We start from the raw sequence: 57,671 nt of genomic DNA, 5'->3' as shown, positions 1-57,671 counted from the left end.
TTGGCCCGTCTGTCTCTTGCTTGGTTTAGACACCTTATAACAAGATCCTTTGTCATACGTTCATCCATTGCCCATCCAACTACCTCACGCCCACACAAATCAACTATGCCAGCTAAATAAAGCCATCCTTCATCAGTTGGTATATATGTTATATCACTTACCCATTTCTCATTAGGATTTTTAGCATAAAAATCTCTGTTAAGTATGTTTTCAGCCACAGGCAAATTGTGATTAGAGTTTGTTGTAGCTTTGTACTTCTTCACTACTTTAGACTTCCAACCATTATTCCTCATTATCTTTGCAACTGTTTTTCGGTTTACTGGTGACTCTGGTTTGCTAAGCCTTTGTGCTATTTTTACAGACCCTGGAATCTGCTTGTTTTCATAAAACTCTTTCTTTACAAGTTCTGTAAGATTTCTTTCCCTAATAATTCTCTTACTCTCTGGACGTTTATCCCATGCATAATAACCACTTCTTTTAACTTCAAGTACTTTGCATAGCTTCGCTATTCTGTAATTTGACGATTCAGCTTTGATAAACTTGTATATTTCTACTTTTGGTTTTTTGCGAAGTAAGCTGCCGCCTTTTTTAATATCTCGTTTTCTTCCTTAAGCTCTTTAATTTCCCTTTGTAGCTTTTTAAATGCTTCATCTTCCGGTTTTATATGACCACTACCGACAAATGGCTTCTCACTGTTTTCACGGTATCTTGATACCCATCCATATATTGTTGTATCTCTTATACCTATTTCTTTGGAAACACTTGATACTGTTTCTCCACCTTCAACTATCCTTTTACATATCTCAGTCTTATACGCCTGATCATAAACTTTTCCCATCTTCGACACACCTTCCTTTTGTTTTATTATACTCTATGTTCCATGTGTCTACAAAATGGGGTATGGGTCAATTCCTACTTGTTCCTTCTTTGTGTCCCGTCAAAATCAATATAATAATTATCCCTCATTATCAACTTTGAAACAGGTAGAAATTCATAACCGTTATTCTTTAATGCAGAAATGATATTAGGCAGCATCCTTGCAGTATGGGGTGTATCATTATGGAAAAGGATAATTGATCCGGGCTTTACTTTTGTAACAATTCTATTCATTATCTCACTCTGTGATATGCCAGGACGCCAATCAAGGCTGTCAACATCCCATTGAATTGTATAATACCCTAATTCCCTTGCAATTCTCACAACATCATTATTATAATCACCATATGGAGCCCTGAACAGGTCAGGCTTATTTCCTGTAATTTCACTTAGCTTCTGTCCGCATAAATCAATTTCCTCTCTTATTTTTTCTCCGCTTAGAGCCCCCATCTTGAAGTGCGACTGTGAATGGTTAGCCGTATCGTGTCCGTCCATTGCCATCATCTTTATCATTTCAGGGTTTTTTTGAGCCCACTGACCAAGTACAAAAAAAGTTGCTTTTATGTTCTCTTTTTTCAAAGTGGTTAAAATATCCGGTATATCATCTGCTCCCCAGGCACAATCAAAGGTTATTGATACAACCTTATTCGGGCCATCAACCGAATATATGGGTAAATCGTTATTTCTTCCGTTAAACACTCCAAGCACCTCTGAAGTAGACATAAGTATGATGAATACAGCAGCAACAGCAATAACTAAAGCCAAAGCTACAGGCAGTATCCTTCTTGCTTTAATAACATAAAATGTCATTGACTTGACCCCTTTTAACTTAAATATTTTCAATATAGTAATTAATATTCACCAGTGAGCAATTTCAAAACATCATTAGCACTTTTATTTTAAAATTTGAGCAGTAGTAGATATTAAATAAGTCATATAAAAATGCAAATTTCTATACAACAAATGTCAGATACATGATATTATTAATATATTCATAAATGGCAATTCATACTAAAATCATAAGTTTCAAATAGGGGGAGCGAACTTAATGTGCACCTATCTTATAAAAGGTCAAAGAGTTGATTTGGCAAATTACCTTGGAAATTCATCTAAAATTTCACTGTCCTTCGGTTGGGCAGATTCAAGGATTTCTTTGGATGTCTCTGCATTTCCGCTTGGGAGTTCCGACAAGGTTCAATATGAAAGTGATTTTGTATTTTACAATAATCCTGCGACATTTGACAGAGGGATAGTACTGGAACAGGATGGCAAGTCCATCAATGTTGATTTATTAAAAATACCCGAAAGAATATCTAAAATAGCCTTCAGCCTTTCAATTTATGATGAAAGCATGGGAATGGATAATTTTAGTAGGATACAGGGAGCTTATGTACAAGTTATCTGTGCAGTTACAAAAAGGGTATTGATCCAATATGACTTAAGACAGGACATGTTCAGTAATGAAAAAGCTATTGTTGCTTTTGAGATATATAAGTATAAAAACAGCTGGAAATTTGCAGCTGTCGGAAGCGGATTTTCTAATGGCCTCGCGGGAATCTGCAGTTTATACGGATTGGAAGTGGAATCCCCTGATCCTACAGCATCAAACTCATCAGCAAACCATACAAGTTCAAATGAAAGCTCGGATACAAGTTCAAATTTAAATTCAATTCCACAGAATACAGGTGAAACAGGTGCAACACAGACTACAACTATGAGTACCCAAGCATCAAATAATTCTGTAATGACGCTGGATTTAAAGAAAACCTGGAAGAAAACAGTGGCTCCCGTAAGGCATTTAGTATTGTGGGGATGGGATGAGAGGCAAAACCCTGCCTTCCTCGTTTTGTACGGTGACCATGAATTCAAAAGCGGAAACATCCTCTGTGATGATGTTAAATATGACAGGTACGTTATATTAAAGGGTAGCGATGGGCACCTGCCATCATTCAAACCAATAAAGAAAATTAACAGTATGGATTATTCACGTTTAAGTCCCTTTGAGAAAGTAGTGCTTCCTTACTTTGATGGCATGTCTTATGATAAGTGTGTTGGAATAATTGAGATACAAAATACAAAGTTCCATGAGTTTAAGGTTGCCAAGAATCCAAATATGGTTCTAAAGCTTCCTGAATTCTATTTCCAGTACTTTGATCTAATTGTTGGGATACTTGGAAACCAGAACATATACATGAGAAAGAAAATGATGAGCCAGCTTGTTAAAAGCAATCCTCCTAAAGAGGTTTATAAGCTGCTGCTTGATATAGGAAGCACTGAAGCCATTGCCGGGTTGTTCCTTGAGCTGGCAAAGACAAATAATCCTATTCTGTTGGATGAAGCTAAGGCTTTGTTTTCATCCAGTATAACTTGGGCAGAAAGAGGATACGCAAAGGGTATAAAGCGTTGCGTAAACATTTATATAACTGCAATGGATCCTGTTTTAAGGGAAGGTAAAATTCATTGGATAAAAATAAATGTCTCAAAAATGGATTTGAAGCTTATAAGAATTAAAGGAAAAGAAATACCCGAAGATAAAGTTCTTGACGGTGAAGACTATAGAAAGCTTGCAAAAAAAGGTAATTTAATGTCACTGCAGCAGTATTATAATTGGGAAACCCGTCAATATATAGTATATCCAAATCACTTTGAAGAAAGTCAATATTGTAATGGCAGAAGCTTGAAAATTATAGATTTCAAGAATACCATCCAAGAGGCTGAAGTATTCGGGTTAGCTGAGGTCATCGGAAAAATCGGTTATTTTCTTGATGCCCCCCGCCTTTTATATTATTTTCAAAGCAACAAAAAGAAAAAGGCATTGGAATACTTTCAACGTTATCTAATAAGGATTATTGGCTGCTATGCTGATACAGATGAAGATAAATTTATAAAAGCACTTAAAGCACTTCTCACAAGTTATACAAAAGGCGACTATGTAAGTGATAAGGGAAAAAACTTTGTTTCTAATAAATTTATAAAATTTTACTTATATAATGATTTCAATGAAAAGCCTCCTGAAAATATGCAGACTTGGCAGGAGTGGAGGAATTACTACGAATGGTTCAGTACCGATCATTTTATGAGAATACATGGACGCTATGAATACAGGAAGGATATATGGGACAGACATTTGGATGCAGCTGCAGATATTGCATTAGAGGCCGGTATTGATCCTGTCGTTAAAGCCTGTTACTTTATATTGAAGGATTCTCCAAACTTAAATCAGTTTGTCTCCAATATTGATCATGACAAGCTTGTAAAGCTGGCACTTGTCTCATACTCTCCACTTGCAAGCATGTTCATGGGCATACTTACACAGAAAATTAATAATACAGTCGAATTTGATATAAACCTGATGATGGCGTTGATAAAAAGTTCATATGAGGGGCTTAAATCTATGGCACTTGCTTTTTTTGAAAGAACCGACGGAAGGTTTACCCCGGAATTTTTAGCAGATTTTATTATGCTTCCAAACCTGTCAGACTGGGCTGACCTGTTTTCAACCGGAATACAGTATCTTACAGTAGAACAATATGCGGATTTTGTTAACCATATGCTTCATAACCATGTAAAGGGCTTAATCCCGGCTGAGCTGCCTAAGAATATCAGCGATATCCTGCTGCAGCATTCAGGCAAGGTAAGAGAAGCTCAAAACTTGTTACGGATAAATATATTTAACAGTCTGATTGATGCCTTGTTTGATATGCCAAAGCTTCCCGAGTGGCTTTGTACATTTGTTGAAGAAGTGATTTTTGCCTATACCTTTGAAGAGCTGGATGAAATACTGAAGGAAGTAGCAATACCCGTAAGAGCCACTTCCTCGCGAAACAGAAGGGTTATTTCCATCCTTGAGTCCATCAAATGCAAAAATATGCCAAAGGATGCTCAAATCCTCAATGTATTGGAGTCATCCACCTCAAGAATTGTTAGCATGCTTTTAAGCGTGATTGCCATATTTAAAGAGGATTTAAATAATAGGCTTGCTACAATTCTGATTCTTTTAGAATCAGAGGTTCCAGTTGCAAACCAACTGGCAAAAGAAGCTTTTGGCACTCTCCCACCGGAAAAGCAAAAAAAGCTCCATTCCATGGTTATCGACTCCCCTGTGGAAAGGGCATACAGCTTCGGCCTGAAGCAGCTTGACAGCATTTACGGAGAGCTGATACCGGGTGAGTTTATAGTTCAAATGCTCGAACATGGTTCTCCTGAAGTTAAAGCATATATATCAAGTAAAATAGACAGAATAATCCAAAACTTCAGCACCACAACAAAGGAGCTTTTTATGTACTATGTTAAAACCCTTTTACTCCTGCCAAACAGGAATTCAAAGAGCAAACAACGGGTTTATGACTCATTACCCAGGTTTGTTTCAACATATCCTGATAAACTTGATGAAGTTGAACAAATACTCATAAATATCGGAGGCTCCAACATTATAATCGATTCAGAGCGGGCACTGGTAGCTCTTGCTAAAATAAGAAAGGAAGGTGCTGAACATGCAGGTTAATTATCAATATGCAAGTCCGTCCATGTGTGTCCAGAGCGGAGATCAGACTGTTTTAGGTCTAAGTCCCGATCTTTCAAGAGAAGAAAAAGTTTCCTTCTCCGGCACACTAAAAAAGCCTCTTATTTTCAGGGATGCCATGCTGATGCTTCGCCAGATTGTAGTTTCGGATACAAGGCAGAAAAAGAAAGAACGAACAGAGTTTTTTATCTGGCTTAACGAGGAAATAGAAAGGCAGATTGAAAAACATGAAAAGTATATGTCATTAGGTAAAAAATCAGACCTGCAAAGTAAAATAAATGATTTGCAAAATTACAAGGAAAGTTTGGATATAAAGCTGGAAGGTCTGACAAAAGCTCGAATCAGCTTAAAAAAGGAAGTAGATAAATATGATGCATGGAATGACTATTACAAGCTGGAAAGAAAGTTCTGGCAGTTTATTAAGACCCGTGATTTAAGCCTCTGGTATGTACTTGATCCTGTTATAACAGTACATCCGGACCAGGTGTCCTTTGAGGCATTTTCACTTGATGAATCAACTTATGGTTGTCTTTCGGTAAGCATGGATGAGTTTGAGTTGAAGCAAACGCCTCAACTTGGAACAACCAATATAGACTTTTCCGATAAGCTTGCAAGAGAGATGGAGCGTTTTAGAACATACACAAACGTAGAGCTGGCCGTAAACCCCGGTGGGTTCACTGTAGATTCAGGCGTCATGCCGGAATATGTTGAGAAAAAAATAGATCTCCCCGAATCATGGATAAAGGGTTTCAATCAGGTATCCGGAGCAGCAAGCCTTGGTGGCGTGGACATTACCCTTACTCCTGTTGACATGTATGATATTTGCTCTTTTTTAAGAAGGTTTAAGGCAAATAAAAGCCCAAGATATATGAAATGGATACTTGAACCGGAAAAACCCATTAAAATTGTATTTGAGCCTTTTGGAAAAGTAATGGAACTTCAGTCTGTTTATAACGGAAAAAAGAAGCGGGAGGAAAAAATTTGGGGCAGAAATCGGTGGCTGGTAATTGAAAGAATAATACCCCATGTAAAGTCATTCACCATAAGGCTTCTAGGTTTTGGAATGCCTCAATTCATAATTGGTGACATGGGCTCAATGAAAATGACCATAGGCTTTTCATCATGGTCTTCCAATGACTGGGTGAAAGGAACTGCCTTTAATATTTTAGGCGGCTTTATAGGAAGTGGCAATTATGAAAATGTTTATTCACTTTTAAAAGCACACAGGTTTTTATCAATTGACAGCATAAGTGATAAATTGAACGTTTCGTCAGAAACCGTCAATAAAGCCGGAGTGGGTATGCTCTTAAGGCGTGGAGAGGGGTATTTCGATCCAATCTTAGATGTAGTAAGGTTCCGGCAGCTGTGTAATGTACCGATTGATAAAGCGTTGTATGAAACCACATCTATGGAGATCAAGGTACAAGAACATATGCAAGAGGGGCTGTCCAACTTTAAACTTATGGTTAATAACGATATGGAGCTCGTTGCTTATAATGCATTCAAGGATACCGGCAGTACGTCTCAAAATGAAGGGTATTATTCAAGAAATCAACATGTGATTCCAAAATTAATACAAACTGAATTGACTGTTGATCAAGATGGTCAGATATCAAAAGTAAAATGCACATGCAGTGAATTTAATAGGGGTTCAAGGAATATATCAGAGCCTTGTTCCCATATTCTCGCACTTTATGTAACAACCTCTAAGTTTTTACAACTGGAATTCAGACCTGGTCGAGAATACAAAATCAATGATATTTTGGAGATGCTGATATGACGGATAATAGTTTTGATAGGGATAAGTCAGAAGAATATAGGGATAATGTTAAAATTATGGGTAAAAAAGAGTTTACCCTTCATAAAATGATTGAATATGGGTTTTGGCCCAAGGGATTGCCTACCCCTTTTGAAAGGCAGGTAAACGAGACTCCTGAGCAGTATCAAGAGAGGCAGCGACTTTTTTTAGAATACAAAAAAATTGCAGATGAAATTTCAAAATTATATAAGGAAAAGAATGAAATAAGCCAAAAACTTCAGGAGCTAAGAAAACAATATAATAGTGCCTGGGATGAAGAGAGAATCCGCAAGGACATTGCACAGCGGATAATGAAAGAGTCCAAAGAACGCCGTGAACAAAGAAAAAAGCAGCGTGAACTTGAAAAGGAAAGAAGATTTCAGGCATGGCAGGAAAAGAAGGCGGAGAGCATCGTTTTCATTGGAAACGGTTATTCTTCAATGCTCCATTTCAAATCAGGAAATCAAAGCAAGCTGGCAAATCTAGGATTGCCCATAATAAATACCGACAAAGAACTGGCAGAATTCATTGGGGTAAAATACAGAATACTAAGGTTCTTGGCATATCACCGTGATGTTGTGTCAATGGATCATTACCACCATTACAAGATTCCTAAGAGAAAAGGCGGTACCCGCAATATAGCCGCACCCAAAAGCATTTTGAAAGGGGTTCAGCGGAAAATTTTAGAAGGCATCCTTGAAAAATATGCATGTTCTACAAATTTTCAATCTGATAACGCCCATGGATTCATATCTGATAATGCCCATGGATTTATAAAGGGAAGGTCTGTTGTAACAGGTGCAAGCACTCATATAAGAAACCCGGATTTAGTAATAAACATGGATATAGAGGATTTCTTCCCTACCATTACCTTCCAAAGGGTAAGAGGAATGTTTGTTGGGTTTGGCTACTCAGGGTATATTGCCTCACTTTTGGCGATGCTATGCACTTACTGCGAGCGTATGGAAATTGAGATTAACGGTAAAAGGAAATTTGTTGCTACGACAGGAAGGATACTACCGCAAGGCTCCCCTGCAAGTCCTATGATTACCAATATACTCTGCCTCTCATTGGATAAAAGACTTAACGGGCTGGCCGCAAAATTTGGATTTAAATATACCAGGTATGCAGATGACATGAGCTTCAGCACTAAAGAAGCATCGTTAAGTGATGCAGGGAAATTATGCGGCCTAGTTTCCAAAATAGTTGCAGATGAAGGCTTTAAGATAAATTATGATAAAACCAGATTTTTAAAGAAGAATAACTGCCAATCCATAACAGGCATAGTTATAAATAACGAACAGCTTGGAGTTAATAAAAAGTGGGTGAAAACACTAAGGGCTGCATTATATAATGCCCGCAAAGCAATGGCAAACGGGAAAATTCCCTATGAAACAATCAGTGAAATATCCGGAATGGCAGCTTGGCTTAAAAACGTTAACGAAGAAAGGTATGCGACCATTATAAAAGCTACACATGAGCTTATAAAGGAGATTCAGAAAAGTTACTAGTGAATACATTGAATTATGATAAGATGTTTGATATACTATTTTATAAGTAAATAAGAGTAACAGATCCCTTGGCCTATATACCTCGGTGCTGCGCCGCGGTGGAGATTTGCCAGTTACACGACACCTGGCTGTGCGCAATTCGCATTGCCTTCACTACAGTCCATTTTTAAAAGGATCCTGCGGTGTAATGACTGTAGTGAAGCAATGCTGAAGTGTCACAACCGGATATTAGAGTTGTTAGCAAGGGGTCTGTTATTTTTTGTGAACTTTATTGCTCATGCAGAACCTTGCTATAGCATTCCCTCTTTTTAATTTCTCTCTTAACTTTCGAAGCAGAATCAGCATTGATTATTGCTTTCTCATAAGCACTATAAGCATCCGTGGTCAGATATCCATGAAACCCTTGTAATAGTTGCTTTGCAACATCACCGCTCCGGCTTCTGGAATAGTGGAAGAAAGCTGCCTTGATCTCTTCACACGCTGCACTTCGCATGACCCACATGAAAGAATCACTGCTAGCTTGTTTGCCTTCTTCCTTATTACACTGGATTCTTGTTTCATCCATGTGAAGGACTTCGCATTTTAAAAGCTCCTCATGAATCCGGTTGTAAATCGGATTTAGCCATTCTTCACTACACCGAATCGTCCAGTTTGCCATATTGGATCTTGGTAGCACCAGACCCATACGATACCAGTCGTTTTCCTGCCGGTTGAAAGGAATCCCCATTGCAAACTTCTGATACATGACTTGTGCCACAATGGATGCAGTTGCTATGGAATGTGGCAGAACCGGAGTTGGAACTGCAGCTTTCTGGAAATGGTCTTTGGGATTTTCGCTACCTTCATTTCCGCAGTTGGTACACTTAGCAACTTCCTGGACAACCTGTACCACTTTCAGTTTTGAAGGAATAAATTCCACTTCGGTGCGTATAAGCTTTTTACCAATAACTTTCAGTTCTGATCCACACTCGAAACAGTTTTCTTCCGGAGGAATGATATATTCCTCCACCTCTTTCGGAATATTTGCAAGCATTTCAGCTCTGACACCAGGCTGTCTGGCAGTTCTTTTGTAGCTTGGAACGGTTATTTTTTTCTGTTCCTTAAATAATTCCCTTTGCCAGTTCCTGCGTTGTTTCAAACAGACTTATCTGTTCGCCTGTCTGTCTAGTAATCTCAGAAGGGCTACCAAATAGTCTCTTGCGAGCGTGCAGGAGAGCCTGAATCATGTTTTCAAGCTGGATATTTTGTTTTTGAATAATCTTATCTTTTGCTTCAAGTTCCTGCTTTTGTTTTTCAACTAAAGCCCGAAGCATTTCCAGTTCTTCGTGTTCTGTCAATGGTATACACGTCCTTTTTTACCTGGTTTAAGTATACCATTTTTCAATATTTTTTTCTATATTTTTAGCGATATTAACAGGTAAAAAAGTGCTGATTTTATGCGGGTTTTCACCATTTTTTCGTCATATTCACGAACCCTAATAACAGGTTTTTCCGGCACTCATTTCAACATGATAATGTGCCTTTTTTTGTTCTATATCAAGTCCCTGAAAGAGCCATTCCATCTGCTGGAATGTAATCTCTTTTACTTCCGACGGGCTCTTCGGCCATTGAAACTTCATTCCTTCCAGCAGCTTTTTGCTGGCAAGGATAAACCCATTTTTATCATACCTCAAAACTTTAATAGCTGTTTTTTCTTTTATTGCAGAAGATGAAAGCACATCTATCTGAAAATGGATCGAGTTTAAGCTGTAGGTTTACAATTGCCACCAATCCATCAATCTGCTTCCGAAAATCTGTGGAATTGCAGGCGATGTAGATATGTTCAGCTCCCTGAGTAAATCCACCTAACATGTTGAACGCAGTGTTTTTAACACTGCTGCTAGCAACTGAAGATCAGTCTTTTCGTGTATGTCCAATACAAAATTGTCGTACCGTATTGTGACGTTAGCAGAACCCGGATGCCTTATCATTTCTTCTGGGATTTTCATTTCTGCCCAGCATATATCTGTTGCTGAGCTCTTTTGCTTATTGAGTCTTGTAAGCCAATATTTGTACGTTGACAATCTTATATTGTTTTTTTCACACCATTGCCTAGCAGACAAGCCACTGGCTTTGCAACTTGCAATTGTCTGCTTCCATATTGTCTCGGATTTTCGTTGTGCCATTTTAAAATGCCTCTTGGCTTTATGAGTTTTATATCAGAAATCATAACAGAATTATTTGATAACTACACTACGGTATGTTTTGAAGCACTTACATTTTGAAGCACTTACGGATCTGTTATTTCTACAATGCCCCAATTGTCAAGTAAAACAAAGAAGTTCTTATATAAATATATAAATTTAAGCAAAAAAAATGACCTCTCTGAAAAACAGAAGGCCTTATTTTTGCACTATGTTACTTCATATACCTCTTACCTTAATAGCCACACTCTAAGCTCTTTTATAGCTCAGGATTATGGTTAGCTTTACTGCTATAGATAATTTTTGAACTCACGCATATTAATATCATTATTTTTCAACAATCTGTGATCCAATATTGGTAATACTGTTCAGATATACACTGCTAACCTTAGGTGATTTAACGTCATTATTTAATTCTACAAAATAGTCATATCTATATTTATTTTGCTGACCTATTACACCGCTCATCATTTCAATATTAGCTTCAAACTTTACTATATATCTACTTTGCTTTTTTGTATAGGCTGGATGCGGTACTATTTGATAATCACTAATTTTTAGTATTTTACTCATGTTGGCTTTTAGTGGAAACGAATCAACACTATACTTAGTCTTATATTTATCATCGATTACCATTATTTCATTTTTATCTTTATCAATATTCAGTTTTAATATACTTTTAATATAATCAGCAAAGTCCTTTTGGCTCAGATACCACTTGGATTTTAAGAGATTCATTCTTTCATTATCCAGTTCTTTAATATTTGCAAAAAACTTTTCTATAATTTTTACCTCTGAATCATATCTTTTACCATCTTCCTTATTTAAATATTCTTTACCATCAGTTGCCTTGTCAGTATTTATATACGGAAATCTTTCAACAAACTCATTATTTAACAGCAGTACTCTGTTTTGGAATCCAGGCCTTGTACTAGCTTCAGTTACTCTTTTAATCTTATAGTCACTTCCTTCTTTTACTACATTAACATCGTAACTGAGTACTACTCTAAAATTATCATATTTGTTTTCATCAATAGCAACTTGCTGCTTTTCATAAAGCTTTGTATTTGGATTTTGCTTGTAAGAAGAGTAAAAGTCAATCTCAGGTAAACATTTTACCATCAACTGTATTTTTGTATAATACAAAAGCTCTTCACTACTTTTACCTATATAGGTAGTTTCAACACCCTTATCCTTTAAACCATTTATTAGCTGATATTCAACTACCACCATGCCATTAAGCTCTATATATCTTGGCATATGTATACCTACTTCAGGGTTATTAGCACCCTCAGTTATAGTTCTTTTTGCAATAACTGTCTTTAGGTCATCTGGTATAATTCCTGTATTACTATATTTTTCTATAGGCTGGGAAAACGCTTTTGTAAAATAATCAGATACCAGCTGTTTAACCTTCTTTGTAACGGATGAATTCTCAATCGTTACATTATTGTCTTCACTTGTTTCTGTCTTATCATTTCCACCAAGAAATGACGGCATACTGCAACCTGAACTAAAAATCAGCACTGATGCAATAATTAAAATTAATACTAATCTTACGTTTCTTTTCATAACTCCACCCCGTTTAAGATTTAAATAATTCTACTATTTAAATAATTCTACCAAAATTGAATAAAAATCTTCACTTATATACTGATTTAGAAGAAAATTCAAAGATTTTTCCGGATCTTTGAACCCGCCCAGTTCGAAATTTATAGTAGCAGTGCCGCCTTCAAATACAACAGCTGCAAACTCACCATTATCAAGCATATCTATATTTGATAGATCACTTTCAATAAAAGGCATTCTGTTAACATCAACCGCTGACCCGTCTATATTTCCTGATGCCGAATCATATCCTCTACCGGCAGCGATAATGAATCCATCTAGCCTTCCACCATTAGCCATGATTACCTTACCACGTGAGTAAACAATACCTCTGATAGGCTTATTTATACTTATGGTTGTGTTTGGGTTGTTTATAGCAATAATATAATATTTTGTACTACCAAGTGATTCTATATAGTTGCCTATAGGATAAACCAGGCCACCGGCAGTATTAACCGGAGTAACATTATCCGTAATATCATCATCTAAGATAACAACATTGTTAGTAGTATCGATAGTATTACAATCTGCCAATTTATTGCCAATGTAATCAAAAAATATGCTTGTTCCGTTTGAATCCACCTTTAAAGTGTTATTAATAGTTCCATCCATTTTATTGGTTGTCGAATTATAATTATATGTATATTCTCTCGTAACAAAATCCTCAGTTATCTTCATAAGGGGTTCCTTAATTTTAGGCAAATTTTCATAAACACTTGTATTATACGCATCAAAGTTTCCACCTAGCACCCACAAATTTCCCCAGCTATTGACCCCACCTAGCGAAGATAAATAGTCTTGCTTTTCTTGTTCACTTAAATAATACAATGAGCTCTCAAATTCAGTTTTTGATTTATTTAATAAATCTGGATCTGCTTTCTTAACCTGAGAATCAGCTTCACTTGCCGTTTTTTTCATAAAATACATATGTCCGTTCGCTGCAATTACACTATTGCAATAGCCTTGAATAAAAGGAGCATCAGTAAAATTAGGTGGTGGAGGATTCCTCCCGAAACGGCCATTTGCCAAATTTTCTACAACAAAAGCATCAAACCAACCTTTTATTTGAGCATTTCCAGTATTTGAATTAAATACTTGAATATAATTGCTATACCCCTTTGCATAACCTAAATCATCTTGCTTTTTGATCCATGAGCTATTAACATCTAAAAAATCGAAGAATTTGGGATTTGTTGCATCCGGCTCAAAGTTTTTATATGTAGCTATTTCATCAACAGGATTCCATGCACATGAAACATCTTCAATCTGTGGAGCTTCGATTTTGTTTACTAAATTACCTGTTGTCGGATCAATCCAAAATGTCCCCCCATTTACCATAACGTTACCATTAATTACTATCTTGGATTTCATAGCAGCTTCTATGGAAGCTTCATCTGGATGATGTATAATGGCACTATTAACAATAGCACTTGAGGCATCATGAAATTGATTATTAGATGCATCACCTCTTGATAAACCATAGTAATTTCTGTTTACAGCTATAACAGAATTAAGTCCATTCATTTCAAGATCATCAAAAGTATATGCGTCCTTATATATCAAAATATTATCACGACTACCAAATATCTGCACACATTGAGCTACTGCATTACTCATTATATCTATCCTGCTGTTATCATCACCTGTAAAATCAGGATTGCCACATCTAATAAAAGCTCTAGCAAATGCATTTCCACTTAAGTTTAAAGTACCACCTTGAGTTGCATAAATACCACCATATGTATTTTGCTCAAACTGAGTTGAATGTTTTGGTGCAGTCCCAACAACCTTAACATCACCATTAATTATCGCATTACTGCCTTTTATGTAAAGATCCCCTACTGCATTAACAGCCGCAGGCCTGAAGTGATTCTTAAAATTATCAATTTCAATAACAACTTGTGAATACACATCCGTAGCTGATGATGTGTTAATTCCCTTTTCATATGTTGATGTTGTTATAAAACCGATAGTAACCTTAATTTTATTTCCATTATTAACATATCCAACTTTAAATAAATCTTTTAATATGCTTTGTGCATTTCGTGACGGCTCAACTTCAATATTAGCACCTATAAATGTTTTTACTTTACTTTTTATGTCAGCAATAACCAGGTCAACATACATATCCGGAGTACTATTATAATGTGCGTTAAATTCTTTGTTGGCTACATAAGTTTTGATACGCTCTATTGCCTTTTCTGCGGCTGAACCGCTGGCCAAATAAGAATAACCTATATTTAATTGGCTTTTACTTACCTTAAGCTGTTGTAACGATAGGTTCAATAAAGGCACTATCATCAATAATAACAGCGTAGTAAGTATTATCACGCTTGGTAAAGCCATTCCCCTATTTTTGTACACTATTTTTATGATGCTCTTCATTTTACTCACCCCACTATCTCAATTATTTCCAAATTGCACCAATAAGCAATTAACTCATATCGATACGTATACCTTGAATCTCTGTACTACTTTAAAATCCGTTCCCTTTTTTTTATATAAAGTTATAATATATTCATTTACACCACTAGAAGTTGGAGCTATATAGTCTACATCGTACTTAAAAATTGCATTTTCAGTACTTGCCTGCCCAACTTTAATATTACTAACATCCGTATTTTTTATATTCACACTATTACCATTTACATCCTCAGCTGCTCCGCCTTTTTTTACAATATCTATTACTTCCTGCTGAACTTGCCTTGCAACAGCATTTATCTCTATTTGGTTTCTCGTAAGTTTATTTATCAAAGCAATATTTGCAAACCCAGCCATTAGAGGAACTGTAATAATTGCCAGTAGTGTTACAGATATAATCAACTCCACTATTGTAAAACCCTTTTTGCTTCTTGTTAGTTTCCCCATAACTTATCACCCTTAATTTATGCTTACTTTTTCTCTTTCACTTTTACCTTTAACAACATTACCTGATCTATCTAGTACCTTTATTCGTCCTCCCGGATCAAAAACATTCAAGTGAAGCTTATTAGAAGAATTATTTGTTATTTTGTAATTAACTCGTATTCTTTCATTTTCTTTTATATCACCAACATCCACTTTCAGATCTGCATTTAAATCTCTATTAGGTATACTTCCTGAAATGGTTTTACTCTTTCCGACAGCATAGGTAATTATCATTGTATATTTATTTTCAGTCAAAGTAAGCTGTACATCTGTTCTGCCGGCAGTTTTATACCTGAAAAAATCGTTATATTTATCTATACCTCTAACAAGAAAGTTCTCTCCAGCAGTAAAATAACCAGTCTCTTCCAATATGAAATCTGGCTCTACAACTTTATTATTTTGTGAAGAAGTACTGCTGTTATTATTTCTAACAGCAGTACTATTATTATTTGTCGTTCCAGTATTAGATGATATGGTAAATATCAGGCCTGAGCTTTCGTCATATTTGTTGTATCTGTTTTTACTTGAGTTAAATAGCTTATTAGCTTCCTCAATATCCTGTGTATATAACTTAATTGTTACTTCGACATCATTAAGAACAGTACCTGCAGTTTGGTTTGGAACAGGCGTCGCTTTCGGAGGGCTTGAAGCATTTTTACTTTCCTTTTTAGATTCTACTTTAAATTGAGATATTTTTATTCTCCTTGATCCACCTTCTATATATGAAAGCAATTCCAAAATTTCATTATATGCAAGTTTTGCTTTGAAATCTATTGCAATAGAATAATATTTTGTTCCTTTTTTAGCATTTGCCGGTGCAGTCACTTCATTTCCAAGCCCAGTATTATCAACTTCCGACTTTACTTGCTCAACATTACTGGTTGGCTTATTGTCACTATCCTTGGTAGGTACTAAAACTTCCTCAGGTTGATTAATCTTAACATCAGTTAATTTGTTACCCACAAGTTTTTGAAGTTTTATCATATAGGTAATAGGATCGTACATATCACTACTATTCGGCACATAATTACCTATTCTTTCACTTACCACGTTTTTTGTCTTAAGTTCACTTTTCTTTTGATCTATATTCTCCAGATCCTTTTCCAAAGCACTCTCTTTCTCTTTTGCTTCTGAAAGTTTGGCATTAACAACATTAATTTCAGGTATATAATTGTTTACGAAAACCAAATAAAATACAAACCCATATAGTATTACCCCTAATATTACAAGAAGTTTTATCTCCTTTTTGCCAATATTCATATTACTTTCCTTCCTTTCTTGCAATATCAAAAGTATATTTGAATTGGTATTTTCCATCTTTTAGTTCAATTGTTGAGTCTGCAACTCTTAAATAATCAACTCTTGATATATATGAAATAAATTCAGTTGCACTCATCGGATCAATTGTAGTTCCTTCGATTATAAGATTTTCATCACCAAATTTTATGGCATCTAGAGTACATCCCTTTGTAAGAGAGTTACTAATATAATTAACTATTTGTCCCACCATAATATTCTTATTGTCTATATCAATAACAATTCCATTTTTTTTGCTGATTTCAGCCTTTATCTTTACAATGTCAGAGTTGACTGCTTTAACTTCGTCAAACTTATTGCTGTCAATATTGTTATTAATAATATCCAGCCTTGTATTTTGCATTATTATATATACTTTAGGCAAAACAAGGGAAACCCCAACCAAAGCTAAAACTGCTATGACAAGAGTAACAACCTTTACAGTAGAAACTCCAGATTTTTCTGATTTCACCGGTTCCTGTGGTGTTCTAATGTCATCAGGTAACAAATTTATATCCTTCACACTATTTCCCCCTTACAATTCTATTGTATTTCTTTATATCTAACAGAAAACTCTGTAATTATCGGTTTTGTAAAATTCCTGTTTTTAATTTTTTTATTGGTCTCAACGGGCTTGATGGTCAACAAAATATAACCTTTATCAAAAACCTTTGCCCCGGTATGGGTTTCAGTGTAACTTAAACTATCAATTTGTTTATCAAAACTAGATTTTGATACATCAATATTCCTTGCAACAATTGTACTTCCGACCTTTATGGTGCTGTCAGTACTGTCAAATTTCCAAGTCTTATCGCTTTTTCCTGAAAATTTCAAAGTAATCTCCTTTCCATCTGGATTAAAGATTATCGTCTTTGCACTTTCAATATCTTTCCTAATTAGATGAGTCACATTGGATATCATATTTTCCTGTTCTATAAACCTATAGTTTGACTTATACGAGTCAAAACCATGCATCAACATGGTAGATACCATAGGGAGAACCATCCCCAGCAAGGCAACATAAAGCAAAACCTCAATAAGTGAAATGCCCTTTTTGTTTTTTAAAATAAACCTCAAGTTCATATTATATCACCTTTTTAAATTATCACCCTGGTATAACCAGGGTGATAATTATTTATATTTTTATTATGGAGTAACATCTATAGCATTACTAACTATTGTTTTATCAACTGTAACAGTAACAACCTGATTAGCTGAATCAACTTTTACATTTAAGAAAGCACCTTTTGCACTTAGCTTTGCTTTATCCGCATTTAAATAAGGACCATAGGTTTCAGCTGTACCATCACCATCTGCATCATAATCTATTGTATCTGCTAATGCTGTAACAATAGCATCGAATCCTGCTGACTCACCACCTATTCCGCTCAAATCTGAATCATCAGTTTCAGCTATGTAAGTCTGAATAGCAGTCTGTAAATAACTTGCAGCACCCTGATCTGATTTATCCTTCTGTTTGTTTAAAACACCACCAAATAAGTTTATACTGATTGCAGCAAGGATTGCCAGTATAGCAACAACTATCAATAACTCGATTAATGAAAAACCTTTTTTACTCTTTAACATTTTTTTCATAACTTTTCCCCCTCTGATTTTTGTTGGATTAATTTTTTTACTTTGCCCTTCCGATAAACCATTAAGCATTGTTTATCGTCCACCCCCCTTCATTTTGGTTTATTTATGGACACTTTATTTGATCCCTTTTTTATTCGATGTTCTGATATATAGAAAGCATTGGATACAGAACACTTAATACTATAAATCCAACTAGCACTGCCAACACCATTATAATAGCTGGGTTGATAAAATCAGTCATCATTTTCAATGAAACTTCAACCTCTTCGTCATAGAAATCAGCACATTTATTTAATGAAAAATCCAGATCTCCCGATTCTTCCCCTACTTTAATCATAGACATGACCATGGGCGGGAAAAACTTCATTGACGCAAGAGGCTGGCTAAGACCTCTTCCCTTCTTTATTTCAGAAATAACTTCGTCAAATGCTTCCGAAATTGCTGCATTACCTATAACATTCTGTACAACTTCCATCGACTGTATAAGCATTACCCCACTTGCTATTAGGGTACCTAGTGTTCTTGTGAATCTGGCAGTTATTGTATTCTTAACAACAATCTTTATTACTGGAAGCCTTATTGCGAGACTTCCAAAAAACCTTTTTCCGTTTTTGGTTTTTGAATATGATCTTAAAAAGAAGACTGTGCCTCCAATTGCAAGAAATACCGCCCACCAAAACATCTTGAAGAAACCGCTTACAGCGATTAGTATCTTAGTAAATATAGGCATCTCAACACCAAAATCACCTAATGCTGATGTGAAGGAAGGAACAACGAATGCCATAAGGATTATTACAACTATTACTGCTATTGAAACCACTATGATAGGATAAGTCATTGCACTCTTTATTTTTTGATTTAACTTGTACTGCTTTTCCATCTGCTCCGCCAGCCTGTTAAAAACCTTGTCCAACTGACCGCTGACTTCACCGGCTTCTACCATTGTTACAAATAATCCGGGAAATATGTCGGTTTGTTTTTTCATTGAAGCCGACAGCGAAATACCCTTTTTTATATCATCACCTATATCTGTTATAACCCTCTTTAATGTAGGGTTGGTTGTTTGCTCCTTTAAGATATCCAAACATGCTGCTATTGGTATCCCTGCTTCAAGTATAATAGCAAACTGTCTTGAAAAAATCGATAAATCCTTTATTGTAACTCTCTTTTGAAATATCTTTATCTGCGATATATCTGTAAAAGCGTTTTTTTCCTTGATCTCGACTACTGAGTAGCCTCTTTCAATAAGCATTGCGGAAAGGTCTGACTCTCTTTCAACCTTGGCCTCACCTGTGAAAATCTTACCTGATTCATTTTTGACCCGATAAGTATATAACGGCATTTATTGAACCCCCAAACTGATTTCTTATTTATAATGCTATACCTATGGCGTTTATAAGGTAATTTATCTTTTCAATGTTTAGCTCCGGTGCAAATTCAATTCCTCTGACATCAACATAGTTTATTGGATAAGTAGGTACGCCGAAGGCTTCTTCAAAATACTCCCTTATTCCTTTAAGCTTTGAACCGCCTCCTACGAGAAATATCTTGCTTATTTGTTCTCCACCGCATCTATCTATGTAAAAATTAAAGCACATTTTTATATTCTTTGTTATTTCACCGATTACTTTTTTGGAACATTCACTACACTGCCATTCAAGATCGTTATTTGGATCTCTGTAAGCTACCATTCCATACATCTTTTTGTATCTTTCTGCCTTTTCAGTATCACGACTGTCTAAAGTGAGTTGTTCCATAATAACCTGATCTATATTACTGCTACCTAAGAGCACAACCCTATTAAATTCGGGAATTTTGTTTTTAAGAATATTCACTATTGTGGTTTCCGATCCTAAATCAATAACCGCCACTGTATTGGTAGATGTCTTTGGAAACCTCTGTTTTCTTGATAATATATCAGTTTCTTTAAACTCTATATCCTTTTGGAAAAATTTCGATATGCTGTTCGCCGGAATATCAACTGAGACCGGCTTCAACTTAAGCTCCTTTAGTATCTCTATGTAACTGTTTATTATATTTTTAGCTACAGCTGTTACAAATACTCTCATTTTCTCCTTGCCGCCGTCATTAACAATGTCCAGCAACTTATAACCCACACGGTGCTCATCAAAATTTATCGGAAGAAAATTGTGAATTTCAGACCATACCTTTTTGTCAACTTCCTTTTCTTCAACCTTATCAACCATTATTATTCTGGTAATAATATTTGTACCTGATACAACTATCTTAGCTTCTTTAGCACTTAGATCATGCTCATCAATGACTCTCTTAATCTCAGAAACAACTCTTGCCTTATCTTTAATTGCCCCATTCTTAATACACCCCTTTGGGGTATCTCCTATACCATAGTTGATTACAATTAAATCATTATTTTTCTTTTTTCTGAGCTGAATTATTTTTATGTACCGGAACCCTATGTCAATGGTCATAAAATCACTTGAGAAAAATTGCAATGCCATCTTATGCACCTCATTATAAAAATCAGATTTAGAAGAGCTTTGGTATTAATACTATATGCTATAACTAAAATTATATCATAGTAACTTATATTATATCATGATTTATCTTAAAAAGCCATCTAAACCCACCAAATTCGAAATAATTATGTAGAGAGCAGTTTTTTCAAATTATCTATATCAAGTGCATATTGACAAGCACTTTCAAAGTCTATCAGCTTTGATCTATAAAGGTTTGCAACACATGAGTCCATTGAGTGCATTCCAAACTGGGAACCTGTATGTATACAGGTATTAATCTGCGGAGTACGGGACTCACGTATCAGATTGGCTATTGCTGGTGTCCATATCATGACTTCAGTTGCTAATAATCTTCCTCTTCCATCAGCTCTTTTTATGAGCTGCTGTGAAATAATTCCCATAAGAACAGTTGAAAGCTGGCTTCTTACCTGAGACTGCTGATATGGAGGAAATACGTCAATAATTCTGTCAATTGTTTTTGCAGAGCCTACCGTATGTAATGTTGACAGTACAAGGTGACCTGTTTCTGCTGCAGTAAGTGCTGTAGATATTGTTTCTTGGTCACGCATCTCTCCTATGAGTATTACGTCAGGGTCTTCTCTTAATACAGCCCTCATGGCATTTGAATAAGTCTTTGTATCACCGCCGATTTCTCTTTGGTTGATAATACTTCTGTTATGTTTATGTAAAAACTCTATGGGATCCTCTATTGTAATAATGTGACATTTTTTCCTATTATTGATATAATCTATCATTGCTGCAAGTGTAGTAGACTTACCGCTTCCTGTAGGCCCTGTCAGAAGGACCAGACCTCTTTGCTTCATCGCCAGCTCGGCAGTTATTTCAGGCAAACCCAGGTCTTCAATTTTAGGTATTTCAGTAGGAATTGTTCTCGCTGCTATTGCATAACTTCCTCTTTGCCTGAATATATTTATTCTGAATCTTGCTATACCAGGAAGAGAATATGATGCATCAACCTCTCCTGTCTCAACCAGATTGTTAAACAAATCACTTGAAAGGCATTGCTTAGCCATTCTTTCGCAGTCTTGAGCCGTCAATACAGGCTCATTTAAATATATAAGATCCCCATGTATTCTTATAACCGGTGATACTCCGGTACATAAGTGAAGGTCAGATGCATTATTTATAACTGTCTGCTGTAGCAAATAATTCAGATTCATCTTTTCATCCTCACATTCTACTCTTTAGAATAAGTAACACGGAACATTTCTTCCACTGTTGTAACTCCTGATATAACAAGCCTTGCACAGTTAGCCCTCAATGTTTTCATACCATTTTTAATAGCTGCAGCTTTAATTGTATCGGATGTTACATTCTTTGCAATAAGATCTCTTATCTCATTACTTATCGTCATTATTTCATATATCGCAATTCTGCCTCTATAACCTGTGTTATTGCAATTTGGGCATCCCTTTTTGTTATAAATCTTTACTTCTTCATTTTCATCTACTTCCAAAGCATGCTTTTCAGCTAATGTAGGAGTGCACTCCTCCTTGCATTTAGGACATAATCTTCTGACAAGTCTCTGTGCTATGATACCTACAACAGAAGATGATGCAAGGAACGGCTCTATTCCCATATCTATCAGTCTTGTTACAGTACTAGGTGCATCATTGGTATGTAGTGTGCTTAAAACAAGATGGCCTGTTATAGCTGCTCTAATTGCAATTTCGGCTGTTTCGCCATCACGAATCTCTCCAACCATAATAATGTCCGGGTCCTGTCTTAAGAAAGATCTTAAAGCTGCTGCAAAAGTAAGACCTGCTTTAACATTAACCTGAACCTGATTAACACCTCTAACGGTTGATTCCACCGGGTCCTCTACAGTCATTATGTTAACATTCGGTTTGCACAGCTCCTTTAATGCGGTATATAATGTAGTGGATTTACCACTTCCAGTAGGTCCTGTAACAAGTACAACACCATGCGGATGGGATAAAATGCTGTCGAACTTCTCCAAGTCATCTTCAAAAAATCCGAGATCTTTTTTAGATACGTTGAATCCCTCTTTATCTGCAATTCTTATAACTATCTTTTCACCAAACATGGTGGGGAGTACAGATACACGCATGTCATATGCAGAATTATCTATTTTCATTGAAATTCTACCGTCCTGGGGAACACGTTTTTCCGCAATGTTGAGGCCGCTAATGATTTTTATCCTGGCAACAAGGGACGGGAGAACCTTTTTATCGTATTTCATGATCTCTATAAGCTGACCGTCAACCCTGAACCTTATCATAACACAATCCTCATAAGGCTCTATATGTATATCACTGGCATGGCTTGCAACAGCTTTATTAAACACGATATTAACCATACGCACAATTGGTGCATTGTCTACATCACTTATTTCAATGATGTCATCTTCTTCCTTTGCTTCTTCGTTTATTTCTACGTTTATTTCTTCATTTACCTTTTTTATCTCTTCTTCCAAATCAATGGCAACTTTTTGCTGCTCTTTGGGATCTTCCTTTTTAGCTGCAGCTGCCACTACTTTTGATACTTTTTCATAATGATTGTTTAAAATCGTAACAATCTGATCTTCATCTGCTAGAAGGGGTATTATTTCCATACCTGTAGCAAGTCTAAGATCATCAACTGAGAATATGTTCATTGGGTCGCTCATTGCAACCTTTAAAGTGTTATTTTCCTTTTCAATGGGAACTAATTTATGTCTCCTTGCAATGTTTTCATCTACTGCAGAAACAATATTGCCTGGTATATTAGCATTTTCCAAGTCTACATGAGGAATCCCCATCTGCTTTTCTAGGAATTCGTACAATACTTTCTTCTTTATGTAACCTTCTTTTGCAAGTATTTCCCCAAGTCTCTTCCCTGTTCTTGTTTGAATATCCAAGGCACTATCAAGCTGCCCTTGAGTGATAACACCAGCTCTAACAAGCTGTTTGCCGAGTCTCTCTTTAAATAGCGATGGCTTATATTCACTTTCATCATTTATAAACATGGATCCGGTATTTCCAACCTTGAACTGACTATCCGGAGAAAAAGACGGTTCATTTGAAATCATTCCGGAACCGGAATCTTCTATTTTATCAGAACTGCCATTATCATATTTTACATCTGATATGGAACTTGTATCTTCAATTTCACTTTCTAACTTAAAATCGGATGCTGCCTGAACTTCATTACTTGTATTATTATCAAATGAAGGATTATTCAAATCCATGTCATCATCAAAATTATATTCTATTTTTTCATCTGTCATAAAACTATTTTGATACTGCATAAAACCGTCGTAATCATGATTGTTCGGTATTTGAGAAGCAGCTGTCTCAGCATTTGTCTTCTCATAAGAAATGTTCGCCAAATCCTGTTGAGTATCATTTGCTTGATTATCATCCTGGCTGATATTATTATTTACACTTTTAGCAAATATTTTAGAAATAAGATTTTCTATATGTTTTGCGTCTGCAAAAACAGGCTTAATATCAAGGCCCGTTGTAAGCCTAACATCATCCGTAGCAAATATATCCGTAGGATCTTTCATCGCAACAATAAGGGTATCACCGTTTCTTTCAATAGGTATCATGCAATATCTAGATGCCATATTTTCACCAATGAGAGTAGGGATGCTGTAATCGCTGAAATCAAATTTTGAAAGATCTACAAATTCCATTTCCATCATTGATGCACTAGCATTTACCAAATCACTTTGAGTGACTAATTGGAGCTCTAGAAGTATATCTTCAATTTTTTTACCTGTTTCTCTCTGAATACCCCAGACTTTTTTAAGCTGTTCAATATTCAAAAGGCCTTTTTCCAAGAGAATCTCATCGACACTCATTTTGCTCTTATCAATCATGTCAGACCTCCCCAAATAATCACTAATAATCTATTAAATGAAACATTGCTTCCACAGAACCTACAGCTTTTATATTACTCACAAAATAGTAAGTATATAGTAAATATCAGCACTTGCAATATTGATTTATTCTAAACCCTATTAATGGAAACCAACTCAGACTGGCTAGAAAGCATTCTAGTCATTAACTCCTAGCAAGTTTACTATTTCCCTAAAAATATAAATCAAATATTCAAATTGTTATTAAACTAATTTATTTAAATTACACTTGTGACAATAAGGCATTTATATTAAAACCTATTAACAATTGCTTTATTTACAATAAAAAATAGCTGTTAATACAATTTAAATTAGCAAATTCATAAGAATAAGCCATACTTATACATTTAGAAAATATTTAGCAGGAGCATTATATACTTTTAGCAAATATTATTAATTAGAACTGCATTGATTTATCTTTATAATATGTAGATTATTATTACATAAAAATTTTAAACAATCAACCTTTTTATGAATATTGTTACTATTTTGGAAATCACCTTTCAGGTGCTAACCAAGTCTAATCGTTTGGGTATGTTCCTTTTTAACCGCCGAGGATCTTCCATCCTGTTATTATGTACCTGAATATCTTTACTGCTTTTATATTTTTATTTTATGCTTCAATAAATGATAAAATTACATAATTATTATTTTACATCCAATCTCATAACCTGCTGTTTAAAGGAATCTTGTAACTTGTTATATATTTATTATAAATAAGTATTTAAAATTTTACAACCACTTTTGTATGATAATTCTTTTGATTTCATGATATATCTTTTTAAATATAAATTTTTTCTAAATAATATTAAATAATTTTAAACAATTCATCGGTTTCTGGTTCATCAATAATCTCAATTCCGTTCCGCCCATATAACACCCGATTTGTCCCATGAGTTACCTTGCCTATTAGTGCCGCATTAACCCCATTTTTATTTAATTCACCGATAAGTGCTAACCCATCAGCACACGTAATAAGTAAACTTCCACTTGAAATAAGCTTAAGAGGATTAATATTAAGAATATTACAAATTAGAGAAGTTTCATCCTCAACAGGTATCATCTCTTCATAAACTTCCATACCGACACGCGACGCCTCACCAATCTCCCAAAGTGCTCCCAATATACCACCCTCAGTGACATCATGCATGGAATTAACCCCGAATCTTCCTGCAATTACACCTTCCTTAACAACACTTATTCTTTTGACAAAATCCTTCGCTTTATCAATTTTATCCTTTGACATTCTTTCACGAAGGAGTTTCTCATAATCCGATGCAATTATAGCCGTTCCTTCGATACCTGCCGACTTAGTCATTACAATATCATCACCCGGTTTAGCACCTGATGTTGTTACCAGCTTATCCTTAAGTATTTTAGCAACTGCAGTACTAATAATTACAACCTGGTTTACAGCTGCAGTAATTTCAGTATGTCCGCCTATAATATCCACATTGAGCACAGTTGCAGTATCGCAAATTGATGTCATTATTGTTTCTATATCTTTCTCAGTAGTTCTTGGAGGTGCAAGTAATGTTATGAGAAGTCCTAGGGGTTCAGCTCCAGATGATGCAATATCATTGCACGCAACATTTACAGCTATGTTTCCCACCTGATTTACGGCTCCTGTTATAGGGTCAGTTGTAAGAACACAGGCGTATTCCCCAAAATCAACTGCACAGCAATCTTCCCCTATTCCAGGCCTCAAGAGTATTTCTTTTCTATTATTATTTAATTTACCCAATACAATTTCCTTTAATATACTGTTTGGTATTTTTCCTATATCCATTTTTCCCACCCTAACTTTAAAATATCTCTTTAGTATAGTTTACCGAATATACCGAACTCATCAAACGGTCCATATTCTTCACGCACAGCAATTTTGCCTACTTTAACCTTGGCTTTAACAGGAGCATATACATCCTCAGATATTTTTTCTCTATTTATAAGCTCCCCATCTGCCCCGTAGGTTTCCCTGTAAAGCAACACCTTATAGCCGCTCTTGGGCTGACGAATTATTTCACGCTCATTTACAAACATTTCATCAGAGTATTCCACTTCTTCACCCTGTGGTTCATATTTCTCTACAACTTGAGATTTTAACACCACTCTCTTGCCCTTTTCCTTATTCTTTCCAAGGATGAAAACCTTAAGTTCATTTCCTTGCACCCTGGAAAACAAAGCAATTGGATAGTCGTTACTGTTCCTGAATCTAAAATCTATATAATTTTCCGCTATTGTGGCATCCCGACCCATATCAATATAACCTAATGGCATAGAATGATGGACCCTTTCCAATACCTTAAGCTTGGAAAGTAAAACTGCATTGTAAAGCGTAGTCGTTACCTGACATACTCCGCCGCCAGTACCCTTTACAAGTTCATTCTTAAAAATAACAGGTGCCTCTTTATATCCATTTGCAGTTGTTCTAGGGCCTAAGGACTCATTCATGGAAAAATCCTGACCGGGCATTAACAGTATATCATTTATTTTACTGCATGCAAGTTTTATATTGTAGCTTCTGTTAGCATCCTCGGGATTAAATCTAGTAGAAAAACTTCCCATAACATCTTTAATGTCATTTATATCGGTTTCCCATACTTGAGGTTCCACCTCCTCGACAATCAGATCAATAGATGTAAAGTTTTTTTGTTCAAGATTGGAAGCCCAGACATCCAAATTTTTATTTAAATCAAGCTTTTTACCCATTTCATGCTTTAGAATTGTAATTTCCCCATTCTCAAACTTAACAACTGCATTCTTTTCCTGTCTGTCGACCTCTTTTTTGATATTCCCCAAAATGTTAATCATTGCACTTTTGTCATAGCTAACACGTAAAAAAATCTGCTCTTTTTTAAACCTGGTTTTCACTATGCTATATAACCTGCTGAAGATATTTCCTTTTCTTCCGATACTGTACGCTTCTTCAATTGCACCTTTAATCATATAACTTATACCAATATCTGCAAATCCATATTCCCATACATTGTCACCAAATGCCAACACTACCTTTTTAGTCGGATTCATTTTATCTACAGCTACCTCTAAACGTTGGTGGGCAGTATTGTAATCAAGGCGTGATACATCAATCCCCTCAATGGAAATACCCGAGTGTATTCTCCTGTCTTTCAGAACAACTGCCGAAAATATGAAAATACATACTGTTATAGTAGAAACAATCAATAAAATAACTTTTTTTCTATTCCAATTATTTTTCAGCATTCTCCATATCCTGTTTTTATTAAACCTCCTTATTATAAATATTCATATTAATACCATTTATACTGTAATTCTGATTATTTCTGTATTTCCTATAGCTTTTTTAATCAAATCTTCTATATTTAAAAGCTCTTCCGACTTTAATATTTTTTCCAGTTTTGGTTTAGTCTTCGGATGTTTTGCTACAAATACCGTACAACAATCTTCATAAGGAAGTATAGATGTCTCAAAAGTCCCAATCTTCCTTGCTCTATCAATTACTTCATTCTTATCCATTCCAATTAAAGGTCTGAACACAGGCATGTCCACAACGATGTTCGTAACAGCAAGACTCTGGATAGTCTGACTTGCTACCTGCCCAACGCTTTCACCTGTAATCAATGCCATGGCACCGGTTGACTGTGCTATTTTTTCAGCAATCTCCATCATGACTCTTCTCATAATTATAGTCAACTCATCCTCAGGGCATTTACCATTTATTTCCAGCTGTATATCGGTAAAAGGTACGACATGGAGCTTTATTTGCCCACAGTATGAAGCCAATATTTTTGCCAGCTCAATTACCTTATCCTTAGCCCTCTCGCTGGTATACGGATAGCTGTAAAAATGGACCGCTTCTATCTCGACGCCTCGCTTTGCAATCATCCAACCTGCAACGGGGCTGTCGATCCCTCCAGAAAGCAGCAGCATTGCCTTACCGTTTGTACCTATAGGCATACCTCCATTAGCAGGAATTATCTCTGAATATATGTATGTAAATTCCCGAACCTCAATATAAAAAATGAAATCAGGATTATTTACATCAACCCTTAAATGCTGATTATTTTCCCAAATATGGCCACCAAGCTCTCTGCTGATTTCAGGTGACTGCATTGGAAACTTTTTATTCCCCCTCTTTGCTTCTACCTTAAAGGAACTATAGCCTTTTTTCTCCAGAAGGTCTCTTACCATTTCAAGGGAACGCTCTTTAATAACATCAAAGTCCGATTCAATCTTTAGTACCGGACTTACTGAAACAATTCCAAATACCTTGGTAAGTCTATCTATAGCTTCACCATAGTTATATTCATCTTCCAGAGGCTCAACATATATTCTGGCTTGGGATCTTATAACCGCTATTTTACCTAAGCTTCCAATTGATTTTTTTATATTGTTTACAAGCTTTTCTTCAAAAGCTGGCCTGTTTAAGCCCTTTAAAATTATTTCCCCAACTCTTACCAATATAACTTTTTTCATTTTATCCTCCGACTTTATGTTTTGCATAAATAGATTTTAATATACTTCCAAACAATTTTAACACAATATCTCTATAATGAAAAAATAATATTTCTAATAAAATTAATATTTTTTATTAAAATTTGATATTTTTTTGGCTTTTTTTAAAAAGAACTATTGTTAACCCGACTTTACAATACTATAATATAAATATAGCTATGTTTACAGCTTGATTTAAGTAAATAGATTTATGCGTCCATAATGAATGTAAAATTTGAAAATACTATTTGCTATTTTAATTTCTTTTTGTATAATATAATTTGATTTACCAAAACAGTACAAGATCCCTTGCGATTTTGTCAATTGTGACAATTAATAATTTCTGGAGTGATTACATGGGTCATTTAAGTAATTTGATTAAAACCAGAAGGCAAAGTGCCGGTTTCTCACTTAGAGAATTCTCAGAAAAATGCGGCCTGAGCCATACCTACATCAAAAATCTCGAAGAAACAGATCCAAGAACAGGCAAGGAGATTGTTCCTACCGTAGAGTCATTGGATAAGATAGCACGTGCCTTAAATATGACTCTGGAAGAACTGTTAAAAGAGATCGGCTATATTAAGAAGGATACTAGCATAAAGTTTGAGGGTTCAAACCTTAAAATGATCAGAGGTAGTAAGTCATACAAGGATATTACCGATGATATTTTCTCAAAAACCAATAGGAAAATAGACCCTTCAATTTACGAGGACATTGAAAAGGGAAATGACGAAAATCCTTCCCCTATATTGGTTGATATTTTAGCTAACTATATCGGTGTTGACAGATCATTCTTTTATCGCAGGAATAACTCCGATGATTTAAGGAGAGCACAGCTCAGTGAACCTTATCGTATTTATGATGATCGTAAAAAAGGACCTTTGGATCACATAAAAAACGAAGAATTGAAGGAGTTCATAGGCAACCCTGAAAACGTGGACTATTTGCTTCTTGCCAAAGAACTTAAAAGCAAGAAGATAAAGGTTAAGTTTATACGAGATATGATATTTGATGACTAGAAAGTTTTGATTACTTTTAAGACCGGCTAATCGACCGGTCTTATTGTTTTTACCCCTACCTTTTGTCTTTTTTATCCAACAAATCAATTACATGCTCAGTCTTTTCTTCCATGAGGAGTTGTTTTATTGTATCAAGCTCAGCTTCACGCTTTTTCTGGTTAATCCGAATCTTCTTTTTCATTTTTATAGCGGCCATTATAAGCCACGCTAGAAATGCAATGGTTATAACAAAAACAGAAAGCACTATTTTTGTTTTTAAACTGATACCGCCAGTGCCAGTATTGCTTGCCATATGGGTTTCAACATCTTCTCCCGGTACTTTAACAGTTGGTTTAGCATCTTCGGTACTCATAACACTGCTTCTTCCTGTAGCTTCAACCGGGTCTTCAATCACTTCCTTAGAAGGTACTACACCGATCTCCATATTGGTTGGCATATTGGTCGGAATATCTGTAGGAGATATTACGGCTGATTGAACTGCAACAGGCAGTGCATCTGCAATAGGACTCTGTTCCGAAAGCTTTCTTATTATGTTATATGCTTTTATGTGATATGTATAGGAATCTTGAGGCTTTAACCCCGTATCTTTAAACTTGCAAGCCGATGTGGTATTAATAAGCTTGTTATTTCTATAAACATTATAAAGTACACTTCCAGTAGCATCCTTTGTGCTTGACCATTCCAGAACTGCATAATTTTCTTTTCTCTCAGTTACCTTAAGATGGGAAGGTGCCGCAGGCGGATAATCACAATATCTCTGGTCTGCCCAAAACTCAATCTCAGAAATATTGGGAGACTGCTTGGAGTCTACTCTCTTGGTGTAAAATCTCCAATATCTTTGCTTTATCGGAATGGATAGGATAATGTCCTCCCAATTTTCAAATCCAAGATCTCTTCCTTTTCCGTACACCAGCTTATAAGTACCTGATTTTGTGTTTAGGTCTCCGATAGAATCGGCAGCTTCCAAAACAAGCCTGTCCGTCTCCTCAACCCCTCTCTCCTTTCCAACAAAAAACCTTATTCTATTTATGATAACCGATAAATTCCCCATATCAACAATAATATTAGACGGGTTGTTACCTTTAAAATATGTAGCTGGATTCTCATCTAAAGTGCTATCTACATTATTATTTATAGAATTATCCGCTTGAACTTTTATGGAATCTGATTTTACAAAACTCATCATATCCAATTTTATTCCCTGATAGTAAGACCATAATTGCAATTCAGGTATCGGTATGAAATCATCTCCTCTGGATTTCTGTATGGTGAACTTCCATATCTTTCTTGTAAGAGGCGACATTAACTCCATTTCATCCCAAATGGCATCAATTGTAGTATTCTTTTTTGACACCGCCAGTCTATAAGAATCGGTTTTGTTATCCAAATCAACCTGACTGTCTGCACACTCAAGCCACCAATAAAAAACCGTATCATAATAGCCTGGCTGGCCTAATGATACCTTAGCACTACTTATTTCAACTTTTTGAGGAAACTCAATCTGGACCCAGGCCGGATTGACCTTTGCTGTAAGTGCAAGTGTATTTATATCTCCATCAAAACAGTTTCTTGCCGTTCCTTCATCAATAGGGCATGAAGTAATACGTGCTCCTCCAAGCTCCGGCATATACGGAAATCCCGCACTATGAGCACATATTGAATTTAAATATATAATAAACACAATACATATTGATAATTTTAGAAGAGTACCAATTTTTTTCATATATCACCTTGATAAAAATTAAATTGTCAATTATTCAAAATATTTACCCAATTATACCTAAAATAGTAGCTAAATCGCAATTATATGAGCAATTTAATAATACTATAATTATTTACCAAAGTAAATACAGCAGGTTATACTCTCTATTCAACTCTTATAAGTTTTTTTGCAAGAGCACATCAATCCACTTTCATAAATTACGTCCGTTTTTGTATCAAAACTATTGTACCCGCCAAATTTACGTGCTATAATGAATTAACCGATAGTTTTATTTGCAATACAGATATACAAAAGTTGCAAATTTGACAAAAAGACAGAATTAGCAACATTACCTTTAATATCATTATAATTAAGGCTATTTCATAACTCTTGTAATGTTATTATTTACTTTATATTTTATTAAAGTAAATTTTCAATATTAATAAATTTAGAAAGGTTGCTTTAGGATGATTAGAGAAAATGGTTTACCTCCAAAGCAGGGTTTATATGACCCTCTGTATGAAAAAGATGCTTGTGGTATTGGATTTGTAGTAAATGTTAAGGGCAAAAGATCCAACAAAATTGTTGGTCAGGCTCTGACTATACTCAATAACCTGACACATCGTGGTGGCTCAGGTTCCGAACCTAATACTGGCGACGGGGCTGGTATTTTGATACAGATACCTCATACCTTTTTAAAAAACGAACTCTTAAAAACAAACGTACACCTGCCTGATTATGGCAGTTATGGTGTCGGTATGGTTTTCCTGCCGCCTGATGCCAGTCAGCGTAATATGTGCGAGAAGAAAATGGAAGAAATAATTAAGGCTGAAGGGCAGACTCTGTTAGGATGGAGAACAGTTCCAACTGATGATTCTACCTTAGGAAGTTCTGCAAAAGCATGTATGCCTTTTATACGTCAGGTTTTTATAGGTAAAAGCTCCGATTTGAAGGATGACCTGGCCTTCGAAAGAAAGCTCTATGTGATAAGAAAACTTGCAGAAAAAAGTATAAGATACGCTGAAAAAGACAAAAACGAATTTTTCTATATGGCAAGCTTATCCTGCCGAACTATTGTTTATAAGGGTATGCTTACTGCACAGCAGGTTGGAGAGTTTTACAAAGATTTAAGCAACGACAGCGTGGATACTGCCATGGCTCTTGTTCACTCTCGTTACAGCACAAATACATTCCCTAGCTGGGAAAGAGCTCACCCAAACCGTTACATCATGCATAACGGAGAAATAAATACATTAAGAGGAAACGTCAACTGGATGCATGCTAGACAGTCGGTAGTAAAAACCGATAAATTCGGTGATGACATTTCTAAAATATTCCCTATAGTTAATGAGGACGGCAGTGACTCAGCAATCTTTGACAACTGTCTGGAGTTCCTTACGCTTTCAGGTCGCTCAATTCCCCATGCTGTAATGATGATGATACCTGAACCATGGTCAAAAAATGAAAGCATGGATGATAAGAAAAAAGCTTTTTATGAATACCATTCCTGCCTTATTGAGCCTTGGGACGGTCCTGCTGCCATCTCCTTTACTGACGGTAAAATGGTAGGTGCTGTACTGGATAGAAATGGCTTAAGACCTGCAAGATATTATATAACTAAAGATGATATGGTAATTTTATCTTCCGAAGTTGGCGTTCTGGAAATTCCCCCGGAAAATGTACTTGCTAAGGAGCGTCTCCATCCTGGAAGGATGCTCCTTATTGATATGGAAGCCGGCAAAATAATAAACGATGCTGAATTGAAAGAAAAAATAGTTAATGAAAAACCATACAGAGAGTGGCTTGACAAAAACCTGATAACACTGGAAAATCTGCCAGAACCTAAGTCAGTTATAGAACCTGATCACAAAACAGTGTTACTACGTCAGAAAGCCTTCGGCTACAGCTACGAAGACCTTCGCTCAGTTCTGCTGCCTATGGCAAAGGATGGTGTTGAGCCTATAGGAGCAATGGGTATTGATACTCCATTGGCTGTATTGTCAGACAAACCGCAGCTTCTATATAATTACTTCAAGCAGTTGTTTGCACAGGTTACAAACCCACCCATTGACGCTCTTCGTGAAGAAATTGTTACAGGTACTGAAACATATATGGGGTCTGAGGGCAATCTGGTAGATCCTACTCCTGAGAGTTGCCATCAGTTAAAGCTCAATACCCCTGTCATTGACAATCACGAGCTGGAAAAGCTGCGTAATATCAGCGAACCCGGGTTTAAAGCAGTTACTCTTCCTATATTGTTTAAGGCTTCCGAGGGTGGCCAGGGCCTTAAGAAGGCTATGGATGTTTTGTTTGGTGAGGCCGACAAAGCCTTTAATGATGGGGCAAATATCCTTATACTCTCAGACAGAGGAGTAAATCAAGACTTAGCACCTATACCTGCACTTTTGGCTGTATCTGGACTCCATCATCACCTTATTCGTCAATGCACAAGAACACAGCTAAGCATAGTTCTTGAGTCAGGTGAGCCTAGAGAAGTCCATCACTTTGCTTTATTATTGGGTTATGGTGCATCAGCAATAAATCCTTACCTTGCATTTGAAACAATTGATGATATGATTGGACAGGGTATGTTAACAGATACAGATCATAAGACAGCCGTTAAAAAGTATATTAAGTCCTCAACAAAGGGCGTTGTCAAAGTACTGTCAAAAATGGGCATATCAACCATCCAGAGCTATCAGGGGGCTCAAATTTTTGAATCAATCGGTATTAAGAAGAAAGTTATAGATGATTATTTTACATGGACTCCTTCAAGAATTGAAGGCATAGGCCTTGACGAAATAGCAACAGAATCAACTCTCCGTCATACAACAGCTTTCTCTGAACGTGCAATCGACGAGGATGTATTAGATAACGAAGGCCAATATCAATGGCGTAAAAATGGCGAGTATCACATGTATAATCCTGAAACAATTTATATACTGCAGAAAGCTTGCCGAAGCGGGGATTATTCATCATTTAAAGAATATTCAAAGCTAATAAACAATCAGAGCCAAAAACTCTGTACTCTAAGGGGATTGATGGAATTTAAGCCTTCAAACAGTCCTATTCCTATAGATGAGGTTGAATCAGTGGAATCTATTTGCAGACGCTTCAAGACCGGTGCCATGTCTTATGGTTCCATAAGCCAAGAAGCCCACGAGGCAATGGCTATTGCCATGAACAGAATAGGCGGCAAGAGCAATACCGGTGAAGGCGGAGAAGATGTTTCAAGGTTTAAGCCTATGGCAAACGGAGACTCCAAATGCAGTGCCATAAAACAAGTTGCATCAGGAAGGTTTGGTGTAACAAGTGAATATCTGGTAAATGCAAAAGAAATTCAAATAAAGATGGCACAAGGTGCAAAACCTGGAGAAGGCGGTCAGCTTCCAGGTCGTAAGGTTTACCCATGGGTTGCCCATACAAGGCACTCAACCCCTGGTGTTGGTCTTATTTCACCTCCGCCCCACCATGATATATATTCTATTGAAGATTTGGCTGAGCTTATTCATGATTTAAAAAATGCCAACGAAGATGCTCGCATAAATGTAAAGCTGGTTTCAGAAGTAGGTGTAGGAACAATTGCAGCAGGTGTTGCAAAGGGCCGTGCTGATGTTATATTAATAAGCGGCTATGATGGCGGTACAGGAGCTTCCCCAAGAACCAGCATAAGACACGCAGGTCTTCCATGGGAGCTTGGACTTGCTGAAGCCAATCAGACATTGCTTCTTAACAACTTAAGAAGCAGGGTAACAGTCGAAACAGACGGTAAACTCATGACAGGCCGTGATGTTGTTATAGCTGCCCTTTTAGGTGCTGAAGAATTTGGATTTGCAACTGCTCCGCTGGTTGTTTTGGGCTGCGTTATGATGAGGGTTTGCAACCTGGATACATGTCCTGTTGGTGTTGCAACCCAAAATCCTGAGCTTAGGAAGAAATTTGCGGGAGATCCACAGCATCTGGTAAACTTCATGACTTTCATAGCACAGGAAATGCGTGAAATAATGGCTCAATTGGGCTTTAGAACAATAAATGAAATGATTGGAAGAACAGACAAACTTGAATTATCAAATGCAGTAGATCACTGGAAGGCAAAGGGCATTGATTATTCCGCAATACTTTATCAACCTGAGGTTCCTGCAGAATACGGACGCTATTGCCAGGTGTCACAGGATCATGAAATTGATAAATCCCTTGATAAACAGGCTCTCTTAGAACTTTGCAAACCTGCTCTTGAAAAGGGTGAAAAGGTTAATGCCACTGTCCCCATCAAAAATATCAATCGTGTTGTTGGAACAATTGTTGGAAGTAAGGTTACAAAAAAATACGGTGGAAACGGTCTTCCTGAAGATACAATAACCCTTAATTTCAAGGGTTCTGCCGGTCAAAGCTTTGGGGCTTTTGTTCCTAAGGGAATGACCATGATACTCGAAGGCGATTCCAACGACTATGTTGGTAAAGGTCTATCCGGAGGCAAACTGATTATTCATCCTCCAAAGGAATCAACTTTTATACCGGAAGAAAATATTATTATCGGTAATGTAGCATTCTACGGTGCTACAAGTGGAGAAGCCTATATAAGAGGCGTAGCAGGCGAGCGTTTCTGTGTTCGCAACAGCGGAGTCCACGCTGTTATAGAAGGCGTAGGAGATCACGGATGCGAATATATGACCGGAGGAAGAGTTGTTGTTCTTGGGCAAACAGGACGTAACTTTGCAGCCGGAATGTCGGGTGGAGTAGCTTATGTATTGGATGTTGACGGTGATTTTGCCTCTACGAGATGCAACCAAGAAATGGTTGAGCTTCAACCTGTTACCGATACCGAAGACATCATTGAGCTTAAAACAATGATACAAAAGCATGTAGAATACACCGGAAGCCAGCATGCCAAGAACATAATGGATGGCTGGAGCAGCTCGCAATCAAAGTTTGTTAAGGTTATTCCAAAGGACTATAAACGTATGATATCCGCAATTAAAAAGGCACAGGAAAGTGGCCTAACAGGCCAAGATGCTCTTATGTCAGCCTTTGAAGCTAATTTCCGTGACACTGCAAGAGTCGGCGGTAATTAAAATCGCAAGAAATCTTGCATATGGCTGAGCAAATAACGAAAGCTTCAACGTTATTTGCGAAAGACAAATGCATATATTTGTAGATTTTAATAATTAAAATCGCAAGATATCTTGACGGTATAATTTTAAGTTGATTATATGGAGGAATTATTATGGGTAAACCTACTGGATTTATGGAATATAAAAGAGAACTACCGCCCGATCGTAGTCCTCTTGAAAGAATAAATGACTGGAATGAGTTTCATCTGCATCTTTCTGAAGAAGCTCAACGCGTTCAGGGTGCAAGATGCATGGATTGCGGAATACCATTTTGTCATACCGGATTACTTTTAAACGGCATGGCTTCTGGATGTCCCACAAACAATCTTATTCCCGAATGGAATGATTTAGTATATAGAGGTCGCTGGAAGGAAGCTGTGGCAAGATTACTGAAAACAAACAACTTCCCTGAGTTCACAGGACGTGTGTGTCCTGCACCATGTGAAGGATCTTGTACTGTTGGTATAAACGACCCGCAGGTTACTATAAAGAATAATGAATGTTCAATTATTGATCGTGCTTTCAAGGAGGGATGGATAGCACCCACTCCTCCTAAAAAACGCACAGGCAAAAAGGTTGCTGTTGTAGGTTCGGGCCCTTCCGGGCTTGCATGTGCAGACCAGCTTAATAAGGCGGGGCATCTTGTTACTGTATTTGAGCGTGCAGACAGAATCGGCGGTCTTTTGATGTATGGTATTCCCAATATGAAGCTTGATAAAAGCGTGGTTCAACGTCGTGTAGATTTAATGGCAGCTGAGGGTATAAATTTTATAACCAATACTGAGGTTGGTGTAAATTACCCAAAAGATAAATTGCTTAAAGAGTTTGATGCAGTTGTTTTGTGCGGCGGCTCAACAAAACCGCGTGACCTCCCTGTTGAAGGGCGTGAATATAAAGGAATCTACTTTGCAATGGAATTTCTGCATGCTAACACCAAAAGCCTTCTTGATTCAAAATTGGAAGATGGTAATTACATCTCTGCCAAGGACAAGAATGTTGTCATAATCGGGGGTGGTGACACAGGTACAGACTGTGTGGGTACTTCAATACGTCATGGCTGCAAGAGTGTGGTTCAATTTGAAATAATGCCTGAACCGCCTAATGAAAGGCAGCCCAATAACCCATGGCCCGAATGGCCCAAGGTATTAAAGGTTGATTATGGACAGGAAGAAGCCATTGCACTTTATGGAAGAGACCCTCGTGAGTACTATATCACAACCAAGAAATTTGTATCTGACGATAATGGCAATGTAAAAGAGGTTCATACCGTAAAGGTAGAATGGAAGAAGGATGACAGCGGCCGCTTTATTCCTGTAGAAATTCCAGGTACCGAAAAGATCTGGCCTGCTGACCTGGTACTCCTTGCAATGGGATTTTTAGGTCCTGAGGACACAGTTTTAAGCTCAATGGGAATTGAGAAGGATCAGCGTTCAAATGCCAAGGCTGAGTACGGTAAGTTCGAAACGAACATCAAAGGAGTATTTACAGCGGGTGATATGAGAAGAGGTCAAAGTCTTGTTGTTTGGGCTATAAATGAAGGCAGAGGTGCCGCTAGAGAATGCGACAAATTCCTTATGGGCTCCACAATGCTCCCATAATTCAAATAAGATATAAGCTGTAACTTGCACAAAATTATATAAAGCCTCACATTTAAGACTTGATTAAACAGTTTTAATTGTGAGGCTTTTATACATGTATTTTATATAACCACTCTATTTCCTTGATTTATTAAATATTTATAAACAAAATATGAAAAAAGTGGCTGTTTCAGCATAAATGGCATAGGTTCAAGCTGCCAATAGCCTCATAATCGCTCAAAACAATATTGTACTAATTTTTCTACTGTTGTATAATATCTAACTAGATAGTATATATTTTTACTGGAAGGTTTAAAATACAAATGATACTACGGGAGTTAATGTGAGGTACATTCTGAAAGATCAGATTTTTACTGGAAAGAGGTAAATTTAATGAACATTGGAATATTCACCGATACATATCACCCGGATGTAAGCGGCGTTGTTACATCAATAGATATGTTGTCAGACGAACTTAAAAAAAGAGGCCATAACGTATATATATTCACAATTTCGAACCCCAATATTACAAAAAAACGCCCTGGTGTATTCAGATTACCAAGCATGGCTTTTATTTTCTATAAATCCAGAAGGGTTGGCTTATTTTATTCCAATAGAGCTGCTAAGGGAGTAAAACGCTTAAAGCTTGATATTATTCATACCCAATCAGAGTTTTCCCTTGGTATTTTCGGTACGATTATGTCTAAGCAGCTTGGAATTCCGTTAATTCATACCTATCATACCCTTTGGAAGGATTATGTACATTACATTTCCAAAAATAAATTTAAAAAAACCACTGATGATATTGTAAAAATACTGAGCAGAAACTTCTGTAACGCTTGTAATACTGTAATTGCCCCCTCTAAGAAGACATATGATATTTTATATGAATATGGGGTAAAAAGCCCTATAAAAATAATACCTACAGGAATTAATCTGGATAGATTCAGTGAAGATAAATATTCCAAAGATGATCTAGCCGCTTTAAAGAAAAGTCTGGGTATGAAAAAAGATGATCCAGTAATGTTGTTTATAGGAAGAGTAGATAAGGAAAAGAGCATAGATATTGCTTTAAGGCAGATGCCTGAAATTTTAAAAAAGCTTCCTGACGTAAAGTTTCTGATTGTAGGAGATGGTCAGGCTTCAGAAGATCTTAAGGCTTTGACAGCCGAGCTTAGTATAGAAAAATCCGTCATCTTTACCGGAGTACAGCCATGGGAAAAAATAGGCATGTTTTACAGGCTTGGAGATGTATTTATAAGCTGCTCCGTTACGGAGACCCAGGGACTTACATTAATAGAGGCAATGGCATCAGATGTACCGATCATAGCTAGATATGATAGAAATATAGACGGTATTATACAGAATAATAAAAACGGTAGAATATTTAAATATGAAAATGAGCTTTCCGATATCATTATGGAAGTGCTGAACGATAAAAAGCTGGCGAGAAGCTATGCCAAGAATGCAAAAAGGACGGTTGAAAGCTTCTCATCCGGAGAGTTCGGTAAAAATGTGGAAACATTATATAATGAAGTTTTAGAAAGCCATAAAAAAGTCAGAAAAAGAGGTTATAATTTCCGCAAGAAATTTAAAAGCCTCAGCATTAAAACACGTAGAAGCGGTGCTTAAAAAAGCATAATATTGCAAAAGGAGATTATCTTATAATGTATTTAATAAACATGCTCTCTTCTGCTGATAAAGTCAAAGGACAGGGAGTCGGTTCTGCTTATACGGAACAGGTTGAGCTGGTACGTAAAGGACTTCAGGACCGTTATAATGTTGTTACCAATAAATTAAAGTTAGCTGATATAATGCATTACCATACATTTGACTTACAGTTTTATTTCCTTTCTTCAATTGCAAAATTTAAAGGAGTTAACGTAGGTTATGTTCATCTCCTTCCTGAAACCGTTGATGGAAGCCTGGAGTTTCCTGCACCGATCAAAAAAATTTTTTATAGGTATATAATTTCATTTTACAAAAAAATGGATTATCTAGTGACAGTTAATCCTTATTTTATAAAGCTTTTAAAAAACTATGGTATTGATGAAAGCAAAATAACTTATATACCTAACTTTGTTTCCATCAAGAATTTTTATTCCCTTAACCCGGATAAAAAACTGGAAACAAGGAAAAAATATGGTATTGGCGAGAATGAATTTGTGGTTTTAGGTGTTGGACAGGTACAGACAAGAAAAGGTGTAATGGATTTTATTGAAACAGCAAAAAAGCTAAATAATATAAAATTTATCTGGGCAGGCGGTTTTTCCTTTGGCAGGATAACCGCAGGTTATAAAGAGTTAAAAAAGATAGTTGATAATCCCCCACCTAATGTGCAGTTTCCAGGTATTTTGGAAAGAGAGCAAATGAATGAGCTATACAACATAGCCAATATTCTCTTTCTTCCATCTTACAGCGAATTGTTTCCTATGACAATACTTGAGGCCTTTAACTGTAAATTACCTATTTTATTGAGGGATCTTGATATTTACCCTGATGTTTTCTTTGATTACTATCAAAAAGGAACTGAAGTAAATGAATTTGTTGATATATTACATAATATGAGCAATAACGTTGACGTCAGAACTCATTGGGAAAATCAATCATGGAAAGGACATCAGTTTTATTCGGAAGAAAACATACTATCAATGTGGGCAAACTTTTACGACAGTGTGAACAGAAAAGAGAAGGAACTAAACCGAAAAGCTGCCCTATAGCACTTTAATCATCAAATCAATTTGCAGAGGTATATTAGTGAAAAAAAACATTTTCAATCTCATAATAATTATAGTATCACTGGCAGTTCCGTTTGTTCTGGTTTTTTCTACACAGAGCATAGGCAATTTGCTACATCAAATCTCAAGACTTGATACACGCTGGATAATACTTGCTTTTTTATTTATGTTTTTATACTGGTTTTTTGAGGCCTTATCTCTTCATATAATTTCAGTCTTCCATGGTTTCAAGGAAAAAGTCAGTAACTCTTTTTCCTACACAATGGTAGGTCAGTTTTTTAACTCGATAACCCCTTTTCAATCAGGCGGACAGCCGGCTCAGGTTGTTTATATGATGAAGAACGACATAGACTCTGCCAATGCCAGCTCTATAGTAATGCTTAAATTTGTGGCTTTCCAATCAGTACTTACAATATATTCCCTGGTTGTAATTATTTTTACATTTAATGATTTTAACGCCAGAATCCCTTATTTATTGCCTTTTACTGTATTAGGACTGGCAGTTCATGCTTCAATGATTGGAATATCCATGTTGTTCTCTTATAACAGAACACTTACAGAGAAGATACTCAAATTTGTATTTAAAGTATTAAAAAAGATACGAATCATAAAAGGTGACGAAGTTGAAGCTGAAAAAAAGCTTGAGGATTCGCTTTCCAAGTTTCATGATAATGCTTTTCTTTTAAAGAAAAATCCAAAGCTCCTTATCGAGCTGTTTATACTAACCATGATACAGCTATCATTCTTTTTTGCAATCCCCTATCTCATATATAGAGGCTTTGGAACTGACTCATCCAGCTTCTTTGAACTTTTTGCAGCAGCAGTGTTTATTGCTACAGTTATATCAATAATACCCCTTCCCGGTGCTGCAGGTGGGGCCGAGATAAGCTCTTATACATTCTTTCATTTTTTCTTTGAAGGCAATGCAGTCTTCACAGCAATGCTTCTATGGAGAATCATCACATTTTACTCCTGTATAGGTTTCGGGGGTCTTTTCACCGTGATATGTCCGAATAAATCAAAAAAAGAAGCCTCTTAGCCATTGACAATAAGATTATTTGACTCTATAATAATTGTTAACCGCACAAAATATTTTAGTTAACAGTTGGAGGTTTTAAATTGAGTAAAGTTCATAAGATGGTTCTAGTTTCAATGTTTGCTGTTTTGACATGTATAGGTGCATTTATTAAAATTCAGTTGCCTTTGGTGCCTTTTTCATTCCAGATTTTCTTTGTTATTCTTTCTGGACTGCTCCTTGGTTCAAAGCTTGGAATGCTTTCACAGCTAATTTACATAGCCATAGGCCTTGCAGGATTCCCGGTATTTACTGGGGGCGGGGGCTTGAGTTATTTAACAAAGCCTACATTCGGCTATATTATAGGATTTGTTGCAGCTGCTTACATAACCGGCAAAATCAAAGAAATTTTCGATTCAAAAGGAATTACCTTTACTAAGCTCTTTGCATCATCATTTGCAGGCATATTGAGCTGTTATATCTTCGGTGTCGCATACCTGATTTTTTACACAAAGTTCATTATCAGCGGAAATCCAAATCTGACAAGATTATTGCTAGATGGCTTTCTTGTGTTTTTGCCCTGGGATATTATAAAAATTGCAGTTGCAGCCTGGGTATCCAATGAGGTTGTAAAGCGAATCGGTGAATTTAAATTAAGAGGTGCCTGATTTTCTAACAATTTCATACATTAGTATGCCTGCTGCAACAGAAGCATTAAGAGATTCAGCCTTTCCAGGCATTGGGATTTTAACAAGGCAATCAGCTGCTTTTGCCGCCTCATCACTTATTCCATTTGCTTCATTACCAATAATTATAGCTGCATTTTGGCATTCATCCATGCCATAATAATTGATTGTTCCATCTAAGTGTGCCGCATAGACTTTAATTCCTTTGGCTTTAATCAGATTTATGGTACTTATAAAGTTGGGTGATTGGTGTATGGGCAAATGGAATATTGAACCCATAGTTGACCGGAGCACTTTACGGTTATACACATCGACACAGCCCTTGGACAAAATGACTCCTGTCATTCCGGCAGCATCTGCTGTTCTTATTATGGTTCCCATGTTCCCAGGGTCCTGAAGCGACTCTAGCATAACTATTTTATCACTGCCCTTTATTACATCCCATAGTGCAGCATCCTTCTTCCTGATAATGGCTAATATACCTTGAGGAGACTGGGTATCGGATATCTCTTTAAAAACCTTGTCAGATGCAACAAAGTAAGATAGTCCCATGCTATGAATTTCATCCATTATATTTAATGATGATTTATTTTCTAAAAACGTACTGGAAACCACAATCTTGTCTATCAATGCATTCTCTTTTATCGCCTCTTCAACAAACCTTAAACCTTCTGCAATAAAGAGACCTTTATCTTCCCTGTTCTTACGTATTTCCAGTGACTTTATTTCTTTGATTAATGAATTTTGATTGCTTGTTATAATATCCATTAGGGCCCTCAGTTTTTGATTTATATATTAAGGTATGAAATATTACTCTTCTATAATTTCCCTGAACATTAATAAAAGGCTCTTGCGAGCCTATTATTTTAAAGTTTTACACTAACTGCCTTTTTAACTTTTTCTGCTAACTGTGCAAATGCTTCTGCATCGTTTACAGCCATATCTGCAAGAACTTTTCTATTTAAAGAAATTCCTGACTTTTTAATTCCATCCATAAACCTGCTGTAGCTTAATCCATTTACCCTAGCTGCTGCGTTTATTCTTGAAATCCACAACTTTCTAAAGTCTCTTTTCTTTGCCCTTCTATCCCTGTATGCATAAACCAGGGATTTCATAACAGCCTGATTTGCTAACCTAAAGAGCTTGCTTTTTGCTCCAAAATATCCTTTTGCCAGTTTGAGAATCTTTTTATGTCTTGCACGGGTTCTAACCGCACCTTTTACTCTTGACATTGATTAAACCTCCTTCTACTTATACGGAATCAACATTTTAACAGTAGCTGCATTTGCAGGTGATGCAATAGCTGATTTCCTCAAGTTTCTCTTTCTCTTAGTAGTTTTTTTGTTTAAAATATGGCGCTTAAAAGCTTTAGCTCTCTTAACCTTACCGGTTGCAGTCAAACTAAATCTCTTTTTAGAAGAGCTGTGAGTCTTAATCTTAGGCATTTTAATTTTTCCTCCTTAAATCCTATATTACTGCTGCTTTGGGTTTAGTATCATAATCATACTTTTACCTTCAAGCTTAGGCTTTCTTTCAACAGTAGCAACTTCTTCAACCGCTTCAGCAAACTTACCGAGTACTTCTTCGCCTAATGAGGTGTAATTCATTTCTCTGCCTCGGAATTTAACACTGACTTTAACTTTGTCTCCATCTTTCAAGAACTTATAAGCATTCTTCACCTTGAAGTTAAAATCGTGTTCTTCAATTGATGCTGAAACCCGGACTTCCTTAATGCTAATAACCTTTTGATTTTTCCTAGCTTCCTTTTCCTTTTTTGCAAGCTCAAACATATATTTGCCGTAATCCATTATCTTGCAAACAGGCGGAGCAGCTTGAGGAGCAATCTTAACCAAGTCAAGGTTCTTCGAGCTGGCCATTTTCTGAGCTTCTTTTGAAGAAATAATTCCCAGCATAGTACCATCACTATCAATCAGTCTTATTTCCTTATCCCTGATTTCCTCATTTATCATCAATTCTTCTTTGCTAATAACCAAACACCTCCAAAATAGATTCCAAGAACAAATTATACTCGGCAAAACAAATAAAAGCAGATCATAGAGGATCCGCTTTTTTAGCTAAGTTAGACTTACCGATTAACTTTCACTATTAACCTTACAAATAAAATCCGTAAGGTGAGAAGCGGATAACTTCTTCTTTATTTTCCTAGACAATGATACCAAATTCTCCAATGATATGTCAAGTACTTTCTTCGTTTTTATTATATTTTTTTATTTATGTATTTTACAAACCTAAAGTTTATATCATTATGTGTCTTAACTTCACTTTCGTCAACCACTTCCCATGCCTCATTCAAATCAAGATTAACAAAAAACTTATCCGCATCAAATTTACTTTCAACTTTTGTTATATAAGCTTCGGAGCAAAACGGCAGCAACTGCTTGTATACAGATTCTCCGCCTATGACAAACACATCGTTTAGATTGTATTGACTTAAATTATTATTCAAATCAAAAATTGAGCTGCACTTTATGGCACCATTTGGATTAAAGTCCTCGTTCCTGGTGAGCACAATATTTGTCCTTTCCTTTAAGGGCTGTCCTCCAGGCAAAGACTCAAAAGTCTCCCTCCCCATGACCACTATCTTTCCAATGGTAGTTGCCTTAAAGAACCTCATGTCCTCAGGAATTCTGACAAGCAGGTTACCATTACATCCTATACCCCAGTTTGAATCCACGTTTGCAATAGCCTTCATAAGATCACCTTTTTAAATATGATATAATTGTTTTATGTTAACCTAATATAAATTTACTGTAAATAGTTTATCTCAGTAAATTTATATTGCAACAGGTATCTTTATCTGTGAACCGCTTTGGTAGCCTTCTAGTATAAAATCATCTACCGAAAACTCGTAAAAATTATCCTTGTTACCATTTATTACAAGCTTTGGTGCATCATACACCGGCCTTTTTAAAAGCTCATTTATAAGAGGAATATGCCTGTCGTATATGTGAGCATCCGCTATAACATGAACAAGCTCACCCACCTCAAGATTGCTTACCTTGGCAAACATATGTACAAGCACTGCGTACTGGCATATATTCCAGTTGTTTGCAACCAGAATATCCTGGGACCTCTGGTTTAAAACAGCATTAAGCTTTCCCCCTGTAACGTTAAATGTCATACTGTAAGCACAGGGATATAGATGCATCTCATTTAAATCCTGATGGTTGTACATATTGACTATAATCCTTCTGCTGTAAGGATTGTGCTTTAGATCATACAAAACCCTATCTACCTGGTCAAACTCGCCCTCTTTATACTTGTGTTTTATAGAAAGCTGGTATCCATAAGCTTTTCCGATTGAACCGGCTTCGTCAGCCCAACTGTCCCATATCCTGCTGTTTAAGTCCTTTATATTGTTGGACTTTTTCTGCCATATCCATAGCACTTCATCAATAGCAGCTTTAAGATTGGTTGGTCTTAAAGTCATAATTGGAAATTCTTCTCCCAGATCATACCTGTTAACCACGCCAAACTTTTTTATTGTATGGGCGGTAGTACCGTCACTCCACTTTGCCCTCACAACCTCGCCTTCTGAGGAAGTTCCGTTTTCCAATATGTCCCTGCACATTTTAATAAAAATAAAATCCGCTTTACTCAAATTATCACCTCATTTTATAACCCGTTTTGCTATCTCTCTGACCCTTCCCATAACAAGTTCTTCATCAATTGTAGAAAGAACCCTGTTCTCCATTACTATACGCCCATTTATTATAGTTGTCTCCACATCCGACCCCTGAACTGAATACACTAAGGCCGAGACCGGATCATTTACCGGACATAAATGAGGCTTATTCATATCAATTATAATAAGGTCTGCCTTCATTCCCTTTTTCACAGCACCTGTTATCCCATTAAGTCCGTTTGCCTCTGCCCCATTGGAAGTCGCCATGGTTATAGCCTCTCTTGCACTGACAACACCCGGATCGTTGTAATATCCCTTATGCAGTAGTGCAGCGATATGCATCTCTTCAAACATGTTAAGATTGTTATTGCTGGCAGCCCCATCAGTTCCTATAGAAACGTTTATACCTCTTTCAATTAGACCTGGTATAGGTGCAATCCCGCTTCCAAGCTTCAAATTGCTTGTAGGATTATGTGCTACACTGACATTTTTTGCTTTTAATATATCCATATCGTTGTCATTTAAGTATACGCAATGTGCCGCTATTACAGGAGCATCCAATATGCCTGTCTGAAGGCACAGATCCAAGGGTGTAATACCATATTTTTCAATGGATTCCGCCAGTTCTCTTTTTGTTTCCTGTATATGAATCTGAATGCCTATCCCAAGCTTCTTAGCTATGTAAGCTGACTTTTCAAGCCATTCCCTGCTAAAAAGATAGGTTGAATGAACTTCCAGGCTAACCGTAATCCTCCTGTCAGCGTTGTTATTCCAGTTTTTGTAAAATTCACAAACCTTATCAGTCTCATCAATTATCTTGTTATCTCCTGAGTTAAGCTTTATGGGGCTTATGGACAGGTTTGCCCTTATTCCAGATGACTCAACGGCTTTTGCAACTTCATCCATATCAAGATACATATCGGAAAACATCGTAGTTCCTGTCTTGATCATCTCTGCTATTCCAAGCATGGTTCCCCAATATATGTCCTCCCCCTTTAATCGGGCCTCCACAGGAAAAATATTGTCAAAAAGCCATGTATGCAGGGGCAGGTCATTTGCAAAGTTTCTCATTATTGTCATGCCGCAGTGGGTATGTGTGTTAATTAGCCCAGGCATCACCAGCCTGTTCTTCCCATCAATGATCTTTCGTGCCTTCAATTCAGGCATGCTGTCATTGACAGAGCTTACAAAATCGATAATGCCGTCTTTTATACCTACAAAGCCTTCTTCTATATGAGGATTATCCATATCACCTGTTATAATACCAATATTCTTCAATAAAATGTCCATAGTCATTTCCCTCATAATAAAGTTCCTATATTTTTACATACATTTAGAAGTCATTTAATTTTCTGCATTACTATTATATTTTATACAGCCTCATAATTTTCTTTGTATCTTAATTTATAATCATCAATTGTATAACAGTGCTCTGTGGCACCTTTGTGCTCAACCGCATAAACCGCTGATACACAAGCGTATCTTCCCATGGTTTCAAGGGAAACACCCTCCAGATATCCTTTTATAAGGCCTGCCCTGAAGGCATCACCTGCTCCTGTAGGGTCAACAACCCTTACCGGTCTGGCCGCTTTTACCTGTACCTTCTGGTTACGGCCGCAAATAATAGAACCCTTTTCACCTAGGGTAATAACCAAAATATCAACATTATTTAAAATTTCATCCTCTGAAAGACCTGTCTTTCCTTTCATGAGGTCATATTCATACTCATTGAATATCGCAATTCTTGCCCCAATAATACCATCTCTTAGTTCCTTTGACGAAAGCCTGGGCATTTGCATCCCCGGGTCATATAAGTAGGGAACTCCAAGCTCCTGACATTCCATTGTCCATTTAGTCATGGCAGAAGGTTCTGTAGGTGCAATCACAACAAGGGATATCCCTGTTAAATCCATATCCTTTAATGACAACTGAGAATCCAAAGCCATAGCTCCCGGATAAAACCCTGTTATCTGATTGTTGGACATATCCGTTGTAATATAACATGTAGCGGTATAGTCCTCATCAACTATTTTTATACAACCGGTATCAACACCGTTTTTTATGAGCCAATCCCTGTACTCGTAAAAATCCCTTCCTGCTGTACCTAAAATCACCGGTTTCTCCCCTACAAGAGAAAGGCTGTATGCTATATTAGGAGCAGTACCTCCCCTAACTCTTTTCAAACTGTTTACAAGAAAGCTTACATTTAATGCATGAATTTTATCCGGAAGTATCTGCTCTCCGAACAGCCCGGGAAAATCCATAATATTATCATACGCAATTGAACCACAAACCAACACTTTACCCATCTTAAAACCCCCATATTATTATTTCTCAGCAGTTAAAATAAAAATACCAGCACCCGGTATAGATCTATCTGTCTTTTTAGGTCGACCTGCAAGCTTTTCAAGCTTTACCTTTTTAAAACCTGAAGCTTTAAACCAGTTTTTTAAATCAGTTTCACTAAAGCCCTGCCATATATCATGCATTTTTTCAACTAAATCTCTATCGGAGTGCTCGTTATAATCTGCTAAAAATACTTTTCCCCCAGGCTTTAAGATCCTGTTCATCTCTTTTATTGCCAGTTCTGGGTCAGCTATGTGATGAAGATACATACTTGCACATACCACGTCTCCTGAAGCCTCGGGTATAGGAACTTCAAGACCATCGCTTTCAACCGTTTGAATATTTTTAATTCCTTCACCGGCTGCTTTTCTTTTAAGCTCCTTCAGCATTTCAGCAGAAATATCCACTGCAATTACTTGCCGTGCAATTTTGGATACTTCCCTGGATATGTAGCCATCACCAGCCCCAAGATCCACTACAAGCATGTTACTATTTATTATATCCAAATCAATCAGTTTATTCTTAATGGACTCATCATAATAATCCTGCCTTAGCTCTTCCCACTTTGAGGCAACATCATTAAAAAAATCCTTTACTTCGCCCTCACTAGCAGAGTACTGCTGTGAATCTCCCACAGACAACCAGTTAATAAGTGCCTGTCTGCTAAACCTCCACTCTCTGCCTATTTTCCTTGCAGGAACCTTTTCCTCTTTCAGAAGCTTTATAAATGTCTTAACGCTTACACTAAAAAGCTCTGCCGCTTCTTCCATAGTAAGAATTTCCTTATCCACAATAACACCTCAAATTTTACCTGAAAATTCAACTAACTTTATACACTAAACATTATATACCAGCAAGATAATATTATCAAACATTGTTTCTTTTAAATACAGTAATTTTATATTTAACTTATAGCTAATTTCATCTAAAGGCATGCCAGGTCTATATATCCCAATTTTGAACAAACTTAAGAACCACTGATACAAAATTGTTCTCAACGTCCTTTGCTGTTTTCATGACTTCTTCATGGTTTAGAGGCTGGTTCAATATGCCAGCTGCCATATTGGTTATACATGATATACCCATAACCTTCATGCCACTGTGAACCGCAGTAACCACCTCAGGGACTGTGGACATTCCCACTGCGTCAGCTCCCATTACCCTTAATGCCAATATTTCTGCGGGAGTTTCGTACATAGGCCCCTTTGCATAAGCATAGATGCCCTTCTTAATTTCAATCCCAAGCTCGGTCCCAACCTTTTGGAAAAGTGCCACAGCACCTTTGTCATAGGCATTTGTCATATCCGGAAACCTAGGACCCAATTCCTGAATATTTCTTCCCCTTAGAGCCGAAGGAGCAAATAAACCTATATGGTCTGTAATTGCCATTATGTCTCCGGCTTTAAAACCGCTGTTTATTCCACCCGCTGCGTTTGTTACTATTATATTGTTTATACCCATTTGTTTTAATACCCTTATTGGAAAAACCACCTGCGAAACATCATAGCCCTCGTAGTAGTGGAACCTTCCCTTTAAGGCTAATACCCTCTTTCCCCCGAGGGTGCCTGATACCAATTTACCCGCATGTCCTTCCACTGTTGTAAGAGGAAAATTAGGTATGTCACTGTACTCTATCTCTTTTCCGTCTTCTATTCGTTCTACCAAAGGACCTAATCCAGAGCCTAGAATAATAGCAATCTCCGGTTTAATACTGAGCTTGGAACTTATAAACTCTGCTGTTTCTTTAATTTTAACCATCATATTATCCATGGTACCGCCTCCAATAAGTTATATTTTCCTTGCGAAGTTATATAATTGTTGCATAGAGTATAAAATACACTATAATTTCCAGAACATTAAAATAAAACGCCACCTACCATTCTTCCACAGTGACGCTTAACTATACTTTTAATATATATTAAAAGTATAGTTAATCTTACATTTGGCTGAGCAAATACCGAACGGTTCAACGGGATTTGCGACAGACAAATGTAAGAGATTTATCACTTTTAATATAATAATAAAACAAAGATTATATTCTATAGATAAAATAATTTTCCTTATACTATTTTCCTGCACTCAAGATAAAAACGCTTTTCCTCAGCTTCTCCCATGGAGAATGTCTTCTTTGGCAAAACGCCATCCAATATAACAGTCTTATATAAATCATTTTTATCCATTACAGGAAGGTAGAAACCTATATTCCCGCTTTTGCTGCCAAGGGAATCAACTACATCTTCTCCGTGTATATAGTCAATCTCCACCTTTTTATCTGCTAAGATAAGCTCATCAAGGAAAATCTGCAGTGTACCCACTTCCAGATTGCACTTTGGGCACCGAACCTCTATAATGCCAAAACCAGCACTTGTTATAACGGGCAGACAATGGACACTATTGCCGTTCATTTTGCCAAGTTGTGCTTTCATCTCATCCTTTGTACTACACTTTACCAGTTCTACTTTCGAAGAGTCTCCGTAAAAGCTTTGCATCTTACTAACAAACTCTTCTAACTCGATATTAAATACCACTCTGTGGATGGGTTCGAACTTTATGCCTTCATCATGAACATTTACAAGCTCCACTAATGCAAACCTTGCGGGGTGCAATTCCCTTTCTACCTCCGAACAGTCAGATTTAATATTCTCCCAGTGTGCTTTCGCTGAAGCAAGTGAATGATTTCCGTCTCCAACCGCAAACAGCAATACTCCTTTTTCATCCCCCACCTGATACCTTGCTTTAAATCCTTCAGGATCAGCAAGCTTTTCGATAGCACTTAATATACCTTCTGTAATTTTACCGTCATCTATTCTATAACCTTTTATGTGTCCTCCGCCAAGCATCAGCTCAAAATCGTAGAGACATGTCATTTTATCTTTCATATCAAACAATGGCTCTATGACAGTTTTATTAGGATCATCTATAAGCACCATAATATGAGGAAGCTCAAGACTTGCATTTTGCCTTATCTTGATCCTAGGCGGAAGCCTGTTGACATCTGTACGCTCCGTAGCCCTGATAAGGGATTGTGATCCTTCGTTGTAATTATATTTTTCCAAGTCCATAAGAACCATTAAGCCCTTTCTTGACTCGGCATGGGAGGTTTTTCTGTCTACCAGGATAAAACCTTCCTGCTCTTCAAGGATGCCATTTTTTGTATATTCAATCATATTTTTATTTATTGCGTCAATTCTGATTGATTCTTCAGGCTTACCCAGATAAACCTCCGGGAGAGTCAGCTTTAATGTGGATGGTCTGCTCCCAACGATTTCTTCTGCTTTTTGCCAGTATTCCGGTTGCGAAGAATACTGATCACAAGCGACTACCGCCCATTTACACATATCGTTTTCTTTAACCGGCATCAATACTTTAGGAACCCTTATTCCCAATTTATCAAACAAACTATACATTTAACCCTACCCCTTAATCTTCTTTACATAAATTTATATTAATTTATTTATATAATATTATATAAAAATGCAATTCTAGTCAAATACTTTATAATGAATTTTTTTATGTGAACATTGAAATACTAAGAATAGTAATCAATAGGAGGGCACTTTGGAAAGATATAGCGAGGTAATGGGATTACCTGTAATATGTGTTGATAACGGAAAGAAAATTGGCACAGTACGCGATTTGGTTTTTTATCCCAAATTAAAAAAAGTTAGAGCGATCTTACTCGAACGAACCGGATGCCATATCAGCAAAAAAGCCATATTATTGGACGAAGTGTTAAGTTTGGGCAAAGATGCTGTAATTGTCAGCGATTGCTCATGTGCCAAAAAGATTAGTGAAATTGAAAAAAATGAAAATATGGGTAAAAAGGGCACTCTAATAGGGCTGCGTATATATTCCAAGTCAGGTGAAGATTTCGGAACAGTTAAAGATATTTTATTTGATTTTAAGACAGGGACTATCGAAGGTCTTGAGCTCTCTGATTGCCTTGTTTACGATATAATTCAAGGCAGAAATATAATCCCGTTATTTGGCAAAGTAGAATTCAGTGAAGAAAACATACTAGTGGATAGGGAAGCCATCGATGAAATGCAGAATACAGGCGGCGGCCTCATAAAGAAGCTACTTCCCAATGAAAACAATGAAAAGAGGTGAATATATGAGAGGCGGTTTTACCAGAGGATTAGTAATAGGTGGCTTAATCGGTGCATCTATCGGAATGATTAAAAATTCAGATATGATGAAGCCTAGAAGCAGAAGGCGTATGATGAGAGCCGGAAGAAACATGATCAGAAGAACAGGCAACGCACTTGGCGATGTAATAGATTTACTTAGATAACTTACTATGTAACTTTATTAAAAAGATAACGAACTGTATAAACACGATCTACAGTTCGTTATCTTTATACACCATAATATAATGAGATCATTTCAATAAATCCCTATTCCAGAAGGTGGTATATGATGAATTTAAAAAGAAAGCTACTAATTTACATAGTTATTATATTGATTTTAGTTTTAACATTCATGTTTATAATAAAGTACAAAGAAAAGATTATAGATATTGTCGTGCCTTTTTTTATTGCAATTGTAATAGCCTACTCCTTAAAGCCTCTTGTATTAAAGCTGGAGACAAAAAACATCCCTCGTTCCCTCAGTATAATAATGATCTATTTTGTTCTTACTTCGGTAATCATAGCTACGACAATATTTATTATTCCCGAGCTTATCGGCAACACAAAAGAGCTTATGGATAAACTGCCTGAGCTGACCACTAAATATCAGAAGCTTTTTAACAGCTACATATCCAATATTCAGTCCAGCAAATGGTCTCCGGAGATAAAGGGTGCAATACTCAAGGAGATTCAAAACGGTTCGAACAACGTGCAGGATTTTATCATGAGAACACTTTCAAAAGGCTTAAACACCACAATGAAAGCAGTTACCATTTTCCTTGATCTCACCCTGTCTCTTATTATTGCATACTACTTTATAAAGGATTCCAGGTCCTTCAGGGACGGATTCCTGTCCCTTGTACCAAGGAAATGGCGCAACGGACTTGTTAACACAGGAAGAGAGGTAAATGAAATTTTATCCAACTTTATACAGGGTCAGCTCTTTACCGCACTCATTGTAGGAATTTTGGAAGCAATAGGACTATTTCTTATAAATTCCAAGTATCCATTCATATTAGGCTTGATTGGAGGGATTGCAAACATTATACCTTATTTCGGGCCATTTTTAGGCTGCCTTCCGGCAGTTGCATTAGCCCTTATTGAATCACCCATTAAAGCACTGTGGACAATAGTAATTTTTGCATTGGTACAACAGATTGACAACGCATTTATATCTCCAAAAATAATTGAAGGAAAACTGGGCCTCCATCCTCTTACTACCATCCTTGCCGTACTTATTGGAGGTGAGTTTTTCGGTATAATCGGAATGCTTATTTCTGTTCCCATTTTCGCAATCATAAAAGTCATATTAAAAAGATCGGTTGAAGCAATAGTATAATTTCTCGTCAGGCTTGACACTAAAGGCCATCTTTTATATATTTATTAATGTACATTTTTTTATTTTCCAGGCTTTATTTTATAATGTTCATTATTTAAATTTGAAATGCTCTTAGTTGCAAAAGCAAATTAATATAAGAATACTTGAGAGGAAGAATAACAATGCAAAAACTAGGTTTAAATGAGCTGCGAGAAAGATATTTGAGTTTTTTTGAAAGCAAGGGACATTTACGCCTTCCAAGCTTTCCCCTTGTCCCTCAAAATGATGCCAGCCTCTTACTTATAAATTCGGGTATGGCCCCTTTAAAACCATACTTCACCGGAAAAGAAGAGCCACCTAGAAAAAAAGTCACCACCTGCCAGAAGTGCATAAGAACACCCGATATTGAAAACGTAGGAAAGACCGCAAGGCATGGTACATTCTTTGAAATGCTGGGCAACTTTTCTTTTGGAGATTATTTTAAAAATGAGGCTATTCCATGGGCATGGGAGTTCATTACCAAAGACCTTCAAATCCCTGAAGAAAGGCTTTGGATATCCATTTATGAGGATGATGATGAAGCCTTTGAAATTTGGAACAAATCTGTGGGAATACCTGCCGAAAAAATAGTACGTATGGGTAAGAAGGACAACTTCTGGGAAATCGGTACAGGTCCATGCGGTCCTTGCTCTGAGATATATTTCGACAGGGGTGAAGACAAAGGCTGCGGCAGTCCTGACTGTAAAGTAGGCTGCGACTGCGACAGATATATTGAGTTTTGGAACCTTGTTTTTACACAGTTTAACAGGGATGACGAAGGCAACTATACAAGACTTGCAAACCCTAACATCGATACAGGAATGGGCCTTGAGAGGCTTGCCTGCATTATGCAGGATGTAAATAATCTTTTTGAGGTTGATACAGTAAGGAATGTTCTTAGCAATGTTTGCAGCATTGCAGGCGTTGAGTACGGAAACAACAGTAAGACAGACGTATCAATCAGAGTAATTACCGACCATATTAGAAGCACAACCATGATGGTTTCAGATGGTGTCATTCCATCTAATGAAGGAAGGGGCTATGTTTTAAGGAGGCTTCTAAGAAGGGCTGCAAGGCACGGAAAGCTTCTTGGCATCGAGGGACAATTCCTTTACAACCTGGCAATGGTAGTTATAAACGAATCAAAGGAAGCCTATCCTGAGCTTTTGGAAAAGGCTGATTATATTCAAAAGGTTATCAAAATTGAGGAAGAAAAGTTCCAGCACACCATCGATCAGGGTCTTGCGATTCTAAACGGTTATATCAGCGAGTTGAAATCAAGCGGCGGAAAAGTGCTCTCAGGTGATAAAGCATTTAAGCTTCATGATACCTATGGTTTTCCTTTTGATCTTACACGTGAGATTGTTGAAGAAAATGGTTTTTCAGTAGATGAAGATGAATTCAAAGCTGAAATGCAAAAGCAAAAAGATACGGCTAGAATTGCACATGGCAATAAAGACGGTGCCGGATGGGATGAAAGTATCTACTCACAACTAGATAAAGCAATTAAGACTGAGTTCATAGGATATGACAATTTTGAGTGTGAATCCACCATTTTGTTTATTATAAAGGATGGTCAACTGGTTGACAATGTCCAAGAATGTGATGATGCTGTTATAATCCTTGATAAGACTGCATTCTACGGTGAAAGCGGCGGTCAGGCAGGCGATATCGGCTATCTGCAAGCAAAAAATGCACTTTTCAAGGTAAACGACTGCAAAAAAACAGCTGACGGCAAATTCCTGCATATCGGAAAGGTAGAAAAGGGACTTATTGAAAAAGGTTCTACCATAGCTGCTAAGGTTGATGTTTCAAGCAGGATGTCAACAGCAAGAAACCATACTGTTACCCATCTGCTGCAAAAGGCACTCAGAAACGTGCTTGGAAGTCATATTAACCAGGCAGGTTCACTGGTAGAACCCACCAGGCTCAGATTCGATTTTTCACATTTTACTCCTGTAACTGAAGATGAGCTTAAGCAAATAGAAAATGAAGTAAATCAAAAAATACTTGAGAATTTATCTGTATCAGCTAGGGAAATGAGCCTCGATGAAGCGAAGAAATCAGGTGCTACAGCTTTGTTCGGTGAGAAATACGGAAATACTGTAAGGGTGGTAAAAATAGGTGATTACAGTATGGAATTGTGTGGGGGAACTCACCTCTCAACGACATCACAGGCATCCCTTATAAAGATAGTAAGTGAAAGCGGTGTAGCGGCAGGTGTGAGAAGAATTGAAGCCCTTACAGGCTTAGGTGCTATCCAGTACTACAGCGAGAAGGAAAGACTGCTTGGTGATGTAGCAGCGGCTTTAAAAGCATCCCCGCAGGATTGCCTTAAAAAGGTTGAAATTCTCACCAATGAAATAAAAGCAGGTCAAAAAGAGATTGAGCAGCTGCGAAGCAAGCTGGTAGCAGGTTCGATTGATGATATATTGTCAAAGGCTGCAATTGTTAAAGGAGTCAAAGTCATTACAGCCAAGTATGAAGGACTTGATATGGACGGCCTTAGAAACACTTCAGATATGCTTAAAAATAAAATTGGTTCAGGTGTTGTAGTTATTGCTTCTAATTTTGAGGATAAGGTAAATTTCGTTGTAACAGCGACAAAAGATACCTTAGAAAAAGGAATCCACTGCGGCAACATTATCAAGGAAACTGCAAAGATTGCAGGAGGAGGCGGCGGTGGACGCCCTGATATGGCTCAAGCCGGAGGCAAGGATGTAACTAAAATAAAAGATGCACTGGATCACAGTATAAAGGTGATTGAGTCTCAGATAAAATCTTGATCATACCTTAGCATATAGGAGGACTTAACATGAGCGATTGTATATTTTGCAAAATTATAAACAAAGAAATTCCATCAACAGCAGTTTATGAGAATGACAAGGTCTATGCCTTTAAGGATATAAACCCTGCAGCACCTGTACATGTTTTGATTGTGCCTAAACAACATATATCAAGCATGAATGAAATAGATGAAAGCACCTCCTCATATCTGATAGACATCCATATGGCAGCTAAGAAAATAGCAGCTGATTTGGGTATAAAAGATACCGGTTACAGGTTGATCAATAACTGCGGTTCTGATGGAGGTCAGACAGTTTTCCACTTACACTATCATTTAATTGGTGGAAAAAATTTAGGGCCAAACTTATTGTAATTTTCACTATTATTATATATAATGTTATTT

Annotated in this window: 48 protein-coding genes and 1 other annotated feature (1 of these 49 running past the window's edge); of the genes, 15 read left to right on the top strand and 33 right to left on the bottom strand. The window is 36.7% G+C overall.

Going from position 1 to position 57,671, the window contains the following annotated elements; genetic code table 11:
• Together VIO64_RS22520 and VIO64_RS22515 are read right to left on the bottom strand one after the other, a co-directional pair.
• Positions 1-847 (bottom strand): IS3 family transposase gene (locus VIO64_RS22520; protein WP_331921997.1). Its coding sequence is split into 2 segments (ribosomal slippage): positions 1-580 and positions 580-847, totalling 1,161 coding nucleotides (it extends 313 nt beyond the left edge of the window); the frame shifts between segments, so codons are not numbered across the junction.
• A gap of 65 nt (positions 848-912) precedes the next feature.
• A complete protein-coding gene (locus tag VIO64_RS22515) occupies positions 913-1,686 on the bottom strand; it encodes a polysaccharide deacetylase family protein (RefSeq protein ID WP_331921996.1) in 774 nt (257 codons plus the stop codon).
• Between the two features lie 238 nt (positions 1,687-1,924).
• Between VIO64_RS22515 and VIO64_RS22510 the strand changes: the two genes are divergently transcribed.
• Genes VIO64_RS22510 through VIO64_RS22500 form a run of 3 tightly spaced genes read left to right on the top strand, consistent with a single transcriptional unit; the run spans position 1,925 to position 8,707 of the window.
• Positions 1,925-5,380, top strand: a complete 3,456-nt coding sequence (locus tag VIO64_RS22510) for a TerD family protein (protein ID WP_331921995.1) — start codon at positions 1,925-1,927, stop codon at positions 5,378-5,380.
• A complete protein-coding gene (locus VIO64_RS22505) occupies positions 5,370-7,178 on the top strand; it encodes a hypothetical protein (RefSeq protein WP_331921994.1) in 1,809 nt (602 codons plus the stop codon). The genes VIO64_RS22510 and VIO64_RS22505 overlap by 11 nt, the downstream gene beginning before the upstream one ends.
• On the top strand, positions 7,175-8,707 hold the full coding sequence (locus tag VIO64_RS22500; RefSeq protein WP_331921993.1) for a reverse transcriptase family protein: 1,533 nt from the start codon (positions 7,175-7,177) through the stop codon (positions 8,705-8,707). The genes VIO64_RS22505 and VIO64_RS22500 overlap by 4 nt, the downstream gene beginning before the upstream one ends.
• A gap of 268 nt (positions 8,708-8,975) precedes the next feature.
• Here the strand turns inward: VIO64_RS22500 and tnpC are convergent, their stop codons facing one another.
• The 19 genes from tnpC to thiI all read right to left on the bottom strand — a co-directional run bounded on the left by tnpC (position 8,976) and on the right by thiI (position 29,136).
• Positions 8,976-9,845, bottom strand: a complete 870-nt coding sequence (gene tnpC, locus VIO64_RS22495; protein ID WP_331921992.1) for an IS66 family transposase — start codon at positions 9,843-9,845, stop codon at positions 8,976-8,978.
• A complete protein-coding gene (locus VIO64_RS22490) occupies positions 9,808-10,044 on the bottom strand; it encodes a hypothetical protein (protein ID WP_331921991.1) in 237 nt (78 codons plus the stop codon). The genes tnpC and VIO64_RS22490 overlap by 38 nt, the downstream gene beginning before the upstream one ends.
• Positions 10,045-10,182: 138 nt before the next feature.
• Positions 10,183-10,425 carry an IS66 family insertion sequence element accessory protein TnpB gene (gene tnpB, locus VIO64_RS22485; RefSeq protein WP_331921990.1) on the bottom strand — a complete coding sequence of 81 codons (243 nt, stop codon included), beginning with the start codon at positions 10,423-10,425 and terminating at the stop codon, positions 10,183-10,185.
• Entirely contained in the window at positions 10,385-10,558 is a 174-nt protein-coding gene (gene tnpB, locus VIO64_RS23195; protein ID WP_414705342.1) for an IS66 family insertion sequence element accessory protein TnpB, read from the bottom strand. Before tnpB (VIO64_RS23195) ends, tnpB (VIO64_RS22485) begins: the two co-directional genes overlap by 41 nt.
• Positions 10,552-10,872, bottom strand: a complete 321-nt coding sequence (gene tnpA, locus VIO64_RS22480) for an IS66 family insertion sequence element accessory protein TnpA (RefSeq protein WP_331921989.1) — start codon at positions 10,870-10,872, stop codon at positions 10,552-10,554. The genes tnpB (VIO64_RS23195) and tnpA overlap by 7 nt, the downstream gene beginning before the upstream one ends.
• Positions 10,873-11,217: 345 nt before the next feature.
• On the bottom strand, positions 11,218-12,462 hold the full coding sequence (locus VIO64_RS22475; protein WP_331921988.1) for a hypothetical protein: 1,245 nt from the start codon (positions 12,460-12,462) through the stop codon (positions 11,218-11,220).
• Positions 12,463-12,495: 33 nt separating this feature from the next.
• Positions 12,496-14,883: a hypothetical protein gene (locus VIO64_RS22470; RefSeq protein WP_331921987.1), complete on the bottom strand. Its 2,388-nt coding sequence runs from the start codon at positions 14,881-14,883 to the stop codon at positions 12,496-12,498.
• A gap of 54 nt (positions 14,884-14,937) precedes the next feature.
• The gene (locus VIO64_RS22465; RefSeq protein ID WP_331921986.1) at positions 14,938-15,366 is read right to left on the bottom strand and encodes a type II secretion system protein; all 429 of its coding nucleotides are present in this window, start codon (positions 15,364-15,366) and stop codon (positions 14,938-14,940) included.
• A gap of 12 nt (positions 15,367-15,378) precedes the next feature.
• A complete protein-coding gene (locus VIO64_RS22460; protein ID WP_331921985.1) occupies positions 15,379-16,665 on the bottom strand; it encodes a hypothetical protein in 1,287 nt (428 codons plus the stop codon).
• A gap of 1 nt (position 16,666) precedes the next feature.
• On the bottom strand, positions 16,667-17,224 hold the full coding sequence (locus VIO64_RS22455) for a hypothetical protein (protein WP_331921984.1): 558 nt from the start codon (positions 17,222-17,224) through the stop codon (positions 16,667-16,669).
• Positions 17,225-17,244: 20 nt separating this feature from the next.
• On the bottom strand, positions 17,245-17,784 hold the full coding sequence (locus VIO64_RS22450; protein ID WP_331921983.1) for a hypothetical protein: 540 nt from the start codon (positions 17,782-17,784) through the stop codon (positions 17,245-17,247).
• Positions 17,785-17,847: 63 nt separating this feature from the next.
• Positions 17,848-18,297 carry a type II secretion system protein gene (locus VIO64_RS22445; RefSeq protein WP_331921982.1) on the bottom strand — a complete coding sequence of 150 codons (450 nt, stop codon included), beginning with the start codon at positions 18,295-18,297 and terminating at the stop codon, positions 17,848-17,850.
• A gap of 130 nt (positions 18,298-18,427) precedes the next feature.
• Positions 18,428-19,639, bottom strand: coding sequence for a type II secretion system F family protein (locus VIO64_RS22440; protein ID WP_331921981.1), 1,212 nt, complete (start codon positions 19,637-19,639; stop codon positions 18,428-18,430).
• A gap of 28 nt (positions 19,640-19,667) precedes the next feature.
• Positions 19,668-20,777: a type IV pilus assembly protein PilM gene (gene pilM / locus VIO64_RS22435; RefSeq protein WP_331921980.1), complete on the bottom strand. Its 1,110-nt coding sequence runs from the start codon at positions 20,775-20,777 to the stop codon at positions 19,668-19,670.
• Positions 20,778-20,920: 143 nt separating this feature from the next.
• Positions 20,921-21,976 (bottom strand): type IV pilus twitching motility protein PilT, encoded by a 1,056-nt coding sequence (locus tag VIO64_RS22430; protein ID WP_331921979.1) that lies wholly within the window; start codon positions 21,974-21,976, stop codon positions 20,921-20,923.
• 17 nt (positions 21,977-21,993) lie between these two features.
• Entirely contained in the window at positions 21,994-24,642 is a 2,649-nt protein-coding gene (locus VIO64_RS22425; RefSeq protein ID WP_331921978.1) for an ATPase, T2SS/T4P/T4SS family, read from the bottom strand.
• 847 nt (positions 24,643-25,489) lie between these two features.
• Complete coding sequence (locus tag VIO64_RS22420; RefSeq protein ID WP_331921977.1) at positions 25,490-26,470, bottom strand: AIR synthase family protein; 981 nt, start codon at positions 26,468-26,470, stop codon at positions 25,490-25,492.
• 29 nt (positions 26,471-26,499) lie between these two features.
• Positions 26,500-27,903 (bottom strand): VanW family protein, encoded by a 1,404-nt coding sequence (locus VIO64_RS22415; RefSeq protein ID WP_331921976.1) that lies wholly within the window; start codon positions 27,901-27,903, stop codon positions 26,500-26,502.
• A 57-nt stretch (positions 27,904-27,960) separates the two neighbouring features.
• Positions 27,961-29,136 carry a tRNA uracil 4-sulfurtransferase ThiI gene (thiI, locus tag VIO64_RS22410; RefSeq protein WP_331921975.1) on the bottom strand — a complete coding sequence of 392 codons (1,176 nt, stop codon included), beginning with the start codon at positions 29,134-29,136 and terminating at the stop codon, positions 27,961-27,963.
• A 374-nt stretch (positions 29,137-29,510) separates the two neighbouring features.
• Here thiI and VIO64_RS22405 point away from each other — a divergent pair, with 374 nt between their 5' ends.
• Entirely contained in the window at positions 29,511-30,173 is a 663-nt protein-coding gene (locus VIO64_RS22405) for a helix-turn-helix transcriptional regulator (RefSeq protein ID WP_331921974.1), read from the top strand.
• Between the two features lie 55 nt (positions 30,174-30,228).
• Here the strand turns inward: VIO64_RS22405 and VIO64_RS22400 are convergent, their stop codons facing one another.
• The gene (locus tag VIO64_RS22400) at positions 30,229-31,800 is read right to left on the bottom strand and encodes a fibronectin type III domain-containing protein (protein ID WP_331921973.1); all 1,572 of its coding nucleotides are present in this window, start codon (positions 31,798-31,800) and stop codon (positions 30,229-30,231) included.
• Positions 31,801-32,342: 542 nt separating this feature from the next.
• Between VIO64_RS22400 and gltB the strand changes: the two genes are divergently transcribed.
• From gltB to VIO64_RS22370, 6 genes are all read left to right on the top strand, one after another.
• On the top strand, positions 32,343-36,947 hold the full coding sequence (gene gltB / locus VIO64_RS22395; RefSeq protein WP_331921972.1) for a glutamate synthase large subunit: 4,605 nt from the start codon (positions 32,343-32,345) through the stop codon (positions 36,945-36,947).
• A gap of 152 nt (positions 36,948-37,099) precedes the next feature.
• Entirely contained in the window at positions 37,100-38,584 is a 1,485-nt protein-coding gene (locus VIO64_RS22390) for a glutamate synthase subunit beta (RefSeq protein WP_331921971.1), read from the top strand.
• A 372-nt stretch (positions 38,585-38,956) separates the two neighbouring features.
• Positions 38,957-40,195: a glycosyltransferase family 4 protein gene (locus VIO64_RS22385; RefSeq protein ID WP_331921970.1), complete on the top strand. Its 1,239-nt coding sequence runs from the start codon at positions 38,957-38,959 to the stop codon at positions 40,193-40,195.
• 35 nt (positions 40,196-40,230) lie between these two features.
• A complete protein-coding gene (locus VIO64_RS22380) occupies positions 40,231-41,283 on the top strand; it encodes a glycosyltransferase family 4 protein (RefSeq protein ID WP_331921969.1) in 1,053 nt (350 codons plus the stop codon).
• A gap of 37 nt (positions 41,284-41,320) precedes the next feature.
• On the top strand, positions 41,321-42,340 hold the full coding sequence (locus tag VIO64_RS22375; protein ID WP_331921968.1) for a lysylphosphatidylglycerol synthase transmembrane domain-containing protein: 1,020 nt from the start codon (positions 41,321-41,323) through the stop codon (positions 42,338-42,340).
• Positions 42,341-42,420: 80 nt separating this feature from the next.
• Positions 42,421-42,984 carry a biotin transporter BioY gene (locus VIO64_RS22370; RefSeq protein WP_331921967.1) on the top strand — a complete coding sequence of 188 codons (564 nt, stop codon included), beginning with the start codon at positions 42,421-42,423 and terminating at the stop codon, positions 42,982-42,984.
• On the opposite strand, the gene VIO64_RS22365 is transcribed toward VIO64_RS22370, so the two are convergent.
• The 11 genes from VIO64_RS22365 to VIO64_RS22315 all read right to left on the bottom strand — a co-directional run bounded on the left by VIO64_RS22365 (position 42,970) and on the right by VIO64_RS22315 (position 52,401).
• The gene (locus VIO64_RS22365) at positions 42,970-43,770 is read right to left on the bottom strand and encodes an RNA methyltransferase (protein WP_331921966.1); all 801 of its coding nucleotides are present in this window, start codon (positions 43,768-43,770) and stop codon (positions 42,970-42,972) included. The genes VIO64_RS22370 and VIO64_RS22365 overlap by 15 nt on opposite strands.
• A gap of 98 nt (positions 43,771-43,868) precedes the next feature.
• Complete coding sequence (gene rplT, locus VIO64_RS22360) at positions 43,869-44,234, bottom strand: 50S ribosomal protein L20 (protein WP_331921965.1); 366 nt, start codon at positions 44,232-44,234, stop codon at positions 43,869-43,871.
• A 15-nt stretch (positions 44,235-44,249) separates the two neighbouring features.
• Positions 44,250-44,447, bottom strand: a complete 198-nt coding sequence (rpmI, locus tag VIO64_RS22355) for a 50S ribosomal protein L35 (RefSeq protein ID WP_331921964.1) — start codon at positions 44,445-44,447, stop codon at positions 44,250-44,252.
• Between the two features lie 27 nt (positions 44,448-44,474).
• Positions 44,475-44,972 carry a translation initiation factor IF-3 gene (infC, locus tag VIO64_RS22350; protein ID WP_331921998.1) on the bottom strand — a complete coding sequence of 166 codons (498 nt, stop codon included), beginning with the start codon at positions 44,970-44,972 and terminating at the stop codon, positions 44,475-44,477.
• A gap of 63 nt (positions 44,973-45,035) precedes the next feature.
• Positions 45,036-45,164: a sequence feature (ribosomal protein L20 leader region), on the bottom strand.
• Positions 45,165-45,220: 56 nt separating this feature from the next.
• A complete protein-coding gene (locus VIO64_RS22345; RefSeq protein WP_331921963.1) occupies positions 45,221-45,715 on the bottom strand; it encodes a dihydrofolate reductase in 495 nt (164 codons plus the stop codon).
• Between the two features lie 81 nt (positions 45,716-45,796).
• Positions 45,797-46,624 (bottom strand): thymidylate synthase, encoded by an 828-nt coding sequence (gene thyA / locus VIO64_RS22340; protein WP_331921962.1) that lies wholly within the window; start codon positions 46,622-46,624, stop codon positions 45,797-45,799.
• A 9-nt stretch (positions 46,625-46,633) separates the two neighbouring features.
• On the bottom strand, positions 46,634-47,938 hold the full coding sequence (locus VIO64_RS22335) for an amidohydrolase (RefSeq protein WP_331921961.1): 1,305 nt from the start codon (positions 47,936-47,938) through the stop codon (positions 46,634-46,636).
• 80 nt (positions 47,939-48,018) lie between these two features.
• Entirely contained in the window at positions 48,019-48,957 is a 939-nt protein-coding gene (locus VIO64_RS22330) for a carbohydrate kinase family protein (RefSeq protein WP_331921960.1), read from the bottom strand.
• Positions 48,958-48,975: 18 nt separating this feature from the next.
• Entirely contained in the window at positions 48,976-49,785 is an 810-nt protein-coding gene (locus VIO64_RS22325; RefSeq protein ID WP_331921959.1) for a methyltransferase domain-containing protein, read from the bottom strand.
• A gap of 151 nt (positions 49,786-49,936) precedes the next feature.
• Entirely contained in the window at positions 49,937-50,764 is an 828-nt protein-coding gene (locus tag VIO64_RS22320; RefSeq protein WP_331921958.1) for a purine-nucleoside phosphorylase, read from the bottom strand.
• A 290-nt stretch (positions 50,765-51,054) separates the two neighbouring features.
• Positions 51,055-52,401: a DUF1015 domain-containing protein gene (locus VIO64_RS22315; RefSeq protein WP_331921957.1), complete on the bottom strand. Its 1,347-nt coding sequence runs from the start codon at positions 52,399-52,401 to the stop codon at positions 51,055-51,057.
• A gap of 151 nt (positions 52,402-52,552) precedes the next feature.
• On the opposite strand from VIO64_RS22315, the gene VIO64_RS22310 reads away from it, so the two are divergent.
• The 5 genes from VIO64_RS22310 to VIO64_RS22290 all read left to right on the top strand — a co-directional run bounded on the left by VIO64_RS22310 (position 52,553) and on the right by VIO64_RS22290 (position 57,641).
• Positions 52,553-53,104 (top strand): PRC-barrel domain-containing protein, encoded by a 552-nt coding sequence (locus VIO64_RS22310; protein ID WP_331921956.1) that lies wholly within the window; start codon positions 52,553-52,555, stop codon positions 53,102-53,104.
• Between the two features lie 4 nt (positions 53,105-53,108).
• On the top strand, positions 53,109-53,288 hold the full coding sequence (locus tag VIO64_RS22305) for a YtxH domain-containing protein (RefSeq protein ID WP_331921955.1): 180 nt from the start codon (positions 53,109-53,111) through the stop codon (positions 53,286-53,288).
• Positions 53,289-53,410: 122 nt separating this feature from the next.
• Positions 53,411-54,463, top strand: a complete 1,053-nt coding sequence (locus VIO64_RS22300) for an AI-2E family transporter (RefSeq protein ID WP_331921954.1) — start codon at positions 53,411-53,413, stop codon at positions 54,461-54,463.
• A gap of 161 nt (positions 54,464-54,624) precedes the next feature.
• Positions 54,625-57,267, top strand: coding sequence for an alanine--tRNA ligase (alaS, locus tag VIO64_RS22295; RefSeq protein WP_331921953.1), 2,643 nt, complete (start codon positions 54,625-54,627; stop codon positions 57,265-57,267).
• A 29-nt stretch (positions 57,268-57,296) separates the two neighbouring features.
• The gene (locus VIO64_RS22290; protein WP_331921952.1) at positions 57,297-57,641 is read left to right on the top strand and encodes a histidine triad nucleotide-binding protein; all 345 of its coding nucleotides are present in this window, start codon (positions 57,297-57,299) and stop codon (positions 57,639-57,641) included.
• Positions 57,642-57,671 lie beyond the last annotated feature (30 nt).

It is taken from the genome of Pseudobacteroides sp., from assembly GCF_036567765.1.
Taxonomy (GTDB): Bacteria; Bacillota; Clostridia; order Acetivibrionales; family DSM-2933; genus Pseudobacteroides.
The sequence above is the reverse complement of the archived record's forward strand: the minus strand, read 5'-3'. Positions and strand labels throughout refer to the sequence as shown.

Bases quoted from the DNA above. Each gene is read 5' to 3' on its own strand.
- VIO64_RS22450 (WP_331921983.1), bottom strand. From the start codon at position 17,784: ATGAACTTGAGGTTTATTTTAAAAAACAAAAAGGGCATTTCACTTATT.
- pilM (WP_331921980.1), bottom strand. From the start codon at position 20,777: ATGGCATTGCAATTTTTCTCAAGTGATTTTATGACCATTGACATAGGG.
- VIO64_RS22505 (WP_331921994.1), top strand. From the start codon at position 5,370: ATGCAGGTTAATTATCAATATGCAAGTCCGTCCATGTGTGTCCAGAGC.
- VIO64_RS22420 (WP_331921977.1), bottom strand. From the start codon at position 26,470: ATGGATATAGGAAAAATACCAAACAGTATATTAAAGGAAATTGTATTG.
- VIO64_RS22405 (WP_331921974.1), top strand. From the start codon at position 29,511: ATGGGTCATTTAAGTAATTTGATTAAAACCAGAAGGCAAAGTGCCGGT.
- alaS (WP_331921953.1), top strand. From the start codon at position 54,625: ATGCAAAAACTAGGTTTAAATGAGCTGCGAGAAAGATATTTGAGTTTT.
- VIO64_RS22300 (WP_331921954.1), top strand. From the start codon at position 53,411: ATGATGAATTTAAAAAGAAAGCTACTAATTTACATAGTTATTATATTG.
- rpmI (WP_331921964.1), bottom strand. From the start codon at position 44,447: ATGCCTAAGATTAAGACTCACAGCTCTTCTAAAAAGAGATTTAGTTTG.
- VIO64_RS22445 (WP_331921982.1), bottom strand. From the start codon at position 18,297: ATGAAAAAAATGTTAAAGAGTAAAAAAGGTTTTTCATTAATCGAGTTA.
- VIO64_RS22515 (WP_331921996.1), bottom strand. From the start codon at position 1,686: ATGACATTTTATGTTATTAAAGCAAGAAGGATACTGCCTGTAGCTTTG.
- VIO64_RS22305 (WP_331921955.1), top strand. From the start codon at position 53,109: ATGAGAGGCGGTTTTACCAGAGGATTAGTAATAGGTGGCTTAATCGGT.
- VIO64_RS22430 (WP_331921979.1), bottom strand. From the start codon at position 21,976: ATGAATCTGAATTATTTGCTACAGCAGACAGTTATAAATAATGCATCT.
- VIO64_RS22465 (WP_331921986.1), bottom strand. From the start codon at position 15,366: ATGGGGAAACTAACAAGAAGCAAAAAGGGTTTTACAATAGTGGAGTTG.
- tnpA (WP_331921989.1), bottom strand. From the start codon at position 10,872: ATGGCACAACGAAAATCCGAGACAATATGGAAGCAGACAATTGCAAGT.
- VIO64_RS22345 (WP_331921963.1), bottom strand. From the start codon at position 45,715: ATGAAGGCTATTGCAAACGTGGATTCAAACTGGGGTATAGGATGTAAT.
- thiI (WP_331921975.1), bottom strand. From the start codon at position 29,136: ATGAAAAAAGTTATATTGGTAAGAGTTGGGGAAATAATTTTAAAGGGC.
- VIO64_RS22330 (WP_331921960.1), bottom strand. From the start codon at position 48,957: ATGGGTAAAGTGTTGGTTTGTGGTTCAATTGCGTATGATAATATTATG.
- VIO64_RS22385 (WP_331921970.1), top strand. From the start codon at position 38,957: ATGAACATTGGAATATTCACCGATACATATCACCCGGATGTAAGCGGC.
- VIO64_RS22380 (WP_331921969.1), top strand. From the start codon at position 40,231: ATGTATTTAATAAACATGCTCTCTTCTGCTGATAAAGTCAAAGGACAG.
- VIO64_RS22365 (WP_331921966.1), bottom strand. From the start codon at position 43,770: ATGGATATTATAACAAGCAATCAAAATTCATTAATCAAAGAAATAAAG.
- VIO64_RS22510 (WP_331921995.1), top strand. From the start codon at position 1,925: ATGTGCACCTATCTTATAAAAGGTCAAAGAGTTGATTTGGCAAATTAC.
- VIO64_RS22460 (WP_331921985.1), bottom strand. From the start codon at position 16,665: ATGAATATTGGCAAAAAGGAGATAAAACTTCTTGTAATATTAGGGGTA.
- VIO64_RS22470 (WP_331921987.1), bottom strand. From the start codon at position 14,883: ATGAAGAGCATCATAAAAATAGTGTACAAAAATAGGGGAATGGCTTTA.
- VIO64_RS22415 (WP_331921976.1), bottom strand. From the start codon at position 27,903: ATGCTGAAAAATAATTGGAATAGAAAAAAAGTTATTTTATTGATTGTT.
- VIO64_RS22400 (WP_331921973.1), bottom strand. From the start codon at position 31,800: ATGCCGGAGCTTGGAGGAGCACGTATTACTTCATGCCCTATTGATGAA.
- VIO64_RS22315 (WP_331921957.1), bottom strand. From the start codon at position 52,401: ATGTATAGTTTGTTTGATAAATTGGGAATAAGGGTTCCTAAAGTATTG.
- VIO64_RS22320 (WP_331921958.1), bottom strand. From the start codon at position 50,764: ATGGATAATATGATGGTTAAAATTAAAGAAACAGCAGAGTTTATAAGT.
- VIO64_RS22335 (WP_331921961.1), bottom strand. From the start codon at position 47,938: ATGGACATTTTATTGAAGAATATTGGTATTATAACAGGTGATATGGAT.
- VIO64_RS22390 (WP_331921971.1), top strand. From the start codon at position 37,100: ATGGGTAAACCTACTGGATTTATGGAATATAAAAGAGAACTACCGCCC.
- VIO64_RS22425 (WP_331921978.1), bottom strand. From the start codon at position 24,642: ATGATTGATAAGAGCAAAATGAGTGTCGATGAGATTCTCTTGGAAAAA.
- VIO64_RS22290 (WP_331921952.1), top strand. From the start codon at position 57,297: ATGAGCGATTGTATATTTTGCAAAATTATAAACAAAGAAATTCCATCA.
- VIO64_RS22475 (WP_331921988.1), bottom strand. From the start codon at position 12,462: ATGAAAAGAAACGTAAGATTAGTATTAATTTTAATTATTGCATCAGTG.
- tnpB (WP_414705342.1), bottom strand. From the start codon at position 10,558: ATGTTAGGTGGATTTACTCAGGGAGCTGAACATATCTACATCGCCTGC.
- rplT (WP_331921965.1), bottom strand. From the start codon at position 44,234: ATGTCAAGAGTAAAAGGTGCGGTTAGAACCCGTGCAAGACATAAAAAG.
- infC (WP_331921998.1), bottom strand. From the start codon at position 44,972: ATGATAAATGAGGAAATCAGGGATAAGGAAATAAGACTGATTGATAGT.
- VIO64_RS22500 (WP_331921993.1), top strand. From the start codon at position 7,175: ATGACGGATAATAGTTTTGATAGGGATAAGTCAGAAGAATATAGGGAT.
- VIO64_RS22440 (WP_331921981.1), bottom strand. From the start codon at position 19,639: ATGCCGTTATATACTTATCGGGTCAAAAATGAATCAGGTAAGATTTTC.
- gltB (WP_331921972.1), top strand. From the start codon at position 32,343: ATGATTAGAGAAAATGGTTTACCTCCAAAGCAGGGTTTATATGACCCT.